The 57,671-nt window shown below is 72.2% G+C and carries 48 protein-coding genes (2 of these 48 running past the window's edge); 16 read left to right on the top strand and 32 right to left on the bottom strand.

Going from position 1 to position 57,671, the window contains the following annotated elements:
• On the top strand, positions 1-757 hold the 3' portion of the coding sequence (locus tag AB0O01_RS30350) for a hypothetical protein (RefSeq protein WP_365318312.1). 152 nt of this gene lie to the left of the window's left edge; only the last 757 of its 909 coding nucleotides appear in the window; its start codon lies off the left edge, out of view; it ends in the stop codon at positions 755-757.
• A gap of 27 nt (positions 758-784) precedes the next feature.
• On the opposite strand, the gene AB0O01_RS30345 is transcribed toward AB0O01_RS30350, so the two are convergent.
• Complete coding sequence (locus tag AB0O01_RS30345) at positions 785-967, bottom strand: DUF6104 family protein (protein WP_365318310.1); 183 nt, start codon at positions 965-967, stop codon at positions 785-787.
• Between the two features lie 167 nt (positions 968-1,134).
• On the opposite strand from AB0O01_RS30345, the gene AB0O01_RS30340 reads away from it, so the two are divergent.
• Positions 1,135-1,449, top strand: coding sequence for a hypothetical protein (locus AB0O01_RS30340; protein WP_365318308.1), 315 nt, complete (start codon positions 1,135-1,137; stop codon positions 1,447-1,449).
• Positions 1,450-1,989: 540 nt separating this feature from the next.
• On the opposite strand, the gene AB0O01_RS30335 is transcribed toward AB0O01_RS30340, so the two are convergent.
• The 6 genes from AB0O01_RS30335 to AB0O01_RS30310 all read right to left on the bottom strand — a co-directional run bounded on the left by AB0O01_RS30335 (position 1,990) and on the right by AB0O01_RS30310 (position 10,270).
• The gene (locus AB0O01_RS30335; RefSeq protein ID WP_365318306.1) at positions 1,990-5,832 is read right to left on the bottom strand and encodes a multifunctional oxoglutarate decarboxylase/oxoglutarate dehydrogenase thiamine pyrophosphate-binding subunit/dihydrolipoyllysine-residue succinyltransferase subunit; all 3,843 of its coding nucleotides are present in this window, start codon (positions 5,830-5,832) and stop codon (positions 1,990-1,992) included.
• A 295-nt stretch (positions 5,833-6,127) separates the two neighbouring features.
• Entirely contained in the window at positions 6,128-7,255 is a 1,128-nt protein-coding gene (locus AB0O01_RS30330) for a HAMP domain-containing sensor histidine kinase (RefSeq protein ID WP_365318304.1), read from the bottom strand.
• On the bottom strand, positions 7,252-7,995 hold the full coding sequence (locus AB0O01_RS30325; protein ID WP_365318303.1) for a response regulator transcription factor: 744 nt from the start codon (positions 7,993-7,995) through the stop codon (positions 7,252-7,254). Before AB0O01_RS30325 ends, AB0O01_RS30330 begins: the two co-directional genes overlap by 4 nt.
• 113 nt (positions 7,996-8,108) lie before the next feature.
• On the bottom strand, positions 8,109-8,816 hold the full coding sequence (locus tag AB0O01_RS30320; protein ID WP_365318301.1) for a spermidine synthase: 708 nt from the start codon (positions 8,814-8,816) through the stop codon (positions 8,109-8,111).
• A gap of 263 nt (positions 8,817-9,079) precedes the next feature.
• Complete coding sequence (locus AB0O01_RS30315) at positions 9,080-9,586, bottom strand: YfbM family protein (protein ID WP_365318299.1); 507 nt, start codon at positions 9,584-9,586, stop codon at positions 9,080-9,082.
• Between the two features lie 9 nt (positions 9,587-9,595).
• Positions 9,596-10,270, bottom strand: coding sequence for a GNAT family N-acetyltransferase (locus tag AB0O01_RS30310; RefSeq protein ID WP_365318297.1), 675 nt, complete (start codon positions 10,268-10,270; stop codon positions 9,596-9,598).
• Between the two features lie 241 nt (positions 10,271-10,511).
• Between AB0O01_RS30310 and lon the strand changes: the two genes are divergently transcribed.
• The gene (lon, locus tag AB0O01_RS30305; protein ID WP_365318295.1) at positions 10,512-12,953 is read left to right on the top strand and encodes an endopeptidase La; all 2,442 of its coding nucleotides are present in this window, start codon (positions 10,512-10,514) and stop codon (positions 12,951-12,953) included.
• A gap of 517 nt (positions 12,954-13,470) precedes the next feature.
• A complete protein-coding gene (locus AB0O01_RS30300; protein ID WP_365318392.1) occupies positions 13,471-13,881 on the top strand; it encodes a MarR family transcriptional regulator in 411 nt (136 codons plus the stop codon).
• Between the two features lie 61 nt (positions 13,882-13,942).
• Here AB0O01_RS30300 and AB0O01_RS30295 read toward each other — a convergent pair whose 3' ends face one another.
• Positions 13,943-14,731, bottom strand: a complete 789-nt coding sequence (locus tag AB0O01_RS30295; protein ID WP_365318294.1) for a protein phosphatase 2C domain-containing protein — start codon at positions 14,729-14,731, stop codon at positions 13,943-13,945.
• Between the two features lie 382 nt (positions 14,732-15,113).
• Between AB0O01_RS30295 and AB0O01_RS30290 the strand changes: the two genes are divergently transcribed.
• From AB0O01_RS30290 to AB0O01_RS30270, 5 genes are read left to right on the top strand one after another with little or no spacing between them, the layout of a single operon-like run.
• Positions 15,114-18,209, top strand: coding sequence for a nitrate- and nitrite sensing domain-containing protein (locus AB0O01_RS30290; protein WP_365318293.1), 3,096 nt, complete (start codon positions 15,114-15,116; stop codon positions 18,207-18,209).
• Complete coding sequence (locus AB0O01_RS30285; protein WP_365318291.1) at positions 18,206-18,754, top strand: roadblock/LC7 domain-containing protein; 549 nt, start codon at positions 18,206-18,208, stop codon at positions 18,752-18,754. The genes AB0O01_RS30290 and AB0O01_RS30285 overlap by 4 nt, the downstream gene beginning before the upstream one ends.
• Entirely contained in the window at positions 18,751-19,170 is a 420-nt protein-coding gene (locus tag AB0O01_RS30280; protein ID WP_365318290.1) for a DUF742 domain-containing protein, read from the top strand. Before AB0O01_RS30285 ends, AB0O01_RS30280 begins: the two co-directional genes overlap by 4 nt.
• Complete coding sequence (locus AB0O01_RS30275) at positions 19,151-19,792, top strand: ATP/GTP-binding protein (RefSeq protein ID WP_365318288.1); 642 nt, start codon at positions 19,151-19,153, stop codon at positions 19,790-19,792. Before AB0O01_RS30280 ends, AB0O01_RS30275 begins: the two co-directional genes overlap by 20 nt.
• Positions 19,793-19,838: 46 nt before the next feature.
• Entirely contained in the window at positions 19,839-21,089 is a 1,251-nt protein-coding gene (locus AB0O01_RS30270) for a styrene monooxygenase/indole monooxygenase family protein (RefSeq protein WP_365318286.1), read from the top strand.
• A gap of 41 nt (positions 21,090-21,130) precedes the next feature.
• Here AB0O01_RS30270 and AB0O01_RS30265 read toward each other — a convergent pair whose 3' ends face one another.
• The 5 genes from AB0O01_RS30265 to AB0O01_RS30245 form a co-directional block, all read right to left on the bottom strand.
• Positions 21,131-22,258: an NlpC/P60 family protein gene (locus AB0O01_RS30265; RefSeq protein WP_365318284.1), complete on the bottom strand. Its 1,128-nt coding sequence runs from the start codon at positions 22,256-22,258 to the stop codon at positions 21,131-21,133.
• 139 nt (positions 22,259-22,397) lie between these two features.
• Complete coding sequence (locus AB0O01_RS30260; RefSeq protein ID WP_365318283.1) at positions 22,398-22,694, bottom strand: hypothetical protein; 297 nt, start codon at positions 22,692-22,694, stop codon at positions 22,398-22,400.
• Positions 22,691-23,380 carry a TetR/AcrR family transcriptional regulator gene (locus AB0O01_RS30255; RefSeq protein WP_365318281.1) on the bottom strand — a complete coding sequence of 230 codons (690 nt, stop codon included), beginning with the start codon at positions 23,378-23,380 and terminating at the stop codon, positions 22,691-22,693. The genes AB0O01_RS30260 and AB0O01_RS30255 overlap by 4 nt, the downstream gene beginning before the upstream one ends.
• A gap of 88 nt (positions 23,381-23,468) precedes the next feature.
• Entirely contained in the window at positions 23,469-24,143 is a 675-nt protein-coding gene (locus AB0O01_RS30250; protein ID WP_365318279.1) for a response regulator transcription factor, read from the bottom strand.
• The gene (locus tag AB0O01_RS30245; RefSeq protein ID WP_365318278.1) at positions 24,140-25,357 is read right to left on the bottom strand and encodes a histidine kinase; all 1,218 of its coding nucleotides are present in this window, start codon (positions 25,355-25,357) and stop codon (positions 24,140-24,142) included. The genes AB0O01_RS30250 and AB0O01_RS30245 overlap by 4 nt, the downstream gene beginning before the upstream one ends.
• 262 nt (positions 25,358-25,619) lie before the next feature.
• On the opposite strand from AB0O01_RS30245, the gene AB0O01_RS30240 reads away from it, so the two are divergent.
• The gene (locus AB0O01_RS30240) at positions 25,620-27,800 is read left to right on the top strand and encodes an MMPL family transporter (RefSeq protein ID WP_365318276.1); all 2,181 of its coding nucleotides are present in this window, start codon (positions 25,620-25,622) and stop codon (positions 27,798-27,800) included.
• A gap of 106 nt (positions 27,801-27,906) precedes the next feature.
• On the opposite strand, the gene AB0O01_RS30235 is transcribed toward AB0O01_RS30240, so the two are convergent.
• Positions 27,907-28,884, bottom strand: coding sequence for a diiron oxygenase (locus tag AB0O01_RS30235; protein WP_365318274.1), 978 nt, complete (start codon positions 28,882-28,884; stop codon positions 27,907-27,909).
• Positions 28,885-29,068: 184 nt separating this feature from the next.
• On the opposite strand from AB0O01_RS30235, the gene AB0O01_RS30230 reads away from it, so the two are divergent.
• Both AB0O01_RS30230 and AB0O01_RS30225 read left to right on the top strand, forming a co-directional pair.
• Entirely contained in the window at positions 29,069-30,235 is a 1,167-nt protein-coding gene (locus AB0O01_RS30230) for a ferritin-like domain-containing protein (protein ID WP_365318273.1), read from the top strand.
• Between the two features lie 97 nt (positions 30,236-30,332).
• The gene (locus AB0O01_RS30225) at positions 30,333-31,316 is read left to right on the top strand and encodes a hypothetical protein (RefSeq protein WP_365318271.1); all 984 of its coding nucleotides are present in this window, start codon (positions 30,333-30,335) and stop codon (positions 31,314-31,316) included.
• Positions 31,317-31,398: 82 nt separating this feature from the next.
• Here the strand turns inward: AB0O01_RS30225 and AB0O01_RS30220 are convergent, their stop codons facing one another.
• The 9 genes from AB0O01_RS30220 to AB0O01_RS30180 form a co-directional block, all read right to left on the bottom strand.
• Positions 31,399-32,124 carry a hypothetical protein gene (locus tag AB0O01_RS30220; RefSeq protein WP_365318269.1) on the bottom strand — a complete coding sequence of 242 codons (726 nt, stop codon included), beginning with the start codon at positions 32,122-32,124 and terminating at the stop codon, positions 31,399-31,401.
• 138 nt (positions 32,125-32,262) lie between these two features.
• Positions 32,263-37,101, bottom strand: coding sequence for a putative T7SS-secreted protein (locus tag AB0O01_RS30215; protein WP_365318268.1), 4,839 nt, complete (start codon positions 37,099-37,101; stop codon positions 32,263-32,265).
• A gap of 116 nt (positions 37,102-37,217) precedes the next feature.
• On the bottom strand, positions 37,218-37,763 hold the full coding sequence (locus AB0O01_RS30210) for a DUF3291 domain-containing protein (RefSeq protein ID WP_365318266.1): 546 nt from the start codon (positions 37,761-37,763) through the stop codon (positions 37,218-37,220).
• 130 nt (positions 37,764-37,893) lie between these two features.
• Entirely contained in the window at positions 37,894-39,399 is a 1,506-nt protein-coding gene (locus tag AB0O01_RS30205) for a penicillin-binding transpeptidase domain-containing protein (protein ID WP_365318264.1), read from the bottom strand.
• A complete protein-coding gene (locus tag AB0O01_RS30200; protein ID WP_365318263.1) occupies positions 39,396-40,766 on the bottom strand; it encodes an FtsW/RodA/SpoVE family cell cycle protein in 1,371 nt (456 codons plus the stop codon). Before AB0O01_RS30200 ends, AB0O01_RS30205 begins: the two co-directional genes overlap by 4 nt.
• Positions 40,767-40,914: 148 nt before the next feature.
• A complete protein-coding gene (locus tag AB0O01_RS30195; protein ID WP_365318261.1) occupies positions 40,915-41,349 on the bottom strand; it encodes an SH3 domain-containing protein in 435 nt (144 codons plus the stop codon).
• A 131-nt stretch (positions 41,350-41,480) separates the two neighbouring features.
• Positions 41,481-42,662: a HAMP domain-containing sensor histidine kinase gene (locus AB0O01_RS30190; RefSeq protein WP_365318391.1), complete on the bottom strand. Its 1,182-nt coding sequence runs from the start codon at positions 42,660-42,662 to the stop codon at positions 41,481-41,483.
• Positions 42,663-42,721: 59 nt separating this feature from the next.
• Positions 42,722-43,432 (bottom strand): hypothetical protein, encoded by a 711-nt coding sequence (locus tag AB0O01_RS30185; protein WP_365318259.1) that lies wholly within the window; start codon positions 43,430-43,432, stop codon positions 42,722-42,724.
• Between the two features lie 167 nt (positions 43,433-43,599).
• On the bottom strand, positions 43,600-44,106 hold the full coding sequence (locus tag AB0O01_RS30180) for a protein phosphatase (RefSeq protein WP_365318257.1): 507 nt from the start codon (positions 44,104-44,106) through the stop codon (positions 43,600-43,602).
• Positions 44,107-44,206: 100 nt separating this feature from the next.
• On the opposite strand from AB0O01_RS30180, the gene AB0O01_RS30175 reads away from it, so the two are divergent.
• Positions 44,207-45,013 (top strand): NERD domain-containing protein, encoded by an 807-nt coding sequence (locus AB0O01_RS30175; protein ID WP_365318255.1) that lies wholly within the window; start codon positions 44,207-44,209, stop codon positions 45,011-45,013.
• 78 nt (positions 45,014-45,091) lie between these two features.
• On the opposite strand, the gene ligD is transcribed toward AB0O01_RS30175, so the two are convergent.
• Positions 45,092-45,985: a non-homologous end-joining DNA ligase gene (gene ligD, locus AB0O01_RS30170; protein ID WP_365318253.1), complete on the bottom strand. Its 894-nt coding sequence runs from the start codon at positions 45,983-45,985 to the stop codon at positions 45,092-45,094.
• Between the two features lie 63 nt (positions 45,986-46,048).
• Between ligD and AB0O01_RS30165 the strand changes: the two genes are divergently transcribed.
• Complete coding sequence (locus AB0O01_RS30165; protein WP_365318252.1) at positions 46,049-47,092, top strand: Ku protein; 1,044 nt, start codon at positions 46,049-46,051, stop codon at positions 47,090-47,092.
• A gap of 36 nt (positions 47,093-47,128) precedes the next feature.
• Here AB0O01_RS30165 and AB0O01_RS30160 read toward each other — a convergent pair whose 3' ends face one another.
• The 8 genes from AB0O01_RS30160 to AB0O01_RS30125 form a co-directional block, all read right to left on the bottom strand.
• Positions 47,129-47,398, bottom strand: a complete 270-nt coding sequence (locus AB0O01_RS30160) for a hypothetical protein (protein WP_365318250.1) — start codon at positions 47,396-47,398, stop codon at positions 47,129-47,131.
• A gap of 316 nt (positions 47,399-47,714) precedes the next feature.
• The gene (locus AB0O01_RS30155) at positions 47,715-48,488 is read right to left on the bottom strand and encodes an enoyl-CoA hydratase/isomerase family protein (protein ID WP_365318248.1); all 774 of its coding nucleotides are present in this window, start codon (positions 48,486-48,488) and stop codon (positions 47,715-47,717) included.
• Positions 48,485-49,738, bottom strand: a complete 1,254-nt coding sequence (locus AB0O01_RS30150) for a cytochrome P450 (protein WP_365318247.1) — start codon at positions 49,736-49,738, stop codon at positions 48,485-48,487. Before AB0O01_RS30150 ends, AB0O01_RS30155 begins: the two co-directional genes overlap by 4 nt.
• A gap of 92 nt (positions 49,739-49,830) precedes the next feature.
• Positions 49,831-51,180 (bottom strand): cytochrome P450, encoded by a 1,350-nt coding sequence (locus tag AB0O01_RS30145; protein ID WP_365318245.1) that lies wholly within the window; start codon positions 51,178-51,180, stop codon positions 49,831-49,833.
• Positions 51,181-51,189: 9 nt separating this feature from the next.
• Entirely contained in the window at positions 51,190-51,750 is a 561-nt protein-coding gene (locus tag AB0O01_RS30140; RefSeq protein WP_365318390.1) for an ATP/GTP-binding protein, read from the bottom strand.
• Positions 51,751-51,759: 9 nt separating this feature from the next.
• The gene (locus AB0O01_RS30135; protein ID WP_355740500.1) at positions 51,760-52,143 is read right to left on the bottom strand and encodes a DUF742 domain-containing protein; all 384 of its coding nucleotides are present in this window, start codon (positions 52,141-52,143) and stop codon (positions 51,760-51,762) included.
• Positions 52,136-52,954, bottom strand: a complete 819-nt coding sequence (locus AB0O01_RS30130; RefSeq protein WP_365318388.1) for a roadblock/LC7 domain-containing protein — start codon at positions 52,952-52,954, stop codon at positions 52,136-52,138. Before AB0O01_RS30130 ends, AB0O01_RS30135 begins: the two co-directional genes overlap by 8 nt.
• A gap of 20 nt (positions 52,955-52,974) precedes the next feature.
• Positions 52,975-54,156, bottom strand: coding sequence for an ATP-binding protein (locus tag AB0O01_RS30125; protein WP_365318387.1), 1,182 nt, complete (start codon positions 54,154-54,156; stop codon positions 52,975-52,977).
• Between the two features lie 972 nt (positions 54,157-55,128).
• On the opposite strand from AB0O01_RS30125, the gene AB0O01_RS30120 reads away from it, so the two are divergent.
• Positions 55,129-56,565 carry a family 2B encapsulin nanocompartment shell protein gene (locus AB0O01_RS30120; RefSeq protein WP_365318243.1) on the top strand — a complete coding sequence of 479 codons (1,437 nt, stop codon included), beginning with the start codon at positions 55,129-55,131 and terminating at the stop codon, positions 56,563-56,565.
• A gap of 245 nt (positions 56,566-56,810) precedes the next feature.
• On the top strand, positions 56,811-57,671 hold the 5' portion of the coding sequence (locus AB0O01_RS30115) for a family 2 encapsulin nanocompartment cargo protein terpene cyclase (protein ID WP_365318385.1). The gene runs 150 nt beyond the window's last position; 861 of the gene's 1,011 nt are visible here — the first part of the coding sequence; its start codon is at positions 56,811-56,813; its stop codon lies off the right edge, out of view.

Here is a 57,671-nt window from a genome sequence, read left to right as displayed (position 1 = left end):
CGTGCTGGTGCCCGAGGGGCGTGCCTGGGCGGACGGCGCGGAACCCGTCGACCGGGTGGCCACCGGCTGGGCCACCGCGCTCGCCGTCGGCACCCCCTGGCCGGTCCTCGCGCTGTGGTGGGACCGGGACCGCGCCGGGTACACCCTGGCCGCCGGGTTCCGCCGCCCGGTCGGCTACGTCTGGCTCGCCGACGGCACCCCGGCCGGTGAGGACGAGGCCATGCGCACCTTCGCCGCCAAGCTGGGCCTGGATCCGGTACTGGATGTGCAGTCGCTGGACCGGCTGGCCGAGCCCGACCCGGCGTCCGACGCCCGCGCGCGGCTGCGCGGACTGCTCGCGGTGCTGTCCCGGGCCGGGGTCCGGCTCCCCGCCGGGCTCACTCCCGGCGCCCCCACCGCCGATCTGCGCACGGCCCTGCGCGACCGGCCCGGCGTCCGGCGGATCGACCGCGAGACGCTCCGCGAGAGCGCCCGCGAGGAACTCCACGCCCTCGGGGAGGGGCTCATCGGACCCCGGCTGCCGTCGCGGTGGCCCTCCTCCCCGTCCCCCTCCCCGCTCTCCTGCCTGCCTCCGTACCTGCCGTCGTCCGGGGGCCCCGCGGCACGGGCGCTCGCCCTCGCGCAGATCGCCCTCGGCCTCCCCCTCGCCGTCCGGGGCCTGCGCCGCCGCAGCCCCGGCTGGCTCACCGTGGGCGGGCTCCTCCTCGCCCACGGCACGCTCGCCCTCGCCTGCGAACTGACCCGCCCCCGCGACTAGGGGTTTCCGACTCCACAGGTCAGTTGCTCAGTCGTCCTCGTCCTCGTCGTCCAGGCGGGCCAGCCAGGTCGCCAGGCGCTCCACGGGGACCTCGAAGTCCGGGTTCAGATCCACGAACGTCCGCAACTGCTCGGCGAGCCATTCGAAGGTGAACTCCTCCTCGCCACGCCGCTTCTCCAGTTCCTCGATGCCTCGGTCGGTGAAATACATGCCTCCAGAATATGCGCCACCTGGCCGGTAAACGGTCTCCCTGTGCCACCGCGCGAAGGGCTGGCCTCGTCGCGGTGCACCAGCCCGCCGAGCCGTACCGGGCGGGCACGGGTCGGGGGAATCATGGAAGAGACGCTGCGCGAGATCACGCTGCCCCGGGAGCACATGTGCTGCTCGGCCGGATCGGCGCGGGGCGGGGACGAGTTCCGGGTGCGCGGCCCGGGGCTGCACCCGTACCGCGCTCCCTGCACACCACCGTCCGCGACGCCGTGCCGCCCACCGGGCTCGGGTCCTCCGGGCGGGCCGGTGCCGTCACCCCGTACCCGGAGCATCCGGTCGTGCTGCTGGGGCTGGAGCCGCTGGACGACGACGCCTCCCGGGTCTACTGGACGCTGCGCGTGGACGACGGCGGCGAGGACAGCGACGTACCCCGGGACGGGGACACCACCGGGCCCGGGGTGGAGCCGGCGAGGGGGCCGTGAGGCCGGTGAGGGCGGTGAGATCTGTGGGGTCTCCCTCGCCCCGCACCGGTCGGTCCTGGAGGCATGGAGCGCCCTCAGCGGCGGACGCGACCCGGCGACGCTCGAAGCCGCCCTCGGTACTGCCTGGACCCTGCGCCTGGTCGGCCGGTACGGCGAGGCCCTCGACATCCAGGAGCCGAACTTCCGCCGCTGGGTCGAGGAGTACGGCCGCAACCACGGCCAGACCCTCAGCCTCGCCGCCGGACTCGCCCAGGATCTCGACGCCGCCGGACGCCCGGCGGAGGCGGTGGCGGTCCGCGAGGGCGCGGTGTCGGGACTGACCGACACCTACTCCGCCGTGCACAGTCAGGTACTGCACGTGCTCGCCGGGCGGCGTCCCTACTGGGACTCCGAATCGGAGGTGATCTGCCCCCCGGCACCGGACAAGGGCACGGGAAAGGGCCCGGCCCCCGGAGTTCCCCGGGGGCCGGGCCCTTCAGCACGGCACCGCGCTCAGCGGCTAGCTCACGCCACTTCCGCAGGGCACGCCGTGCACGCCGCTCACGCCTCGAACACCTCGCGTACGAGCTGCTCCTGCTCCGCCTGGTGGCGCTTGGCGGAACCGACCGCCGGGGACGAGCCGTGCGGGCGGGAGATCCGCCGCAGCCGCTCGCCGTGCGGGACGTCCGCGCCGACCGCGAGATCCAGGTGGTCGATCAGGTTGAGGGCGATGAACGGCCAGAAGCCCTGGTTCGCCGGCTCCTCCTGCACCCACAGATACTTCTCGGCGCCCGCGTACTTCTTGATCTCCGCCTGGAGTTCGGCACCCGCCAGCGGGTACAGCCGCTCGATCCGGATGATCGCGGTGTCGGTGACGCCCCGCTTCCTGCGCTCCGCCTCCAGGTCGTAGTAGACCTTGCCGGCGCAGAAGACGACCTTGCGCACGGCCGCCGGGTCGACGGAGTCGTCGCCGATGACCGGGCGGAAGTGGCCCGTGGTGAACTCCTCCGCCTTGGACGCCGCCGCCTTCAGCCGCAGCATCGACTTCGGGGTGAAGACCACCAGCGGCTTGTGGTGCGGGTTGTGCGACTGCCAGCGCAGCAGGTGGAAGTAGTTCGACGGCAGCGTCGGCATGGCGACCGTCATGTTGTTCTGCGCGCAGAGCTGGAGGAACCGCTCGGGGCGGGCCGAGGAGTGGTCCGGGCCCTGGCCCTCGTAGCCGTGCGGCAGCAGCAGCACGACGCCGGAGGTCTGCGCCCACTTCTGCTCGGCCGACGAGATGAACTCGTCCACCACCGTCTGGGCGCCGTTGACGAAGTCGCCGAACTGCGCCTCCCACATCACCAGCGCGTCCGGGCGGGCCAGCGAGTAGCCGTACTCGAAGCCCATGGCCGCGTACTCGGAGAGCAGCGAGTTGTAGACGTTCAGCCGGGCCTGGTCCTCGGCGAGGTACTGGAGCGGGGTGTACTCCTCGCCGGTCTCGCGGTCGATGATCACCGCGTGGCGCTGGCCGAAGGTGCCGCGCTGGGAGTCCTGCCCGGACAGCCGCACCGGCACGTTCTCCAGGAGCAGCGAGCCGATGGCGAGGGTCTCGCCCATGCCCCAGTCGATGGTGCCGTCCTCGACCATCGCCGCCCGGCGCTGGAGCTGCGGCAGCAGCCGCGGGTGGACGGTGATGTGCTCGGGGATGTTGACCTGGGACTCGGCGATCCGCTTGACCACCTCGGAGGTGATCGCGGTGTTCACCTGGACCGGGAACTCGGCCTGCGGGTCGGGCGTCTCGACCGCGGCGGGCTGCGAGGTGGCCTCGCGGACCTCGGTGAAGACCTTCTCCAACTGGCCCTGGTAGTCCTGGAGGGCCTGCTCGGCCTCTTCCAGGGTGATGTCACCGCGGCCGATCAGGGACTCGGTGTAGAGCTTGCGCACCGAGCGCTTCTTGTCGATCAGGTCGTACATCAGCGGCTGGGTGAAGGCCGGGTTGTCCGACTCGTTGTGCCCGCGGCGGCGGTAGCAGATGAGGTCGATCACCACGTCCTTGTTGAACGCCTGACGGAACTCGAAGGCGAGGCGCGCGACACGCACCACGGCCTCCGGGTCGTCGCCGTTCACATGGAAGATCGGGGCCTCGATCATCCGGGCCACGTCCGTCGCGTACATCGAGGAGCGCGAGGACTCGGGGGCGGCGGTGAAGCCGACCTGGTTGTTGATGACGATGTGGACCGTGCCGCCGGTGCGGTAGCCGCGGAGCTGCGACATGTTGAGGGTCTCGGCCACCACGCCCTGGCCCGCGAAGGCCGCGTCGCCGTGGATTGCCACCGGCAGCACCGTGAAGTCCGTGCCGCCCTTGTTGATGATGTCCTGCTTGGCGCGGGCGACGCCCTCCAGGACCGGGTCGACCGCCTCCAGGTGCGAGGGGTTGGCGACCAGCGAGACCTTGATCTGCTCGCCGTCCAGCCCGGTGAAGGTGCCCTCGGCGCCCAGGTGGTACTTCACATCGCCCGAGCCGTGCATCGACTTCGGGTCGAGGTTGCCCTCGAACTCCCGGAAGATCTGCGCGTACGACTTGCCGACGATGTTGGCCAGCACGTTCAGCCGGCCGCGGTGGGCCATGCCGATGACGACCTCGTCCAGGCGCGACTCGGCGGCCGAGTCGAGGACCGCGTCGAGCAGCGGGATGACGGACTCGCCGCCCTCCAGGGAGAACCGCTTCTGCCCGACGTACTTGGTCTGGAGGAAGGTCTCGAACGCCTCCGCCGCGTTCAGCCGGCGCAGGATGCGGAGCTGCTCCTCGCGCTCCGGCTTGGTGTGGCCGCGCTCCACCCGGTCCTGGATCCACTTGCGCTGCTTGGGGTCCTGGATGTGCATGAACTCGATGCCGGTGGTGCGGCAGTACGAGTCGCGGAGCACGCCGAGGATGTCCCGGAGCTTCATCAGGGCCTTGCCCGCGAAGCCGCCGACGGCGAACTCCCGCTCCAGGTCCCACAGCGTCAGCCCGTGCTCGTTGACATCGAGGTCGGGGTGCTTGCGCTGGCGGTACTCCAGGGGGTCGGTGTCGGCCATGACATGGCCGCGCACCCGGTAGGAGTGGATCAGCTCGAAGACCCGGGCGGCCTTGGTGACGTCGTCGTCGTGGCTGGCGTCGATGTCCTTGAGCCAGCGGACCGGCTCGTAGGGGATGCGCAGCGACTCGAAGATGGCGTCGTAGAAGTCGTTCTCGCCGAGCAGCAGGTTGGCGACCTGGCGCAGGAACTCGCCGGACGCAGCGCCCTGGATCACCCGGTGGTCGTAGGTCGACGTGAGCGTCATGACCTTGGAGATGCCGAGCTTGTTCAGGGTGTCCTGGGAGGTGCCCTGGAACTCCGCCGGGTAGTCCATGGCGCCGACGCCCATGATCACCGACTGGCCGGGCATCAGGCGGGGCACCGAGTGGACCGTGCCGAGGCCGCCGGGGTTGGTCAGGGAGACCGTGACCCCGGTGAAGTCGTCCATCGTCAGCTTGTTGTCCCGGGCGCGGCGGACGATGTCCTCGTACGCCTGCCAGAACTCGAAGAAGTTGAGCGTCTCGGCCTTCTTGATCGCCGCGACCACGAGCTGGCGGTCGCCGTTGGGCTTGACCAGGTCGATGGCGAGGCCGAGGTTGATGTGCTCCGGCTTGACCAGGGTGGGCTTGCCGTCCTTGGTCTGGAACGACCAGTTCATGGCCGGCATGGCCTTGATGGCCTGCACCATCGCGAACCCGATGAGGTGGGTGAAGGAGATCTTCCCGCCCCGGGCGCGCTTGAGGTGGTTGTTGATCACGATGCGGTTGTCGAACAGCAGCTTCACCGGGACCGCGCGCACCGAGGTGGCGGTCGGCATCTCCAGCGAGGCGTCCATGTTCTTCGCCACGGCGGCGGCCGGGCCGCGCAGCGTCACCAGCTCGGGACCGGCGGGCGCGGCGGCGGCGGGAGCGGCCGGAGCCGCCTTGGCCGCCGGAGCCGCCGGGGCGGCCTTGGCGGGGGCCGGGGCGGCGGCGGGCGGCTGCGCGGCGGGCGCGGCCGGGGCCGCGGGCCGGGCGGGCGCCGGGGCCTGCGCGGGGGCGGTCGCGGTCGCGGCGGGCTGCGGGGCGGCCGGTGCCGGGGCGGCAGGGGTCGCCTGCGCAGCCGGTGCCGGGGCCTGAGCCTGCGCGGGGGCCGCCGGGGCGGTGGTGGTGGTCTCCGCTGTCCCGGCCGCGGGAGCGCCCGGCTTGTAATCGGCGAAGAAGTCCCACCAGGCGCGGTCTACCGAATTCGGGTCCTGGAGGTACTGCTGATAGATCTCGTCGACGAGCCACTCGTTCGGCCCGAACGCGGCGGCGGGGTTCTTGCCCGCTTGACCGGCGTCGGTCGAGACACTCGATGCGTTACTGGGGGACTGTGGCGACACGGCGGCAACCGCCCTCTTCCGCTTCACAAGGTGATGGGACAGCGGGAATAAAGGCTACGCCCCCGCGACCGCGAAGGTCAGGTCGGGCCGGTTCATCGTCGCGTAAGTCACATCGCGGGGCGAGTTTCACGGCTGTAAATGGCGGGAAACAAGCGTGGTTCCGCTGTTGGAGAAATGCGTCGGCCCAGGTCCGGCGCGTGTCGCGCCCGTGACCTGCGGTCCGCACGTGCCTGATCACACGTGTCGAGTGACGCCCGCCGGGCTGTCGGCCGGACGTCTCTCGGCAAACTTTACGTCAACTCGGTAGCGCCGGGTCTCCCGGAAGGGTGACAAGGATCCGGCAGCCCCGCTCCGATTCGGCCACGCCGATCCGGCCGCCGTGCAGATCGACCGCCCAGCGCGCGATGGCCAGCCCGAGCCCCGTCCCGCCGTCGCTGCCCGGACCGTGCGGCCGGTTCACCGCACCCCGGTTGAACCGCTCGAACACCTTGTGCCACTCCGAGCGCGGAATGCCGGGACCCTCGTCCAGCACCTCCAGCTCCAGCGACTCCGGGCGGACGCCGCGCCGGGCCCGCAGGGTGACCCGGCCGTGCGGCGGGCTGTGCTTGACCGCGTTGTCGATCAGATTGGCCACCACCTGGTGGATCCGCTCCGGATCGGCGTGCGCGGTCAGCTCCGGCGGGGTCACGTCCAGATGCAGATGGACATCCGTACGGGTGTGGCTGCCGGAGCCGGAGGCCATGCCCGCGCGGGCCGAGGCGACCATGTTGGCCTCCTTCAGCACCCCCGACAGATACGGCCACACCTCGAACCGCCGCTGCTTCAGCGGGACCACCCCGTTGTCCAGCCGGGACAGGTCCAGCAGCGTCTCCACCAGCCGCCCCAGCCGCTCGGTCTGCTTCAGGGCGGTGCGCATGGTCTCCTGGTCGGGCTCGGTGACCCCGTCCACGATGTTCTCCAGCACCGCCCGCAGCCCCGCGATCGGGGTGCGCAGCTCGTGCGAGACGTTGGCCACCAGCTCCTTGCGCTGATGGTCCTGCGCCTCCAGCTCGTCCGCCATCAGATTGATGGTGACGGCCAGATCGCCCAGCTCGTCCCGGCGGTTCTCGCGCACCCGGCGGGTGTAGTCGCCGTGCGAGATCGCCCGCGCCACGGTGTTCATGTCGTCCAGCGGCGCGGTCAGCGAGTGCGCCACGAACTGGGTGATCAGCAGCGTGGCGATCATCGAGAAGACGGTGATGAACCGCAGCTCGGTCTGGGTCCGCACGGCGATCATCGACAGACCGGTGGTGATCAGTACCGAGGTGACCACCAGCGCGCCCAGCTTGGTCTTGATCGAGAACGGCCGTACCCCGCCCCAGGGCTCCTCGCCGGGCCTTCGCTCCCCGGGGCTCCTTCTCGCGGCCGGCCGCCCCCCGCTCATGGCGTCGGGGTCTCCAGCGCGTATCCGACGCCGTGCACCGTGCGGATCCGCTCCGCGCCGATCTTGCGGCGCAGCGCCTTGATGTGGCTGTCGACGGTCCGGGTGCCGGAGGCGTCCGCCCAGTCCCACACCTCGGCGAGCAACTGCTCCCGGGAGAGCACCGCGCGCGGGGTGTTCGCCAGACAGACCAGCAGATCGAACTCGGTGGGCGTCAGATGCACGTCCTCGCTGCGCACCCGCACCCGGCGCTGGGCGTGGTCGATCTCCAGTTCGCCCAGGCGCAGGATGCCGCTCCGCGGCGTGGACGCCGCGAGGGCCGCCCGCTCCACCCGGCGCAGCAGGACATGCACCCGCGCCGCCAGTTCCCGCATCGAGAACGGCTTGGTCATGTAGTCGTCGGCGCCCACGCCGAGGCCGACCAGCATGTCCGTCTCGTCGTCACGCGCCGTGAGCATCAGCACCGGCACCGGGCGCTGGGCCTGCACCCGGCGGCAGACCTCCAGACCGTCGAAGCCGGGCAGCATGATGTCCAGGATCAGCAGATCGGGCTGCCATGCCTCGGCCGTGTCGACGGCCGCCGGACCGTCTCCTGCGGTCTGCACGAGGAATCCCTCGGCGCGCAGCCGGGCCGCGATGGCGTCCACGATGGTCGGATCGTCCTCGACCACCAGGACTCGCCGCTGCGCGCCCGGGGTGGCCGTCGCCGCCGCGCTGCTCTGGGAGGTGTGTGTCTGCTCCATCGCCCGCCCCTGAAGTGTGCTTTTCGGAATCCGTGGGGTGATCCCTCGACTGCGATCGACGCTTGAATGATCCGCGTCAGGTAGGCAGCGTACGGGCAGTCACCGCGGCTTTGCTATCCAGGCAGGACGCCGATGTGCACGACGTCCGGAACTCCCCGGGCAACCGGGACCTCTTCGGTACGCACACGTTGGAATCCGGCATTCCTCAAGGTTCCTTCAAATTCCGGAGAGGGTTTCGCGGACCATACGGCGAGTACCCCCGAGGGGTTCAACACCCTTGCGCAGCTTGCGATTCCGGCCTCCGAATAGAGGCTGTCATTGCCCTCGGTCACGGTCCAGCCGGGCCCGTTGTCGATGTCGAGGCAGAGCGCGTCATAAGTGGCGCACGTCTCATTGACGTAGTCGATCAGATCGGCCCGCACCACCTCGGTGCGCGGGTCGGCGAGGGCCTCGCGGGAGAACTCGGAAAGGGGACCCGTCAGATGCCAGTCGATGACGGCCGGTTCGCGCTCCACCACCGTGATCCGGCCCCATCGGGGATCGGCGGCGGCGTGTGCGAGCGAGAACCCGACGCCCAGTCCGCCGATCAGCACGGCGGGCCGGGGGCGGTCGCCGAGAGCGCCCAGCGCCGCGTCCACCAGCAGCCGTTCGGAACGGCCGTCCGAGGTGTCCATCAGGAAGCAGCCGTTGGCGATGATCTGGAGCAACTCCCCGTGCCGGCGCAGCACGACCTCGCCGTGGGGCCCGTCCCGCCGGTCCAGCACGACCGGGACGTCATCGGTGCCGGGAGGGGACGACGGGGGCGGTGAGGAGAGAGGCATCCGCCCATCCTGTCAGCTTCCTGACGCCTTGCTGACGGAATTTCGCACATGACATTGACGGAGCGTGAACGAACGGGGCCCTCCGGGCGGTCACGGGGGTCTTCGGGTGGGTGACGGGGTTCTGCGGATGGGCGGCGAGGCTTCGGGCGGATGGCGGGGCTCTCCGGGTGGGCAGTGGGGTGCTCCGGGTGGGCGCCGACCCGGGGCGTCGCGGTCCGGTCGGTGTCCCGGCCCTCACCTCCCCTTCCCTCACCCCCGTCCCCTCACCCGATCCACATCACCACCCCCTGCCGGTAGCGGGCGGCGATGCGGAAGAAGCGGGTCAGGTCCTGGTACTCGGAGAGCACCCACTCCAACTCCCCGCCGTCCCGGTCCCAGATGCCCTGGGGGTAGATCTCGGCCGCCGCGAGGTCGGATCCCGCGACGCCCTCCGCCAGCGCTTCGACGGTCAGGTCCGCGAGCGCCCGCGCGGCGGCGCCGACCCGGTCCGGGGTGAGGTAGCGGGGCGGGCCGTGCCCCCAGTCGGAGGCCCCGGGGATGTCCTCCTCGCCGAACACGATGTCCACCGGGAACGCCCTGCGGCGCAGCAGGAAGTCCAGCGCCTGCCAGGTCTTGTCGGTGCTGTGCAGGCGAGGTTCGGGCAGCGGGGACTCCGCCTCGCCCTCCGCCTCGGCCAGTTCGCCGACCCGCTGCTGTGCCCAGTCGGCGTCACCGAGCGCCCGATCGAGATCGGCGGCGCTCAGCCGTACGTACTCTCCGGTCATTCCCATGCGCGGAGATTAGAGGGCGGCACTGACATCGCCCCCGCTCCCGGTGTACCTCGCGCTGGTCAGCGGGGCCACCACGCGCCAGCCCAGCGACTCGTACAGGGCCCGGCCCTCGGAGGTGCCGCCGAGGACGGCGGTGTGGGCGCCGCGCTCGGCGGCGGTGCGGTGCAGGGTGTGCATCACGGCGGTGCCCAGGCCCAGGCGGCGGTGGGCGGGGGCGGTCGCTATCCGGTCGACCACGGCGATGGTGCCGACGGTGGCGATCTGGCCCCGGGCGGCGAAGGAGCCGTCGGCGGCGGCGATCATCATCCGGGTCACCCCGTCCCGCGTCCAGACGCGTGTCCGGTAGCCGTCGGGCAGCGGGCGTCCGGTGTCCGGGCGGCCGGTCAGCCGTACGGACATCAGACAACTGGGATCGGGGTCGATCCACCAGTCGTCGCCCAGCCAGGGGGCGACCCGCGCGGGGTCGGCGAAGATCTTCAGCCAGACGCCCTCGCCCAGCACCGGCCCGGCGACCTTGCGGACCGTCTCCTCGTCCACGGCGTCGCCGATCGTGCCGAGGACATGCCGGGTGGCCTGCTCCGGCAGGCCCACGTCGACGGTCCAGCCCCAGGGCTCGGCCAGGGGCTCCGCCGCCCCGCGCGACACGACCCATCCGGTCACCCAGGCCCGTACGGTCTCGTTCATTCCCTGCCCCCTGTAGTGGTCCCCTGCAATGGTCACTCTTGTAATGGTCACTCTTGAGAAGTGATCATTACTCTAGCGGGGATTCCCGGTGGCCGGAATCCCCCCCCGTGGCCGTCGGTGTTCTGGCACGTCACGGAGGGCGTTCCGGGCGATCGCTCAGAGCGAACATCCGGTGGGGAACAATACAAGGCTCATGAGCATTGAGTCGGCATAGCTCAACTTGACTGCCGAAGGGGAGATCATGGCTGCTGAGTCCGCTGACTACGGGGCGTTCACACCGCTCACCCTGCCCGTGCTGCCGCTCGACGACGAGGTCGTGCTGCCCGGGATGGTGGTCCCGCTGGACCTCAATGACACCGATGTACGTGCCGCGGTGGAGGCCGCGCAGGTCGCCGCGCGGTCGGAGCCGGGCAAGCCCAGGGTGCTGCTCGTCCCGAGGATCGACGGGGTCTACGCCACGACGGGCGTGCTCGGCACGGTCGAGCAGGTCGGCCGGCTGGCCGACGGCGACCCGGGCGCGCTGATCCGGGGGCGGGGCCGCGTACGGATCGGGGCCGGGACGACCGGGCCCGGAGCGGCGCTGTGGGTCGAGGGCACCCGGATCGACGAGAGCGTGCCCGACCCGCTGCCGGGCAGCGTCGCCGACCTGGTGAAGGAGTACAAGGCACTCGCCACGACCTGGCTCCGCAAGCGCGGCGCCTGGCAGGTGGTGGACCGGGTGCAGGCCATCGAGGGCGTGTCCGCGCTGGCCGACAACTCCGGATACTCGCCGTACCTGACCACCGAACAGAAGATCGAACTGCTGGAGACCGGCGACCCGGTCGCCCGGCTGAAGCTGGCCACCCAGCAACTGCGCGACCACCTCGCCGAGCAGGATGTCGCCGAGACCATCGCCAAGGACGTCCAGGAGGGCGTCGACAAGCAGCAGCGGGAGTTCCTGCTGCGCCGCCAGCTCGAAGCGGTCCGCAAGGAACTGCGCGAGCTGAACGGAGACAAGGGCAAGGAGGGCGAGGAGTCCGACGACTACCGCTCCCGCGTCGAGGCCGCCGACCTGCCGGAGAACGTCCGGGAGGCCGCTCTCAAGGAGGTCGACAAGCTGGAGCGGTCCAGCGACCAGTCCCCCGAGGGCTCCTGGATCCGCACCTGGCTGGACACCGTCCTCGAACTGCCGTGGAACGAACGGACCGAGGACGCCTACGACATCCAGGGCGCCAAGGACGTCCTGGACGCCGAGCACGCGGGCCTGGAGGACGTGAAGGAGCGGATCACCGAGTACCTGGCCGTGCGCAAGCGGCGTGGCGAGCGGGGCCTCGGGGTCGTCGGCGGGCGGCGCGGCGGTGCCGTGCTGGCGCTCGTCGGCCCGCCCGGCGTCGGCAAGACCTCGCTCGGTGAGTCGGTGGCCCACGCCATGGGCCGCAAGTTCGTCCGGGTCGCCCTCGGCGGGGTCCGGGACGAGGCCGAGATCCGCGGCCACCGGCGCACCTACGTCGGCGCGCTGCCGGGCCGGATCGTCCGGGCGGTCAAGGAGGCCGGGTCGATGAACCCGGTGGTGCTGCTGGACGAGATCGACAAGGTGGGGTCCGACTTCCGGGGCGACCCGGCCGCCGCCCTGCTGGAGGTCCTGGACCCGGCCCAGAACCACACCTTCCGGGACCACTACCTGGAGGTCGAGCTGGACCTGTCCGACGTCGTCTTCCTCGCCACCGCCAATGTCCTCGAAGCCATCCCGGAGGCCCTGCTCGACCGGATGGAGCTGGTCCGCCTCGACGGCTACACCGAGGACGAGAAGGTCGTCATCGCCCGCGACCACCTGCTGCCGCGCCAACTGGAGCGGGCGGGCCTGGACAAGGACGAGGTGATCATCGACGAGAGCGCCCTGCGCAAGCTGGCCGGCGAGTACACCCGCGAGGCCGGGGTGCGCACGCTGGAGCGGTCGGTCGCCCGGCTGCTGCGCAAGATCGCGGCCCAGCACGAACTGGGGGAGCGGAAGCTGCCCTTCACCGTGACGGACGCGGAACTGCGCGGTCTGATCGGACGGCCGCACCACGTACCCGAGTCCGCCCAGGACCCGGCCGAGCGCCGTACGGCGGTGCCCGGTGTGGCCACCGGTCTCGCGGTCACCGGCGCGGGCGGGGACGTCCTCTTCGTGGAGGCGTCGCTGGCCGACCCGGAGACGGGCGCGGCGGGCCTGACCCTGACCGGTCAGCTCGGCGATGTGATGAAGGAGAGCGCGCAGATCGCCCTGTCCTTCCTCCGCTCGCACGGCGCGGAGCTGGAACTGCCGGTGGGCGACCTCAAGTCCCGGGGTGTGCACATCCACTTCCCGGCGGGCGCGGTCCCCAAGGACGGCCCGAGCGCGGGCGTCACCATGACGACCGCCCTGGCCTCGCTGCTCTCCGGCCGGCTGGTCCGGACGGATGTGGCGATGACCGGTGAGGTGTCGCTGACCGGGCGGGTGCTGCCGATCGGCGGCGTGAAGCAGAAGCTGCTCGCCGCGCACCGCGCCGGGGTGACGACCGTCGTCATCCCCAAGCGCAACGAAGCCGACCTGGACGATGTCCCGGCCGAGGTGCTGGACAAGCTGGACGTCCACGCCGTGACCGATGTCCGCCAGGTCCTGGAACTGGCGCTCGCGCCCGCCACCCACGGGGCGGCGACGCCGGAGGTTCCGGTCGCGGCGTGACGGACGCGACCGGTGCAGGGCAGGGCCCGGGGTCCCGTGAGGGAGGCCCCGGGCCCTCGCCCGTTCCGGACCCCTGTTCCGGGCCCCTGTTCCGGGCCCCTGTTCCGGGTCCCCGTTCCGTTCCGGTCCGGCCCGTTCTGGTCCGTTCTGGTCCGTTCCGGCCCGTTGCGGTCCGGGGCGGAGCCACCCGAGGGTCCCGGCATCCCGATACCCCGACACGCCGGGTACGTCCCATGCCGTGGGCAGGGCCCCGGCGGGGCGGTAGAACGCTACGCACGTAGAACGCCGGAAGGTCAAGGGGAGCCGGTCGCTGCCGTTGGTCTATGCCTGCGAAATACTGACGGAGCCGCGGAGGTGACGGCTCCTGGCGGAACTTCTCATGAACCGGAAACCGGGCAGGGGTACTGACGACGTGCACGAGGACCAGAACGCGGGCGGACAGCGGGGCCAGGCGGGCCCGGCGCCCGATGGCGCGCGCGAGGGCGCGCCCGGTGCTGCGGACCGCGAGTTCCTCGCCCTGGAGCGGGAGCTGACCGTCTTCATGCGCCGGACGCGGGCCAACCAGGGCGAGATGGCCCGGGAGGTCCACCCCGACCTGGAGTCCTCGGCCTATGGACTGCTGGTGCGGCTCGACGAGTACGGGCGGCAGCGGGCCACCGACCTCGCCGCGTACATCGGGGTCGGCAAGGCCACCATGTCCCGTCAGTTGCGCGCCCTGGAGGAACTGGGCCTGGTGGCCCGCGAGCCCGATCCGGCGGACGGCCGGGCCTGGCTGGTCCATCTCACCCAGGAGGGCCGTACCCGGGTCGGCCGGGTCCGCGAGGCCCGCCGCGCCCGGTACGTCAGCAAGCTCGCCCACTGGGACCGCCGCGAGGTGGCGGAACTGGCCCGGCTGCTCCAGCGACTGAACCAGGGGATGGAGAAGTAGGGCCGCTCCTCCTCCCTTTTCTCCCTTCTCTCCTCTCTCTCGTCCCTTCTCTTCTCTCTCCTCACAGCTCCACGAAGACCACCGTCGCGTCGTCGTGCGTCTTGCTCCGCCGCAGCCGCACCCGCTCCTCGGCGTCCGCCCGCTCCAGCGCGCGTACCTGGTCGATCAGGGACCGCGGCCCGTTCTTGCGGACGTTCAGGAACAGATCGGTCCAGTCGCCCTCGTGGAAGGTCTCGGTCCAGCGGGTCGCCCCGTCGGTGAGCGCGGCCAGCGCGCGGACCTCGGCGCGCGGCAGGGTCCCGGTCACCGCCCGTGCGGCCACCGAGGGGTCGGCGGCGGCGGTGAAGAAGCCGCCCTCCTGGTTGCGCAGGGTGGCGTCGGTGAGCGCGGCCGAGGTCAGGGTGGCCCGGGGGACCCGGTCGAGCCGGTCGTCGAGCACCGGGGTGACGCCGCCGTCCGGGGACTCCACCAGCAGGGCCGAGTCGGAGAGAACCAGGTATTCGATCTTCGAATCGGTCCAGCGGGCGGTGACCACGGTTGCCTGCGGAGTGCGGGGGTGAGAAAGGTCACAGGTTTCCCTGTGTGCGGAAGCGGTACGCGCGATGGCGAGCGACAGGGCTTCCGTGAGGGGGACATCCGGTAGTGAAACGGTCAGTTCGGTCAGGGCCCCGCCCAGGCGCGCGGTGTACCACGGGACGGAATGCGCGCAGCCCGTCCCGTCCGGCGGCGGCGTCACCCCGTCGAGCACCACGAGTGAACCGCCCTGTCCGCACGCGGGTAGTCCGACGCTCGCGAAGTCCTCGTTGGGCCGAGCCCGGTCGCCGGGCTCCGATACCAGTTCCGTACGCATTCCGTCAGTCTGCACCACCCCTTCACAAGCTGCGCGAAGGGGCGACAACCTCTGCCCGCGCGGCACGGCCCCGCAGGTCGGGCGCCGGTTTTGGTGGGTAATGCAATGGTCTGGAAACCGGTGACGGCGAATCCTGTCAAAGTGCGTCCCCGACGTCCAACTGGCGCGCGTGAGCCACCCGTCCGCACACGCCGGAGGAACTTGCCCGCCAACTCCCCTCCGATGTTCACTCCTTCGGGTGGCGGGTCCGATGATGCGCGACCACCACCCAGCGGCACTGGGAGGGTCGGTCACCGAAACCGGGTGAGGTCGCACCAGTTGCACCGAAATGACGGACGATTGACGGAACGTCACCCGGCCCCTTGGGTACAGCGAGTCAGGAATGCGAGCACCGGTGCAGAAGAAGCGGCTTCGGCGCGCAGGCAAGCGGACGGCCCCCACGGGAGGCCCGCACCACACGCCCGGCACCACCGCCGGGGCACCGACGGGCCCCTCCGGCCTCTCCGGCCCCTCTGGTCCGGCCACCGCCCCGGCGGCCACCCCGCCCGGGGGCCCCTCCGCCGCCCCCTCGATAGTCCCCTCCGCCCTTCCCCCCGCCGCCCCGCCCGTGGGACGCGGGCGCCCCACCCATGTCCGCAACCGGCTGATCATCGCGGTGACCGTGGTCGCCGCGGCCATCGCCGCCGCGGGCACCCCCGCGGTGCTCGCCGCCTCCGGTCAGCTCAGTGACACCCAGGACCTGGTGGTCCTGGCCGGGCAGGCGCAGAGCGCCCTCACCCTCGCCCACTCGCTCGCCGACGAACGCGACGAGGTCACCTCCTTCGTCGCGGCCGGGCGCCCCGAGTCCAAGGCCCCGAACGAGCAGCACAGCGTCCGGGTCGACCGCCAGGTCTCCGAACTGCGCGCCGACCCCGACATCCCGGCCGGTCTGCGCGCCGACCTCGACGCCGTCGCCACCGTCCGCCGCTCCGCCCTCACCGGCAAGAGCGGCGCCCTCGAAGCCCACCAGGCGTACTCCCACGCCATCGCCGAACTCCACCGCCTCGCCGAGGACCTCGCCGAACAACAGCCCCCCCGGGCCGGTTCCGGCGCCCACGCCCTCGCCGACCTGGACACCGCCGTCCAGCAGGCCGCCGCCACCCGGGGCCTGCTGCTGGCCGCGCTCAGCGTGCCGACCACCACCGAGACCACCTACGACCCGATCACCGGGCTGGCCACCGAGACCACCGTCTCCTCCGAGGCCGACACCAAGGTCCGCGACGCGCTCACCGCCGCCGCCCAGCAGGCCCGGCTGCGCTCCGACGCCGCCCTCGCCGGCTTTCGCGAGACCGCCCCGGACAGCGCCAAGTCCTCCTACGACTCCACCCTCACCGGCACCGAGGTCAACGACGCCGACCAGTACCTCGCCGACCTCACCGGCAGTTCCTCCTTCGGCGACGCCGAACTCGGCACCGACCCCCAGGAACTGGACGCCGCCCTCTCCGCCCGGATCGAGCTGATGCGCGGCGTCGAATCCGCCCTCTACGAACGCCGCACCACCGCGCTGGAGACCCTCCGCGACGACGATGTCACCGCGCTGGAGATCCGCGTCGCCCTGCTCGGCGCGCTGATGCTGCTCGCCGTCGGTATCGCCACCGCCATGGCCCGCACCCTCACCCGCCCGCTCGCCGTGCTGCGCCTCGGTTCCGCCCGGCTCGCCGAGGCCGAGGACCCGCGGGCCGCCGAGGCCGTGAAGTTCACCGGCCGCAACGACGAGTTCGCCCGGGTCGTCCGGTCCGTCAACGCCCTGCACGCCCAGGCCGTCGCCCTGCACGAGCGGATCGCCACCCTGGAGTCCGACCGCAAGCACCTGGTCGCCCAGCGCCAGCGGATGGCCGACGCCCGCGAACAGCTCCGCGGCGAACTCGACGAGTCCTTGGCCGCGCTGGAGCGGCTGCGCGGCAGCATCGGCGGCACCTTCGTCAACCTCTCCCTGCGCACCCTCGGCCTGGTGGAGCGTCAGCTCGCCGTCATCGAGGCACTGGAGGAGCGCGAGGACGACCCCGACCGGCTCGCCACCCTCTTCAAGCTCGACCACTTCGCCACCGTCATGCGCCGGCACAGCGAGAACCTCCTCGTCCTCGCCGGTACCGAGCACGTCCAGCACACCGCGGGACCGGTCCCGCTGGTCGATGTCGTCCGCGCCGCCGTCAGCGAGATCGAGCGCTACGAGCGCATCCGCATCGCCGCGCTGCCGCCGCACGCCCAGCTCGCCGGGTTCGCCGCCGACGACCTCTCCCATCTGCTGGCCGAACTCATGGAGAACGCCACCACGGTCTCCCCGCCCGAGATCCCCGTCGAGGTCTCCGGCTGGCTGCTGGAGAACGGCGAGGTGATGCTCTCCGTGCAGGACGAGGGCATCGGCATGACCGAGGAGCGGATGACCCGGCTCAACGCCCGGCTCGGCGCGTTCGACCCCGAGTCGCCCTATGAGCGCGAGGGCGACGACGGCCTCGGGCTCGGGCTGTACGTGGTGGCCCGGCTCGCCCAGCGCCACCAGGTGCGGGTGCAGTTGCGCGACCAGAAGCAGGGCGGGATCGCCGCGGTCGTCGTCCTGCCCAAGTCGCTGCTGGTGACCGGTGGCCCGGCCGCCGTACCGGCCCCCGCGCCCGCCGTCGACGCCACCGGCACCTTCACCCTGCCCGGCGCCGACGCCGAGGCCAACTCCAACAGGCTGCACGGCCGCTCCGGCGCCCAGGACCCGCTGGTCGCCCTCGCCGAGAAGGCGGTGGCGGCGGCCCACCCGGAGGAGGTGCGGGCACCGGAACCGGAACCGGAGCCGGTACAGGGATCGGTACCGGAACCGGGTGTTCCCGCCGACCCCGAGCCCGGCTCCGACCCCGAGCCCGCACCCGAGCGCCATGCGGAGCCCGCACCCGAGCCCCTGCCCGTCCGCAAGGTCGCCCGGCAGCCCAGCCCCGCCGAGACCACGATGGAGCTGCTGGCCCCGGAACCCCTGGACGACCCCTCGGAACCGGAGCCGGAACCGGAGCCCTTCGAGCCGGTATCGGTACCGGCCCAGGGAGCTGTCGCCCCAGGAGCCGTCGCCCCAGGAGCCGTCGCCCCAGTAGCTGTCGCCCCAGTGGCCGTCGCCGCCCCGGACCCCTACGCCATAGGCCCCGACACCCATGAGCGCGCCCCCGACGAGCGCCCTCACGCCGAGCCGGAGGAGGCCGTCACCGAGAAGGGGCTGCCCAAGCGCACCCCCCGCATCAGCGCGCCCCAGGCCGCGCCGCGCCCCCGCGTCTCCTCCGTGGACGCCGAGGCACTGCGCCGCAGGCTGGGCGGCTTCCGCCGGGGCGCCGAGGCCGGACTGCGGGACGTCCGGGCGGAGATCGCCGAGGAGACGGCCCGGACCAGGGCCGCGCACGCCGTACCCACCGCACACGCGGAAGCCGAAGAATCCACGGGGGGAACTGTCGAGGAGGCAAGCAGTTGACCGCGCCCAGTACGTTCGGACTGAGCAGTGAGGCCCGCAATCTGCACTGGCTGCTGACCAACCTCGTCGAGGAGGTGCCCGGCATCCTCTCCGTCGCGGTGGTCTCCTCGGACGGGTTGCTGCTGCTCTCCTCCGACCCCGGGAGAATCGCGGCGGCCCGCGAGACGCGCGAGGAGCGGCCCACCGGGCCGCGCGGCTCCTCCGCCGACCTCGCCACCATCGTCTCCGGTATCGGCAGCCTCACCCTCGGGGCGGCCAAGGTGCTGGACTACGGCGGGGTCAAGCACACGATGATCGCGATGGAGGAGGGCAGCCTCTTCGTGATGTCGATCAGTGACGGCTCGCTGCTCGGCGTCCATGGCTCCGCCGCCTGCGACATGAGCGTCGTCGCCTACCACATGGCGCTCTTCGTGGGCCGCGCCGGACATGTGCTGACCCCGGAACTCCGCACCGAGCTGCGCAAGTCCCTGGAGCCGGACTCGGAGCCGGAGAAGGAGCCCGCCGGGGTGTCCCGGGCGGCCGGACCGGCGGAGGGTGAGCGATGAGCGACGGCGGACCCCAGAAACTCCCGGTGCGCGGCGGGGACCGCAAACCCGCCCGGGTCCGGCCCTACTCGCTCACCGGCGGCCGGACCCGCTTCGGCCATGTCCTCCTGGTCGAGACCTTCGTGGCGACCACGGCCGCCCTGGAGGCCCCCGAGGAGCGCAAGGAACTGACCAACGGCTCGATGGCCCGGGTCATGCCGGAGATGCGGGCCATCGTCGAACTGTGCCGCAGGATGCGCACGGTGGCCGAGATCGCCGCACTGCTGAAGATGCCCCTGGGCGTGGTCCGGGTGCTCCTCAGCGACCTCGCGGACCAGGGAAAGATCCATGTGTACGGGACCGGGACCGGCCATGGCACGGGCCGCCCCGAGCGCGCGCTGCTGGAAAGGGTGCTGAGTGGACTCCGTCGTCTCTGACGCCGCCGCCTCGGGCGTCATCCCGCTCGTCGACGACGACGACAACCTCCGGTCCTGGCAGACGGACCACAGCCGGGCCCCCATCGCCACCAAGATCGTGGTGGCCGGGGGGTTCGGGGTCGGCAAGACCACCCTGGTCACCGCGGTCTCGGAGATCCCTCCGCTGATGACCGAGGCGCTGATGACCGAGGCCAGCGAGGAGACCGACGACCTCTCGGCCACCCCCGGCAAGCTCACCACCACCGTCGCCATGGACTACGGCCGGATCACGCTGGACGACGATCTGGTGCTGTACCTCTTCGGCACCCCGGGCCAGCAGCGCTTCTGGTTCATGTGGGACGACCTGGTGCGCGGCGCGGTCGGTGCCGTCGTGCTGGCCGACACCCGGCGGCTGAAGGACTGCTTCCCGGCCCTCGACTACTTCGAGAGCTGCGGACTGCCGTATGTCGTCGCGGTCAACCACTTCGACGCCAGTGAGATGTTCGCACCGGAGGATGTGCGGGAAGCGTTGACGATCCCGTCCCACATCCCTGTAATGATCATGGATGCGCGGCGCCGGATCTCAGTGATCGAGACCCTTCTGGCTCTCGTCGGCCACGCGCTGGACGAAACACCCGAGTAGACCGGCCTGCCACCCCTCAGGCCCGACCCAGGGAGCCAGCACCCCTATGCGGAAGATACTCGTCGTCGGAGCCGGCCAGTCCGGACTCCAGCTCGCCCTCGGCCTCCAGTCGCACGGGTACGAGGTGACACTGATGTCCAACCGGACCGCCGACGAGATCCGCGCCGGCCGGGTCATGTCGACACAGTGCATGTTCCACACCGCGCTCCAGCACGAGCGCGATCTCCAGCTCAACTTCTGGGAGTCCCAGGCCCCCCGTATCGAGGGCCTCGGGGTCTCCGTCGCCGCCCCCGGCTCGCACGACCCCGGCCCCACCCAGCGGATCATCGACTGGCTCGGCAGGCTCGACGGCCACGCCCAGTCCGTCGACCAGCGGGTCAAGATGGCCGGCTGGATGGAGACCTTCGCCCAGCGCGGCGGCCAGCTCGTCATCCACGGCGCGGCCGTCGGCGACCTCGACTACTTCTCCCGCGCCTACGACCTGGTGCTGGTCTCGGCCGGCAAGGGCGAACTGGTCCAGATGTTCGGCCGGGACGCCGCCCGCTCCCCCTACCGCGAGCCGCAGCGCGCGCTGGCCGTCACCTACGTCCACGGCCTGGGCCCCCGCCCCGAGCACCCCGACACCGAAGCGGTCCGCTGCAACCTCGTCCCCGGCGTCGGCGAACTCTTCGTCATGCCGACCTTCACCACCTCCGGCCGCGCCGACATCCTCTTCTGGGAGGGCATACCCGGCGGCCCCCTGGACGCCTTCCAGGGCATCAAGGACCCCGCCGAACATCTCTCCCTCACCCTGGAGCTGATGGAGCGGTTCACGCCGTGGGAGTACGCGCGGGCCACCAAGGCCGAGCTGACGGACGCGGGCGGCACGCTCTCCGGGCGCTACGCCCCGACGGTCCGCAACCCCGTCGGGCAGCTTCCCGGCGGCGGGTTCGTCCTCGGGGTCGCCGATGTCGTCGTCGCCAACGACCCGATCACCGGGCAGGGCTCCAACTCCGCCGCCAAGTGCGCGGCCTCCTATCTCGCGTCCATCCTGGAACGCGGGGAGAAGGAGTTCGACGAGGCGTGGATGCGGGCGACGTTCGAGCGGTACTGGGAGACCGCGCGGCATGTCACCAAGTGGACCAACGCGATGCTGGCGCCGCCGCCGGAGCATGTGCTGAACCTGATCGGGGCGGCGGGGGGGATTCCGGCGGTGGGGGATCGCTTCGCGAATGGCTTTGATGACCCCTCGGACTTTGAGAACTTCTTCTATGAGCCGGAGAAGACTGAGGCGTATCTGGCTTCGCTGAGTGGGTGAGTGCGGGTTCGTCGTGGCTGGTCGCGCAGTTCCCCGCGCCCCTAGACGTTGTTGTAGCCCTCGTCCGAGCCATCCTCGGCGTTGTCGGGGAGGGTCGGTGGAGTGTACGTAGGCATCGGCGGTGCCCCCGGGTCCGGGCGGACCGCGCCCAGGATGGGGTTCGCGGCGATGGGGGAGACCTTGATCGTCGCGCCGGGGCGGGGGGCCTGGACGACCTTGCCGTCGCCCAGGTAGAGCGCCACATGCGTGGCCTCGGGGAAGTAGACCACCAGGTCGCCGGGGCGCAGGTGGTCCAGCGGGACGCGGTCCAACCGGGCCCACTGCTCCTGGCTGGTCCGGGGGATCGTGGTCCCGGCGTCCGCCCACGCCTCGGAGGTCAGCCCGGAGCAGTCGTAGCTGTCCGGGCCCTCCGCCCCCCACTCGTACGGCTTGCCCACCTGCTCCACCGCGTAGCGCAGGGCCCGTTCGCCCTGGGCGGTCGGGTTCTTCGCCGTGCTGCTCAGGGCGCCCGACGCCATGAACGTGTCCTGGGACTTCCGGGCGTCCTCCGCTTCGAGGGCGGTCAGGGCGGTGAGCTGTTCCGCGGTGAGGGACGCGAGGAGCTTCTCCACCGCGTCCAGCCTGCCGGTGACCTCGTCGCGCTGCTTCTGCTGCTTGTGCGCGAGGGCGCGCTGTGTGTCCAGGGCGGTGCGGGCGCGGCGGGCCAGGGCGTCCGCCTTGCGCTCGCCGCCGGTCAGCCGGTTCACCGTCGCGGCCCGCTCCCGCGCCACCTGGCCGATGACATGCCCCTGGTCCACCGCCCGCCAGGGGTCCCGGGCCAGCAGTAGATGGAGGTAGGGGGAGAGGTCCGTCGTGGACTGGTACTGCTGGCGGGCCAGTCGGCCGGCCGCGGTGCGGCTGTCGTGCAGGGAGGCGCGGGCGCGGGCGAGGGCGGTGTCCAGACGGCCGGCCTCGGCGCGCTGCTTCGTGAGCTGCTCCTCGGTGGCGTTGTAGGTCTCGGTGGCCTTCTCGGCCTCCCGGTAGAGGCGCTGAAGGTCCGTCAGGAGGGCGGCGACGGTGGGGGTGCCGTCGGTACCGTCGTCGGTGCCGGCGTCCGGTGGGGTGGTCGCGGCGAGGGTGGAGAGGGCGCAGACCGCCGTACAGGCCAGTCGCAGAAGCCTTCCTGACATGTCATCACCTCCGGTGCGGGGAGGTGTCTCCGCCCCGCATCGCGAGGATGCGGCGGGGTGGTGGGGTGCGCGCGCGGGGTGGGCGGGATGGCGTAACGGGGTCACCCGGGGTGGGGACGCGTGGGAGGGGGGCACCGGGTCACCCGGGGCCGGGGCCGGTTCCGTTCGGTCGGTCCGGCTTGGTCCATGGCCACTTCGGGCGGGACGCCGGCCTCCCCTCGGGGGCGTACACGTACTTCCAGCGGTCGCGCATCCCGACCTTGCCGCTGGGGGAGCGGGGGGTACGCAGGTACACGAGGACGGTCGGCTCGCCCCCGGCGGGGTCGGGGACCGGGACGCGGTACGTCTTCGGCGGGTGCCCGGTGATCCCGAGCAGCACCGGCAGCACCCGGCCGTCCAGGGGGCCGCCCTCGAATGGGGTGTCTTCGCTCTTCACGGCACCAGTGTTCCGCCTTTCTCGGCGCCGGTGTCATCATCCGCCCCGGCGGCGAGCGCGCCGAGCAGGTCCGCCGTCTGCGGGTCGCGTCCGGCGGTGACGCCGAGCATCGCCACGAACTGTTCCACCAGCCAGTCCCGCAGCTCGGTCACCGGCGGCTGCTTCCCCTCGTCCAGCCAGATCAGGGAGGCCGCCTCCACGGCCGTGATCCACATCCGGACGGTCATCCGCAGTCGGGGGCCCGGGTCCGGGGCGGCGAGGTGGTCGAGGATGTGCCGGGCGGCGGCCCGGCGTACGCCGTCCACGATGGCCGTCGTCCGGGAGGTCTCCACCACGCTGCCGCCCTGGAGGAGGGCGCTGAAGCCGGTGTCGTGGCCGTCGACGAAGGCGAGGTAGCGGTCCAGGGCGCGGGCGAGGCGGGCGAGGAGGGGGCCGACCCGGGGTTCGTCGAAGCACTGCTCCAGCTCGTCGGCGGCGGAGCGGAGGGCGGCCTCGTAGAGCTGCTGCTTGCCGCCGGGGAAGTAGCGGTGGACCAGGGGGCGGGAGACACCGGCCGCCTCGGCGACATCGTCGAGGGAGACGTCCTCGGGGGCGCGGAGGGCGAAGAGGGTGAGGGCGGCGGTGAGGAGTTGGGCTCTGCGGGCCTCTACGCTCAGTCGTTTGTAGGCGGGGGCGGTGGGGGGCATGGGTCGAGGGTAGTCGGGTGGGTGCGGGGGTGGATGTGGCTGGTCGCGCAGTTCCGCGGGCCCCTGGGGTGCCTTGGGCCCCCGGCGGCTACGAGGTGCCGTTGCCTGCCCTCACCAAGCCCGACTCGTACGCCACGATCACCGCCTGGGCGCGGTCGCGGACGCCGAGCTTGGCGAAGACGTTGGTGACATGGTTCTTGACGGTCTGGACGCCGATGGCCAGGGTCGTCGCGATCTCGGTGTTGTCCAGGCCCGAGGCGATCAGGCGCAGGATCTCCGTCTCGCGGGCGGTGAGGCCGGTCAGGTCGGCGGTGAGCTGGGGGGCGCTGACGAAGGTGGCGATCAGCCGGGTCAGCAGGCGGGGGGCGACCACGGCCTCGCCGGAGCGGACCGTGCGCAGGGCTGCCGCCAGTTCCTCGGGGGAGACGTCCTTGGGCAGGAAGCCGGACGCGCCCGCGCGCAGGGCGCGGATCACATACTCGTCCATGTCGAAGGTGCTCAGGGCGAGGACATGGATGCCGGGCAGCTCGGCGACCAGGCGTTCGGTGGCGCTGACGCCGTCCAGGACCGGCATCCGGATGTCCATCAGCACGACGGCGGGGCGCAGCTTGTGGGCGGCCTCGACGGCCTCCTCTCCGTTGCCCGCCTCGCCGACCACCTCGATGTCGGGGGCCGCCCGCAGGATGAGGGAGAGGCCGGTGCGGACGAGGGGCTGGTCGTCGGCGATCAGTACGGTCAGGGGGTCGGTCACCGGGTGCGTCACGAGGCGGGGTCTCTCTCGGCGGCTCGGGGGTACGGGGGTGACAGCGGCAGGGTCGCCGTCACCAGGAACCCGCCCTCCGCGCGGGGGCCGGCCTCCAGTGAGCCCCCGTGGACCGCGACGCGTTCCCTCATTCCCAGCAGACCATACCCGCCCCCGACCAGCGACGATGCACGGCGGGGGTGGGGGTGGGGGTGGCCGTCGTCGGTGATGGTCACGGTGAGGTGGTCGGGGCCGTAGTCGAGGTGGACCTCGGCGGTGGCGTCCCCGGCGTGCTTGCGGGTGTTGGTCAGGGCCTCCTGGACGATCCGGTAGACGGTGAGGCCGCTGGTGGCGGGCAGCGGGGCCGCGGGCGGGGTGCCGGTGGTGCGGAGCTTGGTGGGCAGACCGGCGGCGGTGACGCTGTCGACCAGGTGGCGCAGGTCGGTGATGCCGGGCTGGGGCTCGTTGGGCGCTTCGGGGGCGTCGTCGCCGCGCAGCACGCCCAGTAGGGTGCGCATCTCGCCGAGCGCCTCCCGGGCGGAGGACTCCAGGGTGACCAGGGCCTCGCGGGAGGCGTCCGGGTCGTGGTCCAGCACGGTGCGGGCGCCGCCGGACATCAGATACATGGTGGTGATGTGGTGGGCCACCACATCGTGGAGTTCGCGGGCGATGCGGCGGCGCTCGTCGGTGACCGCGCGCTCGGCGAGCAGCCGCCGGGTCAGCGCGGTCTGGCGGCGCCACTGGTTCACCCACAGCGCGGCCAGCACGACCACCATCAGCCCGAAGGCGTCGCCGAGGACCTCCAGCAGCGGGGCACCACCGGCGAGCGCCCGCACCGCGGCCGAGGCCAGCGCCAGGGCCACGCACCAGGCGACCGTGGCCCTGGGCGCCGTACGGACGACTCCGTAGAGGGCGAGGAAGACGGCGAACCCGAGGCCCTGGACCATCGGCACGAACAGCCCGGCCGCGGTCTGCACGGCGAGCAGCGCCAGCAGGGTCCGGACCGGATGGTCACGCCGGGTGAGCAGGAGCAGCGGGGCGAGGGCGACCACGACGACACCGGCCGCCGTCACCTCGTTCCGCTCGATGCTGGTGGCGATGTAGTCGAGGAGTTCGAAGGCGATGACGAAGAGGATCAGGAGGTCGTTGCGGAGCCAGCCGAGCGCGGGGGAGGCGAGGCCGCGCTGCCCGGCGTCGGCGGTGTACCAGCGCCAGGCGCGGACGTGGTGCTTCATGGGGGTTTCTCCGGGCGGGCGCGGTGGTGGCGGTGACTACGGTGACGGGCATGGGGCTGCCCCCTCCCATACGACCACGAGCCGGGCGTCAGCCCCTCCTCACCCCGCAGGATCACCGCCCAGTACCCGGGTCCTGGGTACCGGGCGGGCATGACCGGGGTCCGGGTCCGGGTTCGGTCCCGTGCAGGACGTCCGGGGGGTCCTGGGGCTGATGAGCTGGAGACATCCCCCGACCCCGTCTCCGGAAGAGGCCCTGACCACCATGATCCGCAGTCTGACCTCGTTCGCCGCGCGCCGCCGCTGGCTGACGATCGCCGTCTGGGCGGTGCTGGGCATCGCCCTGTCGCTGCTCGGCCAGTCGTTGATGTTCAAGGCCACCGACTCCCAGCCGGGGGACTTCCTCCCCAAGGGGTACGACTCCGCCGCCGCGCTGAGCATCGCCGAGGACGAGTTCGGCGAGAAGCCGGACGCCAACGCCGCGACCGTGCTGGTGGCGCGGGCCGACGGCGGGAAGCTGACCGGCGCCGACCGGGAGCGGATCGCCGCGATCACCGCCGAGCTGCGGGAGCGGCGGATCGAGGCGCCGAAGCCGGAGATGCCGCTGATGGAGGACCACTCGCAGCGGCCGGACTTCGGCCCGGGGGCGACGGCGCCCGACGGCACCTTCCAGCTCCTGACCGTCTCCCTCACCGGGAACATGAACGACCCGGCGCTCCAGGAGGTGTACCGGGACGTCCGGGACACCGCGGTGGACGAGTTCGGGCAGGCCGGGCTGCGGGCCGGGTTCACCGGCGGGATCGCGTCGACGGCCGACACCGTCGAGGCGGGTGAGCACCGCGAGGCGCTGATCGCCGGGCTGACCATGGGCCTGATCGTGCTGCTGAACGTCCTGGTGTTCCGCAGTGTGCTGGCCGCGCTGCTGCCGCTGATCGCCTGCACGCTGATCGGCGGGGTGGCGATGGGCGCGGTGGCGGGGACGGCGGTCCTCTTCGACATCCCCCTCGACGCGTCCGTCCCCTCCCTGATCAGCGTCATCCTCCTCGGCATAGGCATCGACTACTTCCTCTTCCTCCTGTTCCGCTTCCGCGAGGAACTGCGGGCCCACCCGGAGCGGAGCGCGCGGGAGGCGGCGGCGGTGACCGCCGGGAAGGTGGGCGGCGCGATCACGTCCGCCGGGCTGACGATCGTCGCGGCGTTCGCCACCCTCGGGGTCGCGAGCTTCGGCCAGTTCCGGGTGCTGGGCCCGTCCATCGCGGTCTCGGTGCTGGTGATGCTGCTGGCCAGCCTGACCCTGATGCCGGCGCTGCTGGCGGTCACCGGGCAGCGGATGTTCTGGCCGTCGAAGGCGTGGCGGGTGGAGCGGAGCGGCGGCGTCGCGGCCCGGCTCGGCGACTCGGTCACCCGGCACCCCGTCCGCTACATCCTCGCGAGCCTGGCCCTGCTGGGCGCGCTGACGGCGGGCGCGGCGGGCGTCCGGATGAGCTACGACATGCCGGAGCAGGACCGCACGGACGCGGTACGGGTGTCCGAGGAGATCGGCCGGGCGATGCCCGCCGGGGCGACGGACCCGCACACGGTGTACGTGAAGGGGGACGGCCCCCTGGAGAAGGGCGCGGTCGACGCGCTCGCGGGCGCGCTGGGCAAGACGGAGGGCGTCGGCCAGGTGCTGCCCGCCGCCTACGACGAGGACGGCTCGGCGGCGCGTATCGGCGTCGTACTGAAGGTCGCGTCGGACACGTCCGAGGCGCGGGACCTGGTGTCCGGCCCGGTGCGGGCGGCTGTCGCCGAGCACGAGCCGAACGGCGCGGAGGCCCACATCACGGGTACGGCGGCGGTCTACGCGGACATCTCCGAGGCCGTGGACAAGGATCTGCGCCTGGTGTTCCCGATCGCGGCGGCGCTGATCGCCCTGATCCTGTTCCTGCTCCTGCGTTCCGTGGTGGCGCCGCTGGTGCTGCTGGTGGCGGTGGGCCTCGGCTTCGCGGCGACGCTGGGGGCGGCGACGTTGGTCTTCCAGCACGGCCTGGACCGCGCGGGCGTCACCTTCACGCTCCCTCTCGTCCTCTTCCTCTTCGTGGTCGCCCTCGGCACGGACTACAACATCCTGATCAGTGACCGCATCCGTGAGGAGATGGCGGCGGGCCGCCGGGTCACGGTCCGGGCGGCGGTAGCGAAGGCCGTCCGGCACACGGCACCGGCGATCACGACGGCGGGCGTGGTGCTGGCGGGTTCGTTCGCGAGCCTGATCGCCAACCCGGCCAACCAGGAGGTCGGCTTCTCGACGGCGCTGGGCATCCTGCTGTCGGCGCTGGTGCTGTCGCTGGTGCTGGTGCCGGCGCTGGCGGTGGTGTTCGGCCGGGGCATGTGGTGGCCGAGCAAGCGCCGTCCGGCGGAGGTTGTGGAGACCGAGCGGGTGCCGGTGGGGGTGGGTGCGGGGAGGTAGGGGGTAGTGGGGGCGCGGGGTGGGTGCGGCTGGGTGGTGGCTGGTCGCGCCCACGCGGCGGAGCCGCATATCGACACGGCCCCGCGCCCCTTGTGGGCGTCCCCACCTACCCCACCAACCCCGAAGCCCGCCACAGCCTCCGCCCCACCCCCCGCAGCACCCCGATCTCGTCCAGGAACTCCGTCAAGCGGCGTGCCCCCGTCTGCATCACCTCGCGGCGGTGGCCGCTGGCCCGTACCTGGGCGACCGCCTCCCTCCGGTCCAGGCCGACGTTCGGGTAGACCTCCGGATTCACGAACGCCACTGAGAAGACGCGGGCGAACTCGCCGGACGTGACCCGGGTGAACTCCTGCGACCAGCGCGGAGCCGTCACCATCTGGCGCCGCAACTCCTCCCGCGCGTACCGCACATGCCGGGCCTCCTCCACCACATGGATCCGGGTCACCCCGCGCACCAGGGGCTGGACCCGCTCGTCGGGGAAGGTCAGCCGCTGCATCCAGTCCAGGACCTCCTCGCCCAGCAGGGTCGCCGTGAAGGAGCCGGGCGTGGTGGAGACGGTCTTGAAGAGGCGGCCCAGGTTCTGGTGGGTGCGGCTCACCGGGTACCAGGGGGTGTCACCCCGGGCGATCAGCCGGGCGAACATCTTCGAGTGCCGGCACTCGTCCTCGATCTCGGTCAGCGCGTACCGCACATGCGCGCTCGTCGCCGCCTTGTCGTAGATGTGCCGCACCAGCAGTTGCATCAGGATGATCTCGAACCAGATCCCCAGCGACGCCAGCGCCGCCGCCTCGTGCCGGGAGAGCAGGATGCGCTGCTCCTCGCTCATCCGGTGCCACATCGGCGTCCCGTACAGGGACACCAGCTCCGGGGGCCAGAACCACTTCCCGTCCTCTAAGGGGGCGTCCCAGTCGAGTTCCGTGTCCGGGTCGAAGGAGTGCTTCGCGGCGGAGGCCAGCAGCCGTTCCGCCACCTGCTCGCGGTCCTTGAGCAGGCCCAGCGCGTCCCGCAGCCCGTCGACCGCGCCGGAGGCGTCCGCGTCCGCACGGGCAGGGGCATGGGGATCGGGGTCGGTGGGGGGTGTCATCTTCGGTGTCCCGCCTCGTCGTCAGCAGACATGTGTTACCCGGGGTCACCTCTTATGAGACTGTGCGTCAGCAAGGGCGTCAAGAGCCCGGACCGCGGTGGTTGTCACACCACCCGCGTCACCTGCCTCACTTGTTCCCGGGCGCTCTTGTTGCCGCCTCGGCGGCCATGTGAATCTGCGGAGTATGTCGACCTTCGACCTGTATGCCACCGCCCCCGACGACCCCCACTGGCAGATCCCCGCCACCGGCACCGCCCGCTTCTCCTGGGAGTACGACGCCGGCCGCGAACGCCTCCTCGCCCTCTACCAGAAGGGCAAGGACAAACAGTGGGACGGCAACCGGCGGATCGACTGGACCGCCGAGGTCGACCCCTACGATCCCCTCGGCACCCCGGACGAGGCCATCGCCGCGTACGGATCCCCGTACTGGACGAAAATGAGCGAGCGTGAGCGCGGCGAACTGCGGCGGCACTACGCCTCCTGGCAGCTCAGCCAGTTCCTCCACGGTGAGCAGGGGGCGATGGTGTGCGCGTCGCGCATCGTGGAGTCCGTGCCCGATCTCGACGCCAAGTTCTACTCCGCGACCCAGGCCATGGACGAGGCCCGGCACGCCGAGATCTACGGCCGCTTCCTGCACGAGAAGGTCGGGCTCCTCTACCCCGTCAACCCCCATCTCCAGGCCCTCCTCGGCGACACCCTGCGCGACCGGCGCTGGGACATGCCCTACCTCGGGATGCAGGTGCTCATCGAGGGCCTCGCCCTCGCCGCGTTCGGCATGATCCGCGACACCACCAACCAGCCCCTCCCGAAACAGATCCTCGCCTATGTCATGCAGGACGAGGCCCGCCATGTGGCCTTCGGCCGGATGGCCCTGCGCGACTACTACCGCCAGCTCACCGACGCCGAACTGCGCGAGCGCGAGGAGTTCGTGATCGAGGGGTGCTATCTGATGCGGGACCGGCTGAGCGGGGTCGAGGTGCTGGAGAACTTCGGCATCCCGCGCGCCGACGCCCAGGCCCTCAGCGAACGCTCCGAGTATCTCGCCCTGTTCCGCACCCTGCTCTTCAGCCGGATCGTCCCCTGCGTCAAGGACATCGGCCTGTGGGGCCCCCGCCTCCAGCAGGCGTACGTCGACATGGGCGTCCTGGAGCTGGGCGACGCCGACCTCGACGCCCTGATGCGCCAGGACGAGGAGATCGCCGAACAACTGGACGAGGAACGGTTCGCGGCGGAGGAGCGGGAGCGGGTGGGGGAGGTCGCGGAGGCCATTGAGGTGGGGGAGGCCGTGGAGCGGGGGGAGGTCGGGGAGGGGGACGAGGTCATCGGGGCCGGGGAGGCCGACGCCGCCTGACCGGTGCCGGTGCCCGTACGGGTGCCGGTACCCGCGGAGCGCCCCCCTCCGCTCCCGACCGCCGCTGGCCCCCGTATCCGTGCAGTACCTTTCCGCTGTGTCCATACCACCGCAGAACCCTTACGGCCAGCAGCCGACACCTGACAATCCCTACGGTCAGCCCCCGCCGCCCGGCAGCCCCTACGGCCAGCAGCCCCCAGTTGGTGATCCGTACGGCCAGCAGCCGCCGTCCGACAATCCGTACGGCCAGCCCCCGTCGCCGGGCCACGCCTACGGCCAGCCCCCGCCCCAGCCCCCCGGCGCCTACCCGCAGCCCCCGGCCTACGGGGACCAGCCCTACGGCCAGCCGACCCCACCCCCGCCCCCGCAAGGCGGCTACGGCCAACCGCAGCAGCCCTGGGGCGCTCCCCCGATGGGCCCGCCCGCCCCGCCGCCCAGGAAGAAGCGGACCGCGCTGATCCTCGGGATCGTCGGCGGGGTCGTGGCGCTGGTCGTGGTCGTCGTGGCCGGGCTCGCGCTGATCGGCAACGAGGTGGTCGAGGACGCCTTCCCCGAGGCCGAGTACCAACTCACCCTGCCGCAGACCCTCCTGGACGACACCTACGAACTGTCCGAGGACATGTCCGACACCCAGGGCCGGGCCATCGAGGACGAGGCCGAGGGCGCCTGGGATGCCAAGGACGCCACCGCCGTCGTCGCCACCTACAGCCTCGGCGGCGACGAGGCCGCCGGCACCCTGATCGTCTCCGGGATGTACGGGCGCTTCCTGAGCGTCGACGCGAACCGCGACAACATGATGGACGGCGCCGCCGCGGCCGACGGCATGGAGGTCGCCGTACCGCCCCAGGACTTCACCCCGGGCGACTCCGGCATCACGATCACCTGCGAGGTCCTCACCCAGACCTCGATGGGCACCGAGATGTCCATCCCCACCTGCGGCTGGATGGACGGCAACACCGGCGCCACGGTCGCCGAGGTGACCCCCGAACTCATCGCCACGGCCCCCGAGGACGTGGACCTGGAGGCGGCTGCGGCCTCCGCCCTCAAGATCCGCGAGGAGATGCGCCGGCCGATCGGCTGACGCCCCGGAGTACCAAGACCCTCACCCGGGGGGTACCAAGACCCTCACCGGGGGAGTACCGAACCCCTCACCCGGCCTCGCCTCACCCCCCGAAGTCCTCCATCAGCGTGGCGATCAGGGCGAGCAGTGTCTCCGCCCGCCGCCGGTCCTCCGACCTCGCGCGCAGTGTCTCGTGGGCACCGCGCAGTTGGGCCAGGGCGGCGGGCTCCCGGTCCTCCACCGCGTACAGCAGGGGCGCGGTGGTCAGGTCCAGGCACTCGGTGAGCAGCGCGCGGGTGGCCGGGGCCGGCGGGGCCGGATCGTCGGCCAGCCAGCGGGCCGGGTCGGTGAGGGTCCACCCCGCGAACGCACCGCCCCGGACGAGCAGCGCCACCCCGGGGGCGATCCCCACCCGGGCGTCGAGCGGCCCGGCCAGGACCTCCCGGTCGCGCACCCCGGCCAGCACCGCGTCCCCCGGAGCACGGCACAGCAGCGTCGCCGGTTCCAGCCGGAAGTCCCGCTCGTCGTCCGCCCGCAGCCCGCCCGGCACGGCCGCCGCCGCCCCGGCCGGATCCCAGCCCCCCTCGGACTCCTCCGGCACCGCGAACGCGGCCCCGGCCAGCCCGCGGTCCCCCCGCCGGAAGCGCAGTACGTCCGGGGTGTCCCAGAGCACGTCCTGACTCCCGAAGGTGCCCGCGAGGAACCGCTCCCGCTCCCCGGGACCGTCGTAGGGCGCGACGACCAGTTCCGTGCCGGTGAAACGCGGGGTGAGGGGGAGGGGGCGGTCGGTCAGGGTGGCCTGGTGGCCGGGGGCGAGCGTCACTCTCATGGCGGTCAGGTTGCCTCGATCCATCCATTGGTCGATCGGTCGATCAGGTTGATCAGGTTGATCGGTGGGGTCGGTGGGGTCGGTGGGGCCGGGGGTTGCTTGATCCATCGGCTGATCGGTGGGTCGGTGGGCCGGGGGCTATTTGATCTGTACCGCAGGCGGAATGAACCCGTCCCTGCTCGGGATTCTGCCGTTCACGATGTCCTCGTGGGTGACCGGCCCGCCCGGGTCGGTCGGTTTCCCGCCGAGGGCGGCGGCGCCGGAGTCGCCGCGGAAGCCGGACGGCCCGTACGCCGTGATGGCCTGACCGGCCTGGGAGCCGGGGCCGTGCGTCACCACGATGTCCTCGCCCTGCCGGAAGACCAGGTTTCCGGAGGTGCCCGTGGACTGGTAGACGGCGTCCGGGGTGCGGAGGATCTCCAGGACGCGTTCGTCGCTGAAGCCGTGCCGGGTGTCGCCGTGGTAGTCGGGGTGCTTGCGGAAGGTGCCGTCCTGCGCCCGGTCGATGACCCCGTCCGCCGCCTTGGTGCTGCGCTGAAGGGCCCGCTCCTCCTTGGTGTACTTGGGCATCAGGCCCAGGGGGTCGGATCCGGCGAGCGGGTTGGGCACATAGCCGAGCGGGTCGGGCGCGGGGGCCAGGCCCAGCGGGTCGGGGGAGGTGTAGCGGCCGGTCGCGGGGTCGTAGTAGCGGAACCCGTTGTGGTGCAGGCCGGTCTCGGGGTCGTAGTACTGGCCGGGGAAGCGCAGCGGGGTGTAGGTGCTGCTGTCCCGGCTCCAGGCGGTGGTGCCCCACAGGGTGGTGCGGGTGCGCCAGGCGATGTCGCCGGACTCGTCGACGAGTTCGGTGGGGGTGCCGACCAGGTCGGTGGCGATGGCGAAGAAGCGGCGGTCGATCTCCTCCTGGCGGCCGTCCGCGCTGAGCAGGCGCTCGGTCTGGGCGAGGGGGACGACATCGCGGTGGTCCCAGGTGAGGGCGACGGTGTGCGGGGTGCCGGGCCGCCGCGCGGTCTCCTCGCAGAGGGTGAGGCCGTCCCAGGTGAACAGCGTCTCGTCGGCCACGGAACCGTCGTCGGCGAGGCGCTGCTTGGCGGTGCGTCGGCCGAGCGGGTCGTAGCGGTAGCGCCAGCGGGTGCCGTCCGGGGTGGTGACCGAGGTGAGGCGGTTCTCGCTGTCCCAGGTGTAGTGCCAGGAGTCGGGTCTGCGGGAGAGGCGGGTTCGCCGGCGGAGGGTGACACGGCCGAGGGCGTCGTACGCGAGGCGGAGGTCCCCGGCGCGGGTGACGGCGGTGCCGCGGTAGGTGCGCGGGCCTCTCGCCGCGCCGTCCGGGTGCCGGTCGGGCCAGTCGGCGTCGGTGGGGCGGCCGGTGTCGTCGTAGGCGTAGCGCTCGCTCCAGTGGGGGGCGTGCACGGCGGTGACCCGGCCGAGCGGGTCGAGGTCGAAGGTGCGGGTGGCGCCGGAGACCTGGTCGGTGACGGAGCGCAGATGGCCGTCCGCGCGGTAGGTGTAGGCGCGGCCGGTGATCTCCCGGGCTCCGTCGGCCCGTAGCTGCCGGGCGGCGAGGCGGCCGGCCGCGTCCCAGATGGAGGTCAGGGTGAGCGAGTCGCCGAGGACGCGGGTGAGTTCGCGGCCGGTGGCGTCATGGGTGAAGTCGATGGTCCGGCCGCCGCTGGTGAGCCGGGAGCGGTGACCGTCGCTGTCGTAGGCGTAGGTGGTGACATGGCCGGTCGGGGTGGTGCGGCGGACGCGGCGGCCGAGGGCGTCGTAGGCGTAGGAGATCGCCCGGCCGTCGACCAGCTCGGTCTTGACCAGGCCCCGGCGGTCGTACTGGTAGCGCAGCTCGCTCTCGGGCCCCACGGCCTCCAGGAGGCGGCCGGCCGGGTCGTGGGCGTAGCGGGTGACCCGGTCGCCGTCGACCGTCTTGGCGGTGACCTGGCCCAGCCGGTCCCGGGTGAAGGCGACCGTCCCGCCGAGGGCGTCGGTGCGCTCCAGCAGTCGGCCGGCGGCGTCGAGCCGGTAGGTGAGGGTACGGCCGTCGAAGTCGGTCTCGGCGACGGTCCCGCCCACCGCGTCGTAGGCGTAGCTCCAGGTCAGGCCGCGTGGATCGGTGACCCGGGTGAGCCGCAGATCCTGGTCGTGCTCGAAGGCGTACCGGCCGCCGTCCGGGCGGGTGGTGGTCAGCGGGAGGTCGAAGTGGGTGTAGGTGTGACGGGTCACCCCGCCCGCCGGGTCGGTGTGGGTCAGGCAGTTGCCCTCGCCGTCGTACGTCCATGACTCGCTCGCGCCGCCGGGGGCGGTGCGGCGGGCGAGGTTGCCGTCCGGGTCCCAGGCGAGTTGGGTGACCGCGCCGGTGGGGTCGGTGACCCGGACCGGGCGGCCGAGCGGGTCCCGCTCGGTGCGGGTGACCGCGCCGGACGGGTCGGTGACCGCCACCGTCCGTCCGGCCGCGTCGCACTCCACCCGGGTGACGAGCCCGAGGGCGTCGGTGACCGAGGTGAGCCTGCCGCCGTCGTCGTGGGTGGTGCGGGTGGTGTGGCCGAGCGGATCGGTGACGGCCGTACGGTTGCCCCGCTCGTCGTAGGTGTAGGCGGTGGCGGCGCCGTCCGGGCCGACGATCCGCGTCGGCAGCCCGAACGGGCCGCGCGTCACCGTCAGCCGGGTGCCGTCGGGGCGGGTCGCGGTGAGGAGCCTGCCCTCGTCGTCGTGGGTGAAGGCGGTGGTGGCGCCCAGGGGGTCGGTGCGTGCGAGCAGCCGCCCGGCCCGGTCGTGGCGGAAGCGGGTGGTGCGGCCGAGGGCGTCGGTGGTGGCGAGGATGTGGCAGCCGGGGCCGACGAGATGGCGGGTGGCGCGTCCGTCGGCGGTGGTCAGGACGGTGGTGCGGTGGCCGGTCTCCGGGTCGGGCTCGGTGTAGTCGAGGGTGATCGCCACATGCCCGGCCTCGCCGCCCTCGGCGACGACCCGGTCCCGGTCGTCGTAGGCGTAGTCGTAGCGGTGGCCGTTGGAGTCGGTCCAGGAGGTGACGCGGTGGTGGTGGTCGTAGCGGAAGAGGGTGGTGGCGCCGGAGGGGCGGGTGACGGTGACGAGGTCGCCGTCCCTGTCCCCGTCCCCGTTCCCGTCCCCGGAAGCGTCCCTGTCCCCGTCCCCGGAGGCGTCGCCGTCCCCGTTGCCGTAGCCGTAGGCGATCAGGGGCTGTTCGGTGCCGTCGGGGGCGGTCGCGGTGAGGGCGGTCACCCGGCCCCCGGCGGTGGTGAGGCGGATGGCGTGGCCCGCCGAGTGGACGAGTGCGAGCGGCAGCCCGTCCTCGGCGCGGTCGAGGGTGACGCTGTGGCCGCCGCGCGCGGTGAGGGCGGTGAGCCAGGCGGTGCCGTCGCCGCCGGGTTCGGCCCCGGCCGGGGCGGTGAAGTGCCGGACCAGGCCGGTGTCCGGGTCGGTGAGGGTGTACTGGCCGTCGGCGTCACGGGCGAGGAGGGGACGGGTGCCGGGTGACCAGGAGCGGGTGGGGGCGCCGGGCGCGGGGTGCGGGTACGGCAGCAGCAGCCCGTCCGCCGTGCTGTGCAGGACGCCGACCGCGTCGACCGTCAGCCGCTCGTCCACCGTGGACGACCAGGCCGGGCCGAGGAAACGGCCGGTGGCGAGGCCGGACTCGGTGCGGCGGGTGAAGACCAGCGGCAGGATGCCCGGGATGTCCACATCGGTCTGCGGCAGATACATCCGGCCGGTGGCCAGGTCCACGGGGTCGGAACCGTCGCTGGTGCGGCGGTGGTCCGGGCGGTCGGCGGCACCCTCGGGACTCTCGTCCAGCAGCCGCCGCAGCCGGGCCGCGTCCGCCGCCTCCTCGGCGATGCGCACCCCGCGCACGGCCGCCCCGCCGCCCCCGGTGGCGAGGGTCAGGGCCACATCGGGAATCAGCCGCCCGACGCCCTCCGCGGGGTCCTTCATGAAGGTGTTCAGCATCTGGCCGCCGGTGCCGATGGGATCGTTGACGGCCACCAGCAGCCCCGCGGCGAGGCTGTTGAGGCTGGTGGCGTACTCGGCGGGGTGGGTGAGGTTGTACGGGTCGAGCGGGTTGACGGCGCGGACGAAGTTCACGATGCCGGCGGCGCCCTTGAGGATGCCCGCGCCGAAGTGGTCGCCCATGATGCGCATTTCGCCGAGCCCGTCGAGCGCCTGCTGCGCGTAGGACGGTTTCTCGGGGGCCAGGTCACGGGCGGCGCGGAGGGCCTCCCGCGCGGTCTCGGCGGCGGCGTTGCGCTGGCGGCGGGCCTCGGCGAGGAGGTCCTGCGCCTGCTGCATCAGGCGCCGGCCGGGGTCGTCGAAGGTGTCGGCGGGGCGCGGCGGGAGACAGGCCGGGTCGCGGCGGTCGGCGGGCTGCGCGTTGTAGCGGTCGACGGCGCTGTTGAAGGCGTCGACCTTGCGGCGGTGGGCGTCGGCCGCCGCCTCGGACGCCCTGACCCCCTCCTTCCAGGTGTCGATGGCCGTCTGCGCCTGCCCCTGCGCCCAGGTGACCGTGCCCGCGAAGGAGTCGAGCGCGCCGACGGCCTCGGAGCAGGCGTCCGCCGCCTTCCACCACCGGGGCGGCTGGGTGCGCAGGGCGGTGCGCAGCGCGTCGGCGGCCTCGCCCGTGAGCCGGGAGGAGTCGAGGCCCCGCAGCCCGTCCCCGGCGCTGTCGAAGGCGGCCCGGAACGCGCTGAGCTGATCGGCGACGGAGGTGATCCTGCCGGTGCTGCCGTGGATCAGCCGGGTCTTGTCCTCGGTCTGCCCCAGGTCCAGCTCGTCGACCTCGGCGCCCATCCGGTTGGCCAGGGAGCGGGACTGCTCGCGCACCCAGTCGGCGCCGGACTCCCAGCCGGCGTCCCGGAGCCGGTCGGCGGTCCAGTTCCCCGCGTCCTCCACGCGGTTGCCGGCCCACTCGACACCGTCCTCGACCGCGTCCTCGACGACGTCCGGGGTGATGTCGCTGATGAAGTCCCCGATACCCACCGCTCAGCTCCCTCCGCCCTGGCGCCCGGCCCGTGGCACCCGGGAGGAGGACGCGACACAAGGGGCCCGGGTTCCCCGGGAACCGGGCACCCCGGCCCCCGGGGACTCGCCCGGCCTCAGCAGCCCAGCTCCTCCGGCACCGCGAACGGCACCGGCTCCGCCCCCTGCGGCGGGTACGAGGTGCGCAGGGTGAAGGCGTACGGCGTGGGGCCGTTGGTACGCAGATGCAGCAGCCGGGACTCCGCCTCGGCCACCGTCGGCCGGTGCCCGGCCGGCACCCACCACAGCGCGGTGGCCGCCTCCTGAAGCTTCTCGAACCACTCCCTGCGCCGGGCCAGCATCTCCCGGTGCCGTCCCTGGTACATGTACGCGGTCAGGGCGTCGGTGTCCCGCCAGACGGTCAGGTTGACGATCAGCCAGTCGTCGCCGAAGACGGGTACGTCGGTGGCGTCGCCGCTGTCGTCCTTCAGGCGCCAGACGAAACCGTCCGCGGCCTCCGCGTCCGCGTTCACCGGGTCGAGGGCGTCGACGAAGTCCTTGAGCTGCGGGGAGTCCAGCGGGGCCTTGAGACGCGCGATGTTGACCTGGGCGAGCTGGAGGGGGGCCTGGAGGGGGGCGGGTGCGGGGGAGCCGGTGGTGTCGGGTGCGGGGGAGTCAGTCATGTACCGAACGGTAGGTCGGGCGAGTGGGCGAGTACACCCCCGTCTCACGACCTGGGCCTCTCATCACCTGGGCCTCCCGGCGACCCGTCCCCTCTCGTCACCTGGGCCTCCGCGTACCCCACCCCTCCCGTCACCCGGGCTTCCCCGCGCCCCGCCCCCGGTGCTGGTCGCCCAGCACCGCCTCCATCACCCCCCGGGCGATCGGCGCCGCCACCCCGTTGCCGCTGACCCGGCCCCGCTCACCGGCCGCGTCCTCGACCACCACCGCCACCGCCACCGTCGGTTCGTAGTCGCCCTTGCCCTGGGCCCAGGAGACGAACCAGGCGTAGGGCGTGCCGGTGTTGTCCACGCCGTGCTGCGCGGTGCCGGTCTTGCCGCCGACGACCGCGCCCCGGATCGCCGCGTTGGAACCGGTGCCCTCCTCCACCACGTCCCGCATCAGCTCCCGCATCCGCAGCGCGGTCAGCGGGCGCATCGCCTGCCGGGACGGCCGGACGCCCGCCCCGCCCGTGCCGCCCGTGCCGAGGAGCCCGCCGTCGCCGGTCGTCGTGCGCTCCACCAGGTAGGGGGTGCGGAGTTGCCCGTTGTTCGCGACCGCCGCCGAGACCATCGCCATCTGGAGGGGGGTGGCGCGGGTGTTGTACTGCCCGATGGAGGACAGCGCGAGCTGCGCCCGGTCGACGGTGGTGTCGAAGGTGGAGGGGGCCACCGAGAAGGGGATCCGCACTCCCGGGTCGTTGAAGCCGAACGCCTCCGCCGTCGCTGTCATGGCCGTCACCCCGGTGTCCGCGCCGAGCTTGGCGAACACCGTGTTGCAGGACCACTCGAACGCCTCCCGCAGCGAGGCGTCCGCGCAGCCCTCGGACTCGTTGGTGAGGGTCGTGGTGGTGCCGGGGAGGGTGTAGGGGGCGGGGGAGTCGGTCGGTGCGTCCAGGTCCGTGATCGCCCCGGCGTCCAGCGCCGCCGCCGCGGTCACCACCTTGAACGTCGACCCCGGCGGATACGTCTGCCGTACCGCCCGGTTGAGCATCGGCTTCTCCCGGTCCCCGTTCAGCCGCTCCCACGCCCGGGTGACCTCCGGCCCGTTCCCGGACAGCACGGCCGGGTCGTACGACGGCGTCGACACCAGCGCCAGGATCCGCCCGGTGGCCGGTTCCACCGCCGCGACCGCGCCCTTGCGGGCACCCAGCCCCTCGTACGCGGCCCGTTGCGCGGCCGGGTCGAGGGTGGTGACGACGTCCCCGCCCGCGGCGCGGCTGCGCGCGAGGTCGTTCCAGAGCGGGAACGGGGTGAGCATCGGATCGGTGCCGGAGAGCACCCCGTCCTCGGCGTGCTCCAGCAGGGTGGTGCCGTACTCCTGGGAGGCGAAGCCGGTGACGGGGGCGTAGAGCGGGCCGTGGGTGTACGTCCGCTCGTAGCGGAGCTGCTCGCGGGTGTCCGCCGAGCCGGTGACGGGCCTGCCGCCGACCAGGATGTCACCGCGCGGCTGGCCGTAACGGGCGATGACCCCGCGCCGGTTGGCCGGGTTGCCGTCGTAGGAGCGGGACTCGACGACCTGGACGCGGGCGGCGTTGACCAGCAGGGCGAGCAGCAGCAGGCCGCAGAAGACGGCCGCGTGCCGTACGTGCCGGGTCATCGGACGGGCTCCCGCTCGGGCAGCAGGACACCGGAGTCCCCGTCCCCTTCCTCATACGGTCTGCGGGCCGAGTCGCTGAGCCGGATCAGCAGGGCCACCACCGCCCAGTTGGCGACCACCGACGAACCGCCCTGCGCCAGGAACGGCATCGCCATGCCGGTGAGCGGGATCAGCCCGGTCACCCCGCCCGCGATCACGAACACCTGGAGCGCGATCAGCGACGCCAGCCCCACCGCCAGCAGCCGCCCGAACGGGTCGTGCAGCGCGAGCCCGGCCCGGAAGCCCCGCTCCACCAGCAGCGCGTACAGCAGAAAGACGGCGGAGAGACCGACGAGCCCCAGTTCCTCACCGGCGGTGGCGAGCACGAAGTCCGACTTCACGGCGAAGCCGATGAGCGGGGAGTGGCCGAGTCCGAGCCCGGCGCCGAGCAGCCCGCCGGCCGCGAACGCGAACAGCGACTGGGCGAGCTGGTTCGGCCCCTGCCCGGCCTCGATCGACGCGAACGGATGCAGCCAGTCCTGGATCCGGGCGGCCACATGCGGCTCCATCCGCCCGACCGCGACCGCCCCGAACGCGGCCAGCGTCAGCCCGACGGCGATCCAGCCGATCCGTCCGGTGGCGGCGTACAGCATGACGACGAAGAGCCCGAAGAACAGCAGCGAGGTCCCGAGGTCCCGCTCCAGCACCAGCACGCCGACGCTCAGCAGCCAGATCGCCAGCACCGGCCCGAGCACCCGCCCGGTCGGCAGTTGCAGCCGCCGGAACCGCCAGATCTGCCGTCCGGCATGGGCCAGCGCGGCCCGGTTGGCGGCGAGATAGGCCGCGAAGAACACGGCCAGCAGCACCTTGGCGAACTCGCCGGGCTGGATGGAGAACCCGGCGATCCGGATCCAGATCCGGGCCCCGTTCACGGCGGGGAACAGGATCGGCAGGATCAGCAGCCCGAGCGCGGCGGCGACACAGACGTACGCGTACCGCTGGAGCACCCGGTGATCGCGCAGCGCCACCACGACGACGATGAACAGCCCCACCCCGAGCGTGGACCACACCAACTGGGCGGGCGCGGCCCGGTCGCCCGGGGTGTCGAGGTCGAGCCGGTAGATGAGGACCAGCCCCAGCCCGTTGAGCAGCACCCCGATCGGCAGCGGCAGCGGATCCGCGTACGGTGCCCGCCGCCGGACGGCGAGGTGCGCCAGCAGCGCGAGCGCGCCCAGCCCGGCACCGTAGCCCGCGGCGCCGGGTGGCACGGACCCGGTCCGGGCGAGGCCGACCGCGCAGTACCCGAACACCGACAGCAGCACCGCGAGCACGATCAGCGCCAGCTCGACCCCGACCGTCCCCACAGAACCCCCGACCGCCTTACTCATGCCGAGAATCTACCGAAAAGGTACGAACCGTCCATCTCTGACGCACAGTAGGGCAACGCCCTGCTTTTTAGGGGCGCGGGGAACTGCGCGACCAACCACGACGGCGGATGAGCCAAAACCCAACCGCCCCCACCCCCGCCCGGCAGGGCTAACACCACCGAGGCGCAGCCCCGATGTTGGAGATGTACCGGGCCGACCCCCAGGCCCATGTCCCGTCCGTCAGCAGATACCACAGCGGATTCCCGTCGATCCGCTGCCCGGACGTCTTGCAGTAGATGGACACGATCTCCCCCCGGTGCACCGAGCGGATCACCCGGCTGCCCCGGTTGGGCGCGCTGCGCAGCAGCAGCCGGTCGGCGGTGACCCGCCCCCGGTAGTGCCCGCGCGACTCGTGCTCGCGCCCTTCGTCGTACCGGCTGTCCCCCTGGCCGTCCTCGTACCGGCTGTGGCTGCTGCCGCTGCCACCGCCGTCGTCGTACTCATCCGCGACGGCCGGTACCGCGGCCACCGTTCCGGCGAGCAGCGCACCGGCGGCGGTGGCTATGGCGAGACGGGTGAGCGGGGAGCGGGGGCGCAGGGACATGAGGACCTCCGTGAACTGGGGTGACGTGGCGGACAGCCACCTACGGCCACGCTAGGTTCACCCCCGCTGCACCGCCCGTCACATACCCCCATCGGAGCGACGCCCGGCCCCCCCTCACCCCTGCGGGCACCTCACGCCAGAGTCTGCGGCAGCGTCAGCCGGGCCACCGCCCCGCCGTCCGCCGCGTTGGCGAACTCCAGCTTCGCCCCCAGCACCTCGGACTGGCCGAGCGCGATGGTCAGCCCGAGCCCGTGCCCGGTGGCCCCGCCCTCGGTCCGGAACCGCTGCGGCCCGTGCGCGACCAGGTAGTCCGGATACCCGTCCCCGTGGTCCCGTACGGTCACCACCGGACCGTCCACCGTCAGCACCACGGGCGGACGCGCGTGCCGGTGGGCGTTGGCGACGAGATTGCCGAGCACCCGCTCCAGCCGCCGCCGGTCCGTCCGCACCACCGTGTCCCGCACCACCGCGATCTCGGTGCCGCCGCCCGCCGCCCGTGCCACCCGCCCGGCCAGCGCGCCCAGCTCCTCCGTCGTGAGATCGAGCCGCTCGCGCCCGGTGTCCAGCCGGGAGATCTCCAGCAGATCCTCGGTCAGGGTGCGCAGCGCCCGCACCCGGTCGCGCACCAGCTCCGTCGGCCGCCCCGGCGGCAGCAGCTCGGCCGCCGCGTGCAGCCCGGTGAGCGGGGTGCGCAGTTCGTGGGCGACGTCCGCGGTGAACCGCTGCTCGCTCTGGAGCTTGCTCTGGAGCGAGCCCGCCATGGAGTCCAGGGCGGCGGCCACCGTCGCCACCTCGTCCCGGGGCCGGGACGGGTCCTGGGTGCGCGGGTCGTTCACCCGGGCGTCCAGATCGCCCGCGCTGATCCGCCGGGCCACCCGCGCGGTGGTGTGCAGCCGCCGGGTCACCCGGGTCACCGCGAACGCCCCGACCAGCAGCGTCGCCCCGATCGCCAGCGCCGAGGACCAGACGATCGCCTGGTCGAGGGCGTCGATGGTGCGGGCCTGCTGGGCGTAGTCGACGCGGACGGCCAGCGCCCGCCCGCCCTCCGCCGGGCCCGCCGCCCACATCGTGGGGTGGCCGCGGAGGTCGGCGACCATCGTGCCGCGCTTCCCGGACGCGGCCAGCGCGCGCAGCGGGTCCGGCAGTCCCTCCGGGTCGATGGCCGCGCCGGGCAGCGGGGTGCCGCCGGCCTCGTAGGTGCGGGTCGAGTCGGCGAGCCGGGCCAGCGCCAGCTCACGGGCCTGGCCGACGGTCTGATGGGTCACCGAGACATGCACCAGGATCCCCAGCAGCGCGGCCAGCGCACAGCACATCACCGTGATGAACAGCGCCGCCTTCGCCCCGAGCGTGCCGGCCCACCGCGGCAGCCGGATCACCGCGGGCTCGCGGACGACGAAGGCGTGGGACTGACCCCGGTGCGGACCATCTCGTCATGGGTGAGCAGCATCGTCCGCTCCTGCGCGTCCCAGGTCCACTGGAGCCGGTAGTCGTAGCCGGGCACGTCCGACGGCAGCCGCATGATCAGCGCCCGCTCGGCCAGCTCCGCCGAGCTGAAGGCGTCGTCCCAGGACATCACCTGGACCACCCGGTGGTCCTCGACGGTGTAGATCCGTACGGCGGTCAGCCCGCCCGGCAGCAACCGGAATCCGAGCGTCAGCTCCGCGTGGCCGTCGCCGGTGAGATCCCGGTAGTAGGCGCTGAGCACCGGACACCGGCCCGCGTCACCGCCGTCCTCGTCCCGCCCGCACGCGTCCATCCGCTCGGCGGTCTGCCGGTACGGCGCCCGCGGGGCGGTGTAGTCGTCGGGGTGCGCGGCGATCTCCGCGTCCACCAGGGCGGCGGGGTCGACCTCGCGCAGATCGTCGCCGGGTGCCGTCACACCCCGGACGACCTCCCGCTCCGCCTCCTCCAGGGGGAACGCCGGGGAGGTGGCCGGGGCCAGCTCGGGCCAGAGCCGCTCCGGGCTGGCGGCGGTCGGCGCGGTCCCGGCGGCCCGCAGCTCCCCCGCGTCACCGCAGGCGGTCGCCCCGGCGAGCAGCAGCAGGGCGGCGGCGAGAAGTCCGGGGGCACGACGGAGGGACACGGCACTCCTGGGCGGGTGGGGGGTGGGTGTGCGGGGGGTGGGGGTGATCGAACGGGACGGGCCGAACGGAACGGATCGAATGGGACGGATCGATGAACAGTTGCCCGGTACACCCTATTCGCCTACTCGGCCCCCTCTACCTCCTCGGCCCCCTCTACCTCCTCCGCCTACTCGGCCAGCTCCTCCAGGAGCCGTACCGTCGTCAGCCCCGTCCGCATGTACTCCACGAACAGATCGTTGTGCAGCGCCCAGGGTGAGCGCCGGGCCCGGATCAGCCGGATGGCCCGGTCGGGGGAGTGCCCCTGATGGGTCAGGGCCTGGGCGACGACCAGCCCCGAACGGTTGTAACCGTGGAAGCAGCGCACCAGCACCGTGCGGCCCGCCTCCAGCGCGTCGGCGGTGGCCCGCGCCATCCGGATGACCCCGGCGAGCTGGGTGCCGTCCAGCGGCCCGTCCGGGATGGGCCACACCTGGTGCTCCACCCCGGGATCGGGCCCGTGCCCCGGCAGCCGCAGCAGCGTCTGGACGAGATCGAACTCACCGCGCACCACCGCGGCCCCGATATGCCCCGTACGCCCCCGGAACTCGTGCCCGCCCATCCACAGCCCCGGCACGATCTCGCTCCACGGGGTCTCGGGTGTGGGTACGTCGGTGTCCCGCCCGCCGCTGCGCACCGGAGCCTCCCCGCCAAGTCGTCCCCGCTCCTCTCCAAAGTAGCCGGGTTCTTGCCCGTGCAGCACCCCGCCTGGTCCCATGGTCGGGGGGTGACGGCACATGAGACGACTGCGTGTCATACCGGCGGCGCACCACGGGCAGGAACGGCTGTATGTCTGCCTCCCGGACGGCCGGAAGGTGGCCTGGTACGACCGTGAGTCGGCCCGGGTCAATCTGTTGAGCGAGGACGAGTCGGAGGCGGTCCTCTCCGCACTGGCCCCGTACCTCACCGGCCGGATCACCGTGGGCCCGCCCCCGGTGCCGAACCCCGCCGAACTGGCCCGGCTCGCCCTCCACCCCGACGACGACCTCGCCCCCAACCGCCCCGGCGAGGCCCTGCTCATCGCCCTGGACCGCGACCCGGTCCCGCCCGCCCGGCGGCTGCGCGCCGACCCGCGCCGCGCCGCCCTGGAGGCGGAGCGGACGGTCGGCGATTGCCTGGACCGGCTGGAGGCGGCGGGCTGGTACACCCTGCACTCCGTCCCGCTCCCCGGCGGCGACCGCCTGCACCATCTGACGATCGGCCCGGCGGGCCTGTTCGCCGTGCACACCCTGCCCGCCCGCAGACAGCGCGTCCGGATCGCGGACCCCCTGATCACCCGGGGCCGCCGGGACCCCGTCCCCCTCCTCCACCGGGTCCGCGCGGACGCGTCCCGCGCCTCCCACGCCCTGACGGCGGAGGTGCGGGCGGTGCTGGTGGTGGTGGACCCGGCGCGGCTGACCGTCACCGCGCCCCCGAGGGGCGTCCGCGTCCTCACCGACCTGGACCTGGACCACCTGGCCCGCCAGGGCGGCACCCTGAAACCGGCGGACGTGGAGGCCCTGCACGCGATGGCGAGAGACCGGAGGACGTGGGCGAGGGTATGACCCGTCCGGGCGGGACACGACCCCGGGATCGGGCACGACCCCGGACCCTGGCGTGCACACACGGCACGACGCGCCCCCTCAGGGCACAACCACCCCGCCCCCCTCCCCTCCCCCCTCCACCCCCACCACCCCCGCCATCAAATCCCCGTACGCCGCCACCCGCCGCACCACATCCCCCGCCCGGAACACCAGCCCCTCCGCCCTCTCACACCCCTCCACCTCCTCCCACCGCACCGGCGTGGACACGGTCTCCGAGGCCCGTGCCCGCAGGGTGTAGGGCGTGGCGGTGGTCTTGCGGGCGGCGTTCTGGCTCCAGTCGACGAAGACCTTCCCCGGCCGCAGGCTCCGGGTCATCCGGTGCACCACCAGCCTCGGGAGCGCCCGTTCGGCCTCGACGGCGACCGCCTTCGCATAGGCGGAGACCTCCCCGGAATCCCCCCTGACGGCCGCCACCAGATGCAGCCCCTTCGCCCCGGAGGTCTTGGCGTACGCCTCGATCCCGTCCGCCGCGAGCCGCTCGCGCAGCCAGAGCGCGACCTCGCAGCACTCCACCACACTCGCCGGCGCGCCCGGATCGAGGTCGAACACCAGCCGGTCGGCGACCCCGGGCGTCCCGATCACCCACTGCGGCGTATGGAACTCGGTGACGAGATTGGCGGCCCACATCAGGGACGGCAGATCCTGCACCAGCACCATCCGCGCGGGCCCCTCGGACCGGGGCACCTCGGCCGTGGCGACCCATTCGGGCGTACCCGGCGGAACGTTCTTGGTGAAGAAGACCTGGCCGTCCGGCCCGTCCGGATAGCGCAGGAAGGACACCGGCCGGTCGCGCAGATGCGGCAGCAGGGCATCGGCGACGGTGGCGTAGTAGTGCAGCAGCTCGCCCTTGGTGAACCCGGTGGCCGGGTACAGCACCTTCTCCAGATTGCTGAGCGAGAGCCGCCGCCCGGCCACCTCGGTGATCGGCGTCATACCATGAGAATCACACAAATCACCCACAACGCGACAATCCTCCGGCCGGGAAGGGTACTGACCGTGCGATCCATATGGAACGGAGCGATCTCCTTCGGCCTGGTCAGCATTCCGATCAAGCTGGTGAACGCGACCGAGAGCCACTCGATCTCCTTCCGCCAGATCCACACCGAGGACGGCGGCCGGATCCGCTACCGCAAGTTCTGCGAACTGGAGGACCGCGAGGTCAGCCAGGCCGAGATCGGCAAGGGCTACGAGGACGCGGACGGCACCGTCATCCCGATCACGGACGAGGACCTCGCCCAGCTCCCCATCCCCACCGCCAGGACGATCGAGATCGTGGCCTTCGTCCCCGCCGACCGCATCGACCCCCTCCAGATGGGCTCCGCCTACTACCTCGCCGCGAGCGGCACCCCGGCGGCGAAGCCGTACACCCTGCTGCGCGAGGCCCTCAAACGCAGCAACAAGGTCGCCATCGCCAAATTCGCCCTGCGCGGCCGGGAGCGGCTCGGCATGCTCCGGGTGATCGACGACGTCATCGCCATGCACGGCCTGCTCTGGCCGGACGAGGTCCGCGCCCCGGAAGGCGTGGCCCCCGATGCCTCCGTCACCGTCCGCGACCAGGAACTGGACCTCGCGGACGCCCTGATGGACACCCTCGGCGAGGTCGACCTGGCCGACCTCCACGACGAGTACCGCGAGGCCGTCGAGGAGGTCATCGCCGCGAAGGCGTCCGGCGAGGCCCCACCGTCCCTCCCCGAGCCCGCCCCCGGCGGCAAGGTCCTCGACCTGATGGCGGCCCTGGAGAGCAGCGTCCGCGCGGCGAAGCAGTCCCGGGGAGAGGAGGCCGAGGTCCACCCCCTGCCCCGCCGCAAGCCCACCCCCAAGGACTCCGGCACGAAGAAGCCGACGGCGACGAAGAAGACCGCGAAGACCGCAAAGACGGCGGGGGCGGCGGGGACGGCGGGGACGGCGGGGACGGCGAAGAAGACGACGAAGGCGACGAAATCGACCGCCAAATCGACCACCAAGAAGTCCACGGCGAAACAGGCCACCGAGAAACAGACCCCGGCGAAGAAGGCCGCACCGCGCAAGCGGACCGCCTGACCCACCCCGCCATCCGTACTCGGCGCGAACGGTCCGTCAGACCGTCGGGATGTCCGGCTTCGCCGCGATCAGCATGCTCCTCGGGATGACGACCAGCCGTTCGTCCGCCCCGACGGAGACCCCGGGCGGCAGTCTGTCGCCCAGGGAGGCGGTGAGATCCCGGCCCACGACGGCGATGTCCCCGTTCTCCAGCTCCCAGATGTCGGGGCAGTCGGAGTTGTCGGTGGTGACCCCCAGGTCCTGCGGCGATTTCCCCAGTCGTCGCTTGAACGCGGTGGCCGGATCGGCTTCCCATGGCCTGGTCATGAGCACTCGCTCCCTCGGTCGGGTCGAAAAGTGATCACGCTCGGTCGAAAGGCACCAAGCTAACATCGCGCCGCCCGGCCACCGCCAGACGATTTCCGGGCTGGTTCCCCCCGTTCCCCGTCTGTTCCCTCGTCCCCCTCGTCCCCCTCGTCCCCCTCGTCCCCTTCATCTCCCTCGTCCCCTCTCTCGCCCCGAACCCGACCCCCCCAAGGAAAAAGCGTCGCGGGGCGATATGCCCGGCGACGCTCTTCCCCATCTGTACAGCGGTACTTCTCTCAAGCGTTGTCTCATCGTTCCCCCGCGACGTTGTGCCCGGTCAGGTCACCCCCGGCCCGGCGGTCAGCATCGACGTCAGCAAATGCGCGTCCAGCAGTGCGGGATCGGCCGTCCGGTCCGCCCGTGCGTACCCCGTCAGCATGCGTTTGGTCAGCACGAGTGCTTCGGGGGAGCGGCGGAGCAGGGGGCGGGTCCAGGCGGCGATCGTGTCGTCCAGGGAGGGGAGGGGGGCCACTTTGTGGAGCAGGCCCAGGTGGTGGGCCGTGGTGGCGTCGAACGGTTCGCTGGTGAGCATCAGTTCCCGGATCCGGGCGGCGCCCATCTCCGAGATCAGCCGGCCCATCGCACCGCCCCAGGCAGGCGGCAGGCCGATGCCGACCTCCGGCATCCGGAAGCGGGTGGTGTCGGCCCCGGCGCGGAGGTCGCAGTAGGAGGCGAGGGCGAGGCCCGCGCCGACCACCTTGCCGTGCAGCCGGGCGATGGTCACCGCGTGGGTGTTCTCCAGGGCCTGGCACAACCGGTGCGCCTTGTCGGCGACCCGGCGCAGCGTCGCCCCGGAGGGGTCGGCGGTGAGGGCGTCGCGGTACTCGTGGCGGTCGGCGCCCAGGCAGAAGTCCGTGCCCCGGGAGGACAGGACCAGGATCCGGATGTCGGGGCGGTCGTGGAGGGTGTCGAGGACGGAGGTCAGGGCGTCGATCGCGGTGGTGTCGAGGGAGTCGTCGGGGGTGGCGGCGGGGTTGAGGTGGAGGTGGAGGACGGAGCCGTCCTGGGTGACGCCCACCGGGGGAGCGGAGAGTGTTGGTGTTGGGTTCATGCCAGGGCAACATCCAGGTTCATCAGCCGCCTGAACACCACCCGGCGCGATGCCATCGTGGGGCGGCGCACCAGGGTCAGGCGGGGCAGGCGGGTGACCAGTCGGCGGAGCAGGGTCTCGGCCTCCAGGCGGGCGAGCGGTGCCCCGAGGCAGTAGTGGATCCCGGCGCTGAAGGCGAGATGCGCGGGCTTGCGGTGGATGTCGAACCGCTCGGGGTCCGGGTGCCGTTCGGCGTCCCGGTGCGCGGCGCCCACCATCAGATGGACCATCTGGTCCTGGGCCACCTCCGTGCCGTGCAGCGTCTGGTCACGGGCGGCGACCCGGCTGATGACATGGGTGGGAGGGTCGTAGCGCAGGCTCTCCTCGATGAAGGCCGGGGCGAGGTCGGGGCGGTCGGCGAGCTGCTCCCAGCGCTCCGGGGCCTCGACCAGGCGCAGGATCACGGTGGACAGCAGGGTGGCGGTGGTCTCCAGGGCGGCCAGCAGCATGAACAGGGCCAGGAAGTAGACCCCTTCGTCCGCCTTGTGTTGGTTGTCCGGTTCCAGGGTGTCCCAGGTGCGGATCCAGCGGGAGACCGGGTCCTCGCCGAGCCGGCCCCGCCGTTCGCGCACCAGGTCCAGGAAATACGCGCGTAGCCCGGCCATCGCCGCGTCCGAGCGGGCCAGTTGACTGGCCGTGGGCAGGAGTTCCTGCGTATGGACCTGGTCATGGGTCAGCTCGCGCAGCCTGGGCCAGTCGGCCTCGGGCAGCGCGAGCCAGTTCCCGATCGTCGCGACGGGGAGTTCCTCCCCCACGAGGGCGGCGAAGTCGGCCTCGCCGCCGTCGCGTATTCGTTCCGCCAGGGTGTCCAGGAGCCGGTCGGTCACCTCGGTGACCATCGGGCCCAGCCCCTGGATCGTGCCCCGGTCGAAGGTGCCGGCCGCCTGCCGGACCCGGGTGTGGTCCGGCGGGTTGAGGGCGGGCAGCGTACTGCTGATCTCACGCGCCGACGGCGCGCTCCAGCGGGTGCGCGGCCCCTGCTTCTCCCGCCAGCGCTTGTCGGGCTCCAGCCAGGCGGGGCTGCGCAGTATGCGGTCACACAAGTCGAAGCTGGTCACCAGGAGTCCACCCCAGGGTGCGGGGGAGACGGAGCCCAGTGAGCGGAGTTCGGCGTACAGGGGGAAGGGGTCTTCCTGGCCCTGGGCTGAGCGGAGTCGGTTGAAGAGGGAGAGGGTGGCTCTGCGGTCGGACGGAGTCGCGACGGTCCTCATGATGACGGCCCCTTTCTGAGCACAGCCGTCATGCATACCCGGGTGGTGTTTGAAGCATCCAATAACACGGTGCTCTTATTCGGTTACCTGGATCACTCTCCCCTGGTCCATGCCAGGAACCGGCTGAACAGGCCCTGCTTGCCCGCCGCCGGTGCCGCCGGACGGGGGCTCGACCCCGCCGGACGGGGCGCCGCAGCACCCTCCGCCGACTGGGCGCGCGCGGTCGTCTGCGCCGCCGAGCGCAGGGTCCGCGGGCCGAACCGCACCGGCAGCGTCACCAGCGAACGGCTCCACGGCGCCGGCACCCACGCCAGCTCCTTGAACGCCACCCGCATCTCGATGTCCGGCAGCCGGTTGGAGAGCGTCTCCACCGCCTTCACCGCGATCATGAAGGCCGGGTCCTTCGCCGGGCAGGCGTGCGGCCCGGCGCCGAACGCCAGATGCGCCTTGGCGCTGAGCTGCTCGCGGTGCTCGCTCAGCTTGGGGTCGGTGTTGGCCGCCGCGAAGGAGACCAGCACCGGGTCGTTCTCGCGCAGGATCCGCCCGCCCAGATCGACGTCCTGGACCGGGTAGTGCGCCGCGTAGTTGGCGATCGGCGCGTAGTTCCACAGGGTCTTGGCGACCGCGTCCTCCACCGGCAGGCCGACCTGCCAGTCCTCGCTGAGATACAGCGCGGTGCTGGTGCCGATGGTCGCGGCGGTGGGGGTGGTGCCGCCGGAGAGCAGGGTCACGAGCTGGTGGAGCACCTCCTCGTCCGTCAGGCCCGCCGGGTGCAGCATCAGACGGGTGGTCAGGTCCGGGCCGGGGGTGCTGCGCTTCAGGGCGATCAGCTCGGCGAGCGCCCCGCCCAGCACCTCGTCGGCGCCCGGGGTGCCCTCGAAGATGCCGGTGGTGCCGACGATCACCCGGTCACCGATCTCCCGGGTACAGCCGAACAGATCGCTGAACACCAGCAGCGGCAGCGGCCCCGCGTAGTCCGCCATCAGCTCCGCCTGACCACGCGTGCTGAACACGCTGATCAGATAGTCGGCGGACTGCTGCACCTGCCGGGCGAGCTGGAGTTCGTTGACCGTGGCCAGCGAGTCCGTGACCGCCTGCCGCAGCCGGGCGTGCGCCGCCCCGTCCGCGAACAGCGCGTTGGGCCGGTAGCCCATCATCGGCAGCGCCGGGCTGTCCTGCGGCACCCGGCCCTCCCGCAGCGCGTTCCAGCGCCGCGAGTCCCGGACGAACAGCTCCGGGTGCTGGAGGAGGGACAGCGCGTCGTCGTACCCGGTGACCAGCTCGACCTGGACGTCCGGGGCGATGTCGACGGTCGCGCTGGGACCGAGGGAGCGCAGATGGGCGTAGTGGCCCTCGGGGTCCGCGCCGAACTCCGGGCCGTACAGCCGGTGGGTCGCGTGCGCGGGGCAACCGGGCGGTATGTCGTGGTGGTGGTGCTGCATGCCTGGCTCCTAGCCGAGGATGGACATGAGGTGTTTCACCAGCGCGATGAGCGCCTGTGCCGACGACTGCTCGTCGCGCACGTCGCAGTGCACGATCGGGGTCTCACGGGAGAGGTTCAGCGCCTCGCGGACTTCCTCGTACGGATAGTCCGGCGTGCCGTCGAACCGGTTGACGCCGATCGCGTACGTCAGACCGAACTGCTCGACCAGGTCCAGCACCGCGAAGCTCTCGTGCAGCCGCTCCGGGTCGACCAGCACCAGGGCGCCCAGCGCGCCCCGCGACAGCTCCTCCCACATCTCCTTGAAACGCTCTTGTCCCGGCGTACCGAAGAGATAGAGGACGAGCTGATCGCTCAGGGTCAGGCGGCCGAAGTCCATGGCCACGGTGGTGGTCTTCTTGTCCGGCGTGCCCGAGAGATCGTCGACGCCGACACTGGCCTCGGTGATCTCCTCCTCGGTCTGCAACGGCGGAATCTCGGAGATGGAGCCGATACAGGTGGTCTTGCCCACGCCGAAATGACCCACGATGAGGATCTTCACCGCGTGGGAGACATTGGGTTCCAGGTACACGGACAAGGGTCAGGCTCCGAATTTCGTCTGCAGGCCACTGATGACGGCGCTGAGCAGTTCGCGGTCGGGTCGCTCGGCCCGCGGTATGGGCGGCCGGACGAGAATCAGCCCCGCGTCGTCCATCTGCGCCAGCAGGATCCGTACGATGCCCACCGGCAGCCGGGTGTGCGCCGCCACCTCGGCGACGGACAGGAACCCGTTGGCGACCAGGTCCATGACCTGACGCGCCTCCGGCGACAGGGTGCGGGCCGCGGCCGGCGCCCCCTCCTTCGCGGTGACGAGCGTGGTGTGCCCGTACTCGTGCTCCGGAGGCAGCGAACGCCCCTTGGTGATCACGAACAGAGGAACTAAATCGGAGGTCAGCTCGATCTCCAGATCCGGATCGTCATGCATGTCCGACCGTCCCTCCCCGCGATGCCCCGGTCAGGGCGGGCACCACGTCCTGTAGACGAGTAGTGAACTCCTCGATGTCACAGTCGTGCCGGGCGGACGCCGCCAGATAGGCGCCGTCGCCCGCGGCGATCAGAAAGACCCAGCCGTGCTGGAACTCGATCACCGTCTGCCGCCACCGCGGGTCGTCGAGACCCCCGGTGAACGGCGAGGTGGCCCGGCTGTAGGCGTGCAGGCCCATCATGGCCGCCGCGATCCGGTCGGCCAGGTCCTGGCCCATCCCCGAGGACGCGCCCCGGGGCAGCCCGTTGACCCCCAGCAGCACGGCGTGCAGCGCGCCCGGCACCTCCCCGATCACCTTGTCCAGCTCCGGGATCACGAACGCCGGGCCGCCCGTGCCGTCGTGCAGCCCCCGCTCGCCGTCCTCGCGCAGCAGATCCCCGGGGTTCACCCGGGGCGCCGAGGTCAGACTGTCCCCGAGCCGCGCCACCAGCCGGTTCATCCGGTACGAGATCTGCTCGATGTCGACATCGGGATCCGCGGCGGCGGCCAGATAGGCCCCGTCCCCGGCCGCGATCAGAAAGATCCAGCCGTGCGCGAACTCCACGATGGTCTGGTTCCAGCGCACCACGTCCGCGGGACCGGCGAACCCGGCCGCCGCCCGGCTGAGCGACTGCATCCCGGCCATGGCCGCGGACACCGCCCGCACATCGCGCTCGGTCAGCCCGTCGGTGGCCCCGCGTGGCAGACCGTCGGCCGAGAGCACCACGGCGTGCCGCGCCCGCGGCACGTTGTCCACGATGTCCTTGACCATCCACGACAGGTCAGCAGTGGTCATACGTCTTCGGACCCTTCGGGCGACGGAGCGGAGAGGTCGCGGCCGGACATCGAACCGCGCTGGAACGCGCCCAGCCCCCGGCCGCCGGACAGCCCGCGCCGCGGCGCGGACGCCTCACCGCCACTGCCATTGGCATCGCCGAACCCGGCCAGCGGCGCCTTGCGCGCCCCGCGCTTGGGCAGCCCGTGGGCGGTACGGCCACCGATCCGCGGGACCTCGGTGTGCGGCCGGATGCTGCTGACCGGCGCCTCGTTGCTGTGGTTCTCGGGGCCGGCCGGCGGGACTGTCTCCTCCATGGTCCACAGCTCCTCGGGCAGTCGGACGACGGCGCGGACACCGCCGTACCGGGAGACACCGGTGACATCGACATTGAATCCGTGCTGACGGGCGAGCAGACCGATGACGGGGAAGCCGAACTTGGGCTGGTTGCCGAGCTGCGAGAGCCGGGGCAGATCGTCCCCGGCGAGCAGCAGGGTGGCGGACTGCCGGTCCTCGTCGTTCATACCGACACCGGCGTCGTCGATCACGATGCAGACGCTGTTCTGGACCCGCTGGAAGGTGACCTCGATCGGGGCGTCCTGCTGGGAGAAGCTGGCCGCGTTGTCGAGCAGTTCGGCGACGGTCAGCGCGACCGGGGCGACCGCGGCGGCCTTCAGCGCGATCCCGCTGTGCTGCATGATCTCGACCCGCTGGAAGTTGCGGATCTGCCCCTGGGCGCTGCGCACCACGTCGTACACGCTCGCGGGCCGCGGCCGGCGCCCGATCGGCGCCCCGCACATCACCGCGATGCCCTGCGCCTTGCGCGCCATCTGCGCGTTGGCGTGGTGGACGTCGAGCAGATCGGTGAGCACCGAGTGCCCGCCGTACTTGCGCTGGATGTCGTCGAGCACGGTCGTCTGCTCGGCGGCGAGGCTCTGGAGGAACCGCGCCGCGCCCTTCAGCACCGCCTTGGTGCGGTCCTCGGCCGAGCGCTCGGCCTCGCTGATGACGTCGTCCTGCTCCTGGCGGAGCTTGAAGACCTCGCTCCGCAGCCGCTGGATCTCGTTCTCCGAGTCGCCGTGCAACTGGGTCAGCGCGGCTTCGAGCTGCCCCCGCTTCACCCCCACGGCCCTGTTCCGTACATACAGCACGACGGCCGCGGCGACGGCTATGGCCGCGAGGGCAGCCAGGCACCATATGAGCACGTCTCGAATCATGGAAACCTTTCCCGGCGCGTGGCAGCAGACACCGGCCCGACTCACCTCGCGATGATCCGCAGCCATCCCCCAGGAACTGCGTGGCACTGCCGCGTGGCACCGCATGGCACCGCGTGACCGCTGTGCACGGCGAGCCGGCCGACTTCGAAATGGCGCCCGACCCGAGTGGATCAAGGTCGCGAACGCCGGAATGCTACCACCGCACATGTGCTCCCAAGAGCCCCTGTTCGGGGTCTAAACGCATGTTCAACACACCCCTTACACAGCCCTTTTGACAGATCGTCGCTTGCCGTTCGCCGCACCGGGCGCCCGCCGGCCCGAACCCCGGCACCCGCCCGCCCCGACCCGCCCGCCCGCGCTGACCTGCTGGAGCGAGGGAAGCGAGAGGCGGGTGTGGCGAGAGGGGCGGAGGGGTGCGGAGGGGACGGCCGGGACGCAGAGGGCGGTATGGCGGGAAGGTGGCGGCTGGAAGGTGACGCATATCACTGTGGGGATGGAGGGCACGGCGGCGCGCCGCCTGGGCGGCCCGATGGCACGGGTGGGGCGGGCCCCGAGGAGGGGACCATGTCTCCACCTCTCCCCAGAGCATTACTGAGAGACGCGCCAGTAGGCCGTTGATTCACCCCTGTGAGGGAAGCGATGCACTCGTATGGGTGAAGGCAAGGGCGTGAAACCCATGAGTGGAGTGGTAAAGGGGCGCGAACGGCGGCGCGCGCCGGTCGTTTGACGCAAGAGGCGGGTTTGCGCACCCCGCGCGCGATGCGCCCTCTTTCGCGCCTTACCCGATGATCGTCCGACCTGTTTGGCTGTCTGTGCGGAGCGCGCACCACCGGCTCACTCCTCCCCCCTTCCTTTCACCCCCCGCGCGCCACCACCGCCCCGTCCCTGCCCCTTGTCTTTTCTCCCCTTCTTCTCTTCTCCCCTTCTCCTCTTCTCCGCCTCGCTGGAGGGCATGTGTCCACACCGGGCAGCAGCACCGGTTCCGTCGTCGAAGAGCCCGTCCCCGCCCCCGACGGGCAGCCGACCAGTCTGAGCACCCAGGCGGCGCGCCAACTCACCACCACCACCAAGTCCCAGCCCCAGATGCAGGCCATCACCTCACGATGGCTGCTGAAGTCGCTGCCCTGGGTGGATGTGAAGGGCGGCACCTACCGGGTCAACCGCCGGCTCCAGCTCCGCACCGGCCGCGGCCGGGTCCTCTTCGAGCACAACGGCGCCGACGACATCCGGGTCGTCCCCGAGACCCTCACCGAACTGCCCGTCCTGCGCGGCTACGAGGACGCCGCCGTCCTGCGCGAACTGGCGGCGGGCTTCCGCCCCCGGGAGGTGCGCGCCGGGGAGGTGCTCTTCGAGGCCGGGCGGCCCGTGGCGGAGACGTACCTCATCGTCCACGGCCGCTTCACCCGCTTCACCAGCGGCCGGTACGGCGAGGAGGAGATCCTCGGCACCGTCACCGCCGGGGGCCAGCTCGGCGACGAGGTGGCCGGCCGCACCGACCCCCTGTGGCCCAGCTCGGTACGGGCCGACACCGCGGGCGTCGTCCTCGCCCTGCCCTGGAGCGCGTTCCGCTCCCTCACCGAGCGCGCCCCGTCCCTCGCCGCGCATCTGGAGGCGTACACCGAGCGGCAGAGCAGGCCCGCCAACCGCAAGGGCGAGGCCGAGGTCCCCGTCCAGGCCGGCCATGTCGGCGAACCGACCATCCAGGGCGGCTTCGTCGACTACGAACTCAACCCCCGCGAGTACGAGCTGTCCCTCACCCAGACCGTCCTGCGCGTCCACAGCCGCGTCGCCGACCTCTACAACGACCCCATGGACCAGACCCAGCAGCAGCTCCGCCTCACGGTCGAGGAGATCCGCGAGCGCCAGGAGTGGGAGCTGGTCAACAACCGCGAGTTCGGCCTGCTGCACAACATCGACTACGGCCAGCGCATCAGCACCTTCACCGGCCCGCCCACCCCGGACGACATGGACGAACTGCTCTCCATGCGCCGCAAGACCAAGGTCTTCCTCGCCCACCCGAAGGCCATCGCCGCGTTCTTCCGCCAGTGCAACCGGCGCGGCCTGGTCCCCGGCACCGCGACCCTCGACGGCCACGAGGTCCCGGCCTGGCGCGGCGTCCCGGTCCTGCCCTGCGGCAAGATCCCGATCGGCGACGATCACACCACCAGCATCATCGCGCTGCGCACCGGCGAGGCCGACCAGGGTGTGGTCGGCCTGTACCCGACGGGTATCCCGGAGGAGTTCCAGCCCGGCCTGAACGTCCGCTTCATGGGCGTCAACGAACAGGCGGTCATCAACTACCTGGTCACGGCGTACTACTCGCTCGCCATCCTGGTCCCCGACGCGGCGGGGGTCCTGGAACACGTCCAGCTCGGCCGGACCGCCGACTGAGCGGGGAGCGGAAGCAGCCGATGGAATCCCCTGTACCTGCCGTATCCCCCGCATCCCCCGTATCCCCTGTGCCCCCGGTGCTCCCCGTATCCCCGGTGCTCCCCGTATCCCCTGTGCCGCCGGTGCTCCCCGTATCCGAATCCCTTGCGCCTTCCCCTGATTCCGCCCCTGACTCCGCCCCTGACTCCACCCCTGACTCCACCCCTGACTCCACCCCCGCCTACACCCTCCCCGGCCCGCCGAGCATCGCCGCGCGGCTGCGTCCGGCGCCCCGCCGTACCGGTGTGGTGCCGGGGCTGCGGCACCGTCAGGTCGCGCCCGCCGATCCGGAGAAGGCGGCGGAGATCGACCGCAGGCTGGAGACCTGGGCGCGGAGCCTGGATCTCTTCCCGCCCCACTGGACGGGCGACTTCGCGGACTTCCAGTTCGGCCGGGCCGTGGTCCTCCAGCACCCGGGCGCCCTCGACCTGGACCGGCTCACCGCCGCGGGCCAACTGCTGCTCGCCGAGAACCTGGTGGACTCCTGCTACTGCGAGGAGGACGAGGGGCGCGGCGGCTCCCGCCGGGGGCTGGGCGGCCCGCTGATCATCGCCCAGTCCGCGCTCGACCCGTACCACGGTGTCCCGGAACTCCAGGCCGAGTGGCGGGCGGGCCTCGACGCCGACGGCCCGCTGCGCTCGTACCACCACGCCCTCGCGGAATACGCCGCGTTCGCCACGCCGGGCCAGACGAATCGCTTCGTCCACGACATGGCCCGCCTCCACATGGGCTATCTCGCCGAGGCCGCCTGGATGGAGACCCGGTACATGCCGCGGATCTGGGAGTACGTGGTGATGCGGCAGTTCAACAACTTCCGCCCCTGTCTGTCCCTGGTGGACGCCGTGGACGGCTACGAACTGCCCGAACCGGTCTACGCCCGCCCCGAGATCCAGCGGATCACGGCGCTGGCCAGCAACGCCACCACCTTGATGAACGACCTCTACTCCTTCACCAAGGAACTGGCGAGCGACCCGGACCACCTCAATCTGCCGCAGGTGGTCGCGGCGAACGACGGCCGCGGACTGAAGAACGCGTATCTGAGGTCCGTCGAGATCCACAACCAGATC

It is taken from the genome of Streptomyces sp. NPDC093252, from assembly GCF_040683675.1.
GTDB lineage: Bacteria > Actinomycetota > Actinomycetes > Streptomycetales > Streptomycetaceae > Streptomyces.
This window is presented reverse-complemented; position numbering and strand designations above follow the sequence as displayed.

Bases quoted from the DNA above. Each gene is read 5' to 3' on its own strand.
- AB0O01_RS30280 (WP_365318290.1), top strand. From the start codon at position 18,751: ATGAGCGACGGCGGACCCCAGAAACTCCCGGTGCGCGGCGGGGACCGC.
- AB0O01_RS30210 (WP_365318266.1), bottom strand. From the start codon at position 37,763: ATGACTGACTCCCCCGCACCCGACACCACCGGCTCCCCCGCACCCGCC.
- AB0O01_RS30345 (WP_365318310.1), bottom strand. From the start codon at position 967: ATGTATTTCACCGACCGAGGCATCGAGGAACTGGAGAAGCGGCGTGGC.
- AB0O01_RS30150 (WP_365318247.1), bottom strand. From the start codon at position 49,738: ATGAGGACCGTCGCGACTCCGTCCGACCGCAGAGCCACCCTCTCCCTC.
- AB0O01_RS30265 (WP_365318284.1), bottom strand. From the start codon at position 22,258: ATGTCAGGAAGGCTTCTGCGACTGGCCTGTACGGCGGTCTGCGCCCTC.
- AB0O01_RS30295 (WP_365318294.1), bottom strand. From the start codon at position 14,731: ATGCGTACGGAACTGGTATCGGAGCCCGGCGACCGGGCTCGGCCCAAC.
- AB0O01_RS30330 (WP_365318304.1), bottom strand. From the start codon at position 7,255: ATGAGCGGGGGGCGGCCGGCCGCGAGAAGGAGCCCCGGGGAGCGAAGG.
- AB0O01_RS30315 (WP_365318299.1), bottom strand. From the start codon at position 9,586: ATGGGAATGACCGGAGAGTACGTACGGCTGAGCGCCGCCGATCTCGAT.
- AB0O01_RS30155 (WP_365318248.1), bottom strand. From the start codon at position 48,488: ATGAACCCAACACCAACACTCTCCGCTCCCCCGGTGGGCGTCACCCAG.
- AB0O01_RS30310 (WP_365318297.1), bottom strand. From the start codon at position 10,270: ATGAACGAGACCGTACGGGCCTGGGTGACCGGATGGGTCGTGTCGCGC.
- AB0O01_RS30270 (WP_365318286.1), top strand. From the start codon at position 19,839: ATGCGGAAGATACTCGTCGTCGGAGCCGGCCAGTCCGGACTCCAGCTC.
- AB0O01_RS30240 (WP_365318276.1), top strand. From the start codon at position 25,620: ATGATCCGCAGTCTGACCTCGTTCGCCGCGCGCCGCCGCTGGCTGACG.
- AB0O01_RS30190 (WP_365318391.1), bottom strand. From the start codon at position 42,662: ATGTGCTGTGCGCTGGCCGCGCTGCTGGGGATCCTGGTGCATGTCTCG.
- AB0O01_RS30145 (WP_365318245.1), bottom strand. From the start codon at position 51,180: ATGCAGCACCACCACCACGACATACCGCCCGGTTGCCCCGCGCACGCG.
- AB0O01_RS30135 (WP_355740500.1), bottom strand. From the start codon at position 52,143: ATGCATGACGATCCGGATCTGGAGATCGAGCTGACCTCCGATTTAGTT.
- AB0O01_RS30255 (WP_365318281.1), bottom strand. From the start codon at position 23,380: ATGCCCCCCACCGCCCCCGCCTACAAACGACTGAGCGTAGAGGCCCGC.
- ligD (WP_365318253.1), bottom strand. From the start codon at position 45,985: ATGACGCCGATCACCGAGGTGGCCGGGCGGCGGCTCTCGCTCAGCAAT.
- AB0O01_RS30195 (WP_365318261.1), bottom strand. From the start codon at position 41,349: ATGTCCCTGCGCCCCCGCTCCCCGCTCACCCGTCTCGCCATAGCCACC.
- AB0O01_RS30130 (WP_365318388.1), bottom strand. From the start codon at position 52,954: ATGGTCAAGGACATCGTGGACAACGTGCCGCGGGCGCGGCACGCCGTG.
- AB0O01_RS30320 (WP_365318301.1), bottom strand. From the start codon at position 8,816: ATGCCTCTCTCCTCACCGCCCCCGTCGTCCCCTCCCGGCACCGATGAC.
- AB0O01_RS30175 (WP_365318255.1), top strand. From the start codon at position 44,207: ATGAGACGACTGCGTGTCATACCGGCGGCGCACCACGGGCAGGAACGG.
- AB0O01_RS30160 (WP_365318250.1), bottom strand. From the start codon at position 47,398: ATGACCAGGCCATGGGAAGCCGATCCGGCCACCGCGTTCAAGCGACGA.
- AB0O01_RS30290 (WP_365318293.1), top strand. From the start codon at position 15,114: ATGCGAGCACCGGTGCAGAAGAAGCGGCTTCGGCGCGCAGGCAAGCGG.
- AB0O01_RS30235 (WP_365318274.1), bottom strand. From the start codon at position 28,884: ATGACACCCCCCACCGACCCCGATCCCCATGCCCCTGCCCGTGCGGAC.
- AB0O01_RS30205 (WP_365318264.1), bottom strand. From the start codon at position 39,399: ATGACCCGGCACGTACGGCACGCGGCCGTCTTCTGCGGCCTGCTGCTG.
- AB0O01_RS30220 (WP_365318269.1), bottom strand. From the start codon at position 32,124: ATGAGAGTGACGCTCGCCCCCGGCCACCAGGCCACCCTGACCGACCGC.
- AB0O01_RS30325 (WP_365318303.1), bottom strand. From the start codon at position 7,995: ATGGAGCAGACACACACCTCCCAGAGCAGCGCGGCGGCGACGGCCACC.
- lon (WP_365318295.1), top strand. From the start codon at position 10,512: ATGGCTGCTGAGTCCGCTGACTACGGGGCGTTCACACCGCTCACCCTG.
- AB0O01_RS30200 (WP_365318263.1), bottom strand. From the start codon at position 40,766: ATGAGTAAGGCGGTCGGGGGTTCTGTGGGGACGGTCGGGGTCGAGCTG.
- AB0O01_RS30245 (WP_365318278.1), bottom strand. From the start codon at position 25,357: ATGAAGCACCACGTCCGCGCCTGGCGCTGGTACACCGCCGACGCCGGG.
- AB0O01_RS30230 (WP_365318273.1), top strand. From the start codon at position 29,069: ATGTCGACCTTCGACCTGTATGCCACCGCCCCCGACGACCCCCACTGG.